Origin of the sequence: Aureimonas sp. AU40, assembly GCF_001463785.1 — a bacterium.
Lineage (GTDB): Bacteria > Pseudomonadota > Alphaproteobacteria > Rhizobiales > Rhizobiaceae > Aureimonas.
Genome location: NZ_BBWL01000045.1, coordinates 1 through 55,999 on the forward strand (window position 1 = coordinate 1; position 55,999 = coordinate 55,999).

At 66.9% G+C, this 55,999-nt stretch carries 52 protein-coding genes and 1 riboswitch (1 of these 53 cut by a window edge); of the genes, 19 read left to right on the forward strand and 33 right to left on the reverse strand.

The window, feature by feature from the left end:
* Positions 1-2,622 (forward strand): LuxR C-terminal-related transcriptional regulator (locus AUL32_RS17600; protein ID WP_062117790.1); only part of this gene is annotated, 2,622 nt, incomplete at its 5' end.
* Positions 2,623-2,642: 20 nt separating this feature from the next.
* Here AUL32_RS17600 and AUL32_RS17605 read toward each other — a convergent pair.
* Genes AUL32_RS17605 through AUL32_RS17615 form a run of 3 tightly spaced genes read right to left on the reverse strand, consistent with a single transcriptional unit; the run spans position 2,643 to position 6,168 of the window.
* On the reverse strand, positions 2,643-3,941 hold the full coding sequence (locus AUL32_RS17605) for an HlyD family secretion protein (protein ID WP_244497956.1): 1,299 nt from the start codon (positions 3,939-3,941) through the stop codon (positions 2,643-2,645).
* Between the two features lie 5 nt (positions 3,942-3,946).
* Positions 3,947-5,608, reverse strand: coding sequence for an MFS transporter (locus tag AUL32_RS17610; protein WP_062117793.1), 1,662 nt, complete (start codon positions 5,606-5,608; stop codon positions 3,947-3,949).
* Positions 5,605-6,168: a TetR/AcrR family transcriptional regulator gene (locus tag AUL32_RS17615; protein WP_062117796.1), complete on the reverse strand. Its 564-nt coding sequence runs from the start codon at positions 6,166-6,168 to the stop codon at positions 5,605-5,607. The genes AUL32_RS17610 and AUL32_RS17615 overlap by 4 nt, the downstream gene beginning before the upstream one ends.
* A 304-nt stretch (positions 6,169-6,472) precedes the next feature.
* On the opposite strand from AUL32_RS17615, the gene AUL32_RS17625 reads away from it, so the two are divergent.
* The gene (locus AUL32_RS17625) at positions 6,473-7,360 is read left to right on the forward strand and encodes an NAD-dependent epimerase/dehydratase family protein (protein WP_062117802.1); all 888 of its coding nucleotides are present in this window, start codon (positions 6,473-6,475) and stop codon (positions 7,358-7,360) included.
* A 43-nt stretch (positions 7,361-7,403) separates the two neighbouring features.
* On the opposite strand, the gene AUL32_RS17630 is transcribed toward AUL32_RS17625, so the two are convergent.
* Positions 7,404-7,769, reverse strand: a complete 366-nt coding sequence (locus tag AUL32_RS17630) for a winged helix-turn-helix transcriptional regulator (protein WP_062117950.1) — start codon at positions 7,767-7,769, stop codon at positions 7,404-7,406.
* A 56-nt stretch (positions 7,770-7,825) separates the two neighbouring features.
* Between AUL32_RS17630 and AUL32_RS17635 the strand changes: the two genes are divergently transcribed.
* A complete protein-coding gene (locus AUL32_RS17635; protein WP_062117804.1) occupies positions 7,826-8,149 on the forward strand; it encodes a hypothetical protein in 324 nt (107 codons plus the stop codon).
* On the forward strand, positions 8,149-8,934 hold the full coding sequence (locus AUL32_RS17640) for an SDR family oxidoreductase (RefSeq protein ID WP_062117807.1): 786 nt from the start codon (positions 8,149-8,151) through the stop codon (positions 8,932-8,934). Before AUL32_RS17635 ends, AUL32_RS17640 begins: the two co-directional genes overlap by 1 nt.
* Positions 8,935-9,000: 66 nt before the next feature.
* On the opposite strand, the gene AUL32_RS17645 is transcribed toward AUL32_RS17640, so the two are convergent.
* Positions 9,001-9,384, reverse strand: coding sequence for a winged helix-turn-helix transcriptional regulator (locus tag AUL32_RS17645; RefSeq protein ID WP_062117809.1), 384 nt, complete (start codon positions 9,382-9,384; stop codon positions 9,001-9,003).
* A gap of 71 nt (positions 9,385-9,455) precedes the next feature.
* On the opposite strand from AUL32_RS17645, the gene AUL32_RS17650 reads away from it, so the two are divergent.
* Positions 9,456-9,971 carry an NAD-dependent epimerase/dehydratase family protein gene (locus tag AUL32_RS17650; RefSeq protein ID WP_062117812.1) on the forward strand — a complete coding sequence of 172 codons (516 nt, stop codon included), beginning with the start codon at positions 9,456-9,458 and terminating at the stop codon, positions 9,969-9,971.
* A 154-nt stretch (positions 9,972-10,125) separates the two neighbouring features.
* Positions 10,126-11,577 (forward strand): sensor domain-containing diguanylate cyclase, encoded by a 1,452-nt coding sequence (locus AUL32_RS17655; RefSeq protein ID WP_062117815.1) that lies wholly within the window; start codon positions 10,126-10,128, stop codon positions 11,575-11,577.
* A gap of 99 nt (positions 11,578-11,676) precedes the next feature.
* Here AUL32_RS17655 and AUL32_RS17660 read toward each other — a convergent pair whose 3' ends face one another.
* The 5 genes from AUL32_RS17660 to AUL32_RS17680 form a co-directional block, all read right to left on the reverse strand.
* A complete protein-coding gene (locus AUL32_RS17660) occupies positions 11,677-12,501 on the reverse strand; it encodes a serine hydrolase (protein WP_062117818.1) in 825 nt (274 codons plus the stop codon).
* A 58-nt stretch (positions 12,502-12,559) separates the two neighbouring features.
* On the reverse strand, positions 12,560-13,687 hold the full coding sequence (locus AUL32_RS17665) for a sugar ABC transporter substrate-binding protein (RefSeq protein WP_062117821.1): 1,128 nt from the start codon (positions 13,685-13,687) through the stop codon (positions 12,560-12,562).
* A 66-nt stretch (positions 13,688-13,753) separates the two neighbouring features.
* Positions 13,754-14,761: an ABC transporter permease gene (locus AUL32_RS17670; RefSeq protein WP_062117823.1), complete on the reverse strand. Its 1,008-nt coding sequence runs from the start codon at positions 14,759-14,761 to the stop codon at positions 13,754-13,756.
* Complete coding sequence (locus AUL32_RS17675; protein WP_062117826.1) at positions 14,758-16,281, reverse strand: sugar ABC transporter ATP-binding protein; 1,524 nt, start codon at positions 16,279-16,281, stop codon at positions 14,758-14,760. Before AUL32_RS17675 ends, AUL32_RS17670 begins: the two co-directional genes overlap by 4 nt.
* Entirely contained in the window at positions 16,278-17,759 is a 1,482-nt protein-coding gene (locus AUL32_RS17680; RefSeq protein WP_062117829.1) for a M81 family metallopeptidase, read from the reverse strand. Before AUL32_RS17680 ends, AUL32_RS17675 begins: the two co-directional genes overlap by 4 nt.
* Before the next feature lie 130 nt (positions 17,760-17,889).
* On the opposite strand from AUL32_RS17680, the gene AUL32_RS17685 reads away from it, so the two are divergent.
* Entirely contained in the window at positions 17,890-18,816 is a 927-nt protein-coding gene (locus AUL32_RS17685) for a LysR family transcriptional regulator (protein ID WP_062117831.1), read from the forward strand.
* Positions 18,817-18,868: 52 nt separating this feature from the next.
* On the opposite strand, the gene AUL32_RS17690 is transcribed toward AUL32_RS17685, so the two are convergent.
* The 4 genes from AUL32_RS17690 to AUL32_RS17705 form a co-directional block, all read right to left on the reverse strand.
* Positions 18,869-19,300, reverse strand: a complete 432-nt coding sequence (locus AUL32_RS17690; protein ID WP_062117834.1) for a GNAT family acetyltransferase — start codon at positions 19,298-19,300, stop codon at positions 18,869-18,871.
* Positions 19,301-19,526: 226 nt separating this feature from the next.
* Positions 19,527-20,273, reverse strand: coding sequence for a BPL-N domain-containing protein (locus AUL32_RS17695; RefSeq protein WP_062117837.1), 747 nt, complete (start codon positions 20,271-20,273; stop codon positions 19,527-19,529).
* Positions 20,274-20,708: 435 nt separating this feature from the next.
* Complete coding sequence (locus AUL32_RS17700; protein ID WP_062117840.1) at positions 20,709-21,074, reverse strand: cupin domain-containing protein; 366 nt, start codon at positions 21,072-21,074, stop codon at positions 20,709-20,711.
* A gap of 14 nt (positions 21,075-21,088) precedes the next feature.
* The gene (locus AUL32_RS17705) at positions 21,089-21,676 is read right to left on the reverse strand and encodes a LysE family translocator (RefSeq protein WP_062117843.1); all 588 of its coding nucleotides are present in this window, start codon (positions 21,674-21,676) and stop codon (positions 21,089-21,091) included.
* A gap of 99 nt (positions 21,677-21,775) precedes the next feature.
* Here AUL32_RS17705 and AUL32_RS17710 point away from each other — a divergent pair, with 99 nt between their 5' ends.
* Positions 21,776-22,645, forward strand: coding sequence for a LysR family transcriptional regulator (locus AUL32_RS17710; RefSeq protein ID WP_062117846.1), 870 nt, complete (start codon positions 21,776-21,778; stop codon positions 22,643-22,645).
* A gap of 81 nt (positions 22,646-22,726) precedes the next feature.
* Here the strand turns inward: AUL32_RS17710 and AUL32_RS17715 are convergent, their stop codons facing one another.
* Complete coding sequence (locus AUL32_RS17715) at positions 22,727-23,563, reverse strand: EamA family transporter (RefSeq protein WP_062117849.1); 837 nt, start codon at positions 23,561-23,563, stop codon at positions 22,727-22,729.
* Complete coding sequence (locus AUL32_RS17720) at positions 23,560-24,129, reverse strand: TetR/AcrR family transcriptional regulator (RefSeq protein WP_062117852.1); 570 nt, start codon at positions 24,127-24,129, stop codon at positions 23,560-23,562. The genes AUL32_RS17715 and AUL32_RS17720 overlap by 4 nt, the downstream gene beginning before the upstream one ends.
* Positions 24,130-24,849: 720 nt before the next feature.
* Positions 24,850-25,072, forward strand: a riboswitch (cobalamin riboswitch).
* Between the two features lie 124 nt (positions 25,073-25,196).
* Between AUL32_RS17720 and AUL32_RS17725 the strand changes: the two genes are divergently transcribed.
* The 3 genes from AUL32_RS17725 to AUL32_RS17735 all read left to right on the forward strand — a co-directional run bounded on the left by AUL32_RS17725 (position 25,197) and on the right by AUL32_RS17735 (position 29,846).
* A complete protein-coding gene (locus AUL32_RS17725) occupies positions 25,197-28,088 on the forward strand; it encodes a ribonucleoside-diphosphate reductase subunit alpha (protein ID WP_062117855.1) in 2,892 nt (963 codons plus the stop codon).
* A 78-nt stretch (positions 28,089-28,166) separates the two neighbouring features.
* Positions 28,167-29,279 (forward strand): ribonucleotide-diphosphate reductase subunit beta, encoded by a 1,113-nt coding sequence (locus AUL32_RS17730; protein WP_082659794.1) that lies wholly within the window; start codon positions 28,167-28,169, stop codon positions 29,277-29,279.
* A 66-nt stretch (positions 29,280-29,345) separates the two neighbouring features.
* Positions 29,346-29,846, forward strand: coding sequence for a GNAT family N-acetyltransferase (locus tag AUL32_RS17735; protein WP_306302898.1), 501 nt, complete (start codon positions 29,346-29,348; stop codon positions 29,844-29,846).
* Positions 29,847-30,123: 277 nt separating this feature from the next.
* Here the strand turns inward: AUL32_RS17735 and AUL32_RS17740 are convergent, their stop codons facing one another.
* From AUL32_RS17740 to AUL32_RS17750, 3 genes are all read right to left on the reverse strand, one after another.
* On the reverse strand, positions 30,124-30,849 hold the full coding sequence (locus tag AUL32_RS17740; protein WP_062117953.1) for a dienelactone hydrolase family protein: 726 nt from the start codon (positions 30,847-30,849) through the stop codon (positions 30,124-30,126).
* Positions 30,850-32,344: 1,495 nt separating this feature from the next.
* Complete coding sequence (locus tag AUL32_RS17745) at positions 32,345-32,719, reverse strand: VOC family protein (RefSeq protein WP_062117861.1); 375 nt, start codon at positions 32,717-32,719, stop codon at positions 32,345-32,347.
* 201 nt (positions 32,720-32,920) lie between these two features.
* Positions 32,921-33,607, reverse strand: a complete 687-nt coding sequence (locus tag AUL32_RS17750; RefSeq protein WP_374700965.1) for a TetR/AcrR family transcriptional regulator — start codon at positions 33,605-33,607, stop codon at positions 32,921-32,923.
* 107 nt (positions 33,608-33,714) lie between these two features.
* Here AUL32_RS17750 and AUL32_RS17755 point away from each other — a divergent pair, with 107 nt between their 5' ends.
* Positions 33,715-35,088 carry a cytochrome P450 gene (locus tag AUL32_RS17755; protein WP_062117864.1) on the forward strand — a complete coding sequence of 458 codons (1,374 nt, stop codon included), beginning with the start codon at positions 33,715-33,717 and terminating at the stop codon, positions 35,086-35,088.
* Between the two features lie 20 nt (positions 35,089-35,108).
* On the opposite strand, the gene AUL32_RS17760 is transcribed toward AUL32_RS17755, so the two are convergent.
* Positions 35,109-36,236 carry an MFS transporter gene (locus AUL32_RS17760; RefSeq protein ID WP_062117867.1) on the reverse strand — a complete coding sequence of 376 codons (1,128 nt, stop codon included), beginning with the start codon at positions 36,234-36,236 and terminating at the stop codon, positions 35,109-35,111.
* Positions 36,233-36,757, reverse strand: a complete 525-nt coding sequence (locus AUL32_RS17765; protein WP_062117869.1) for a TetR/AcrR family transcriptional regulator — start codon at positions 36,755-36,757, stop codon at positions 36,233-36,235. Before AUL32_RS17765 ends, AUL32_RS17760 begins: the two co-directional genes overlap by 4 nt.
* Between AUL32_RS17765 and AUL32_RS17770 the strand changes: the two genes are divergently transcribed.
* Positions 36,735-37,991 carry an alpha/beta hydrolase gene (locus AUL32_RS17770; protein WP_244497960.1) on the forward strand — a complete coding sequence of 419 codons (1,257 nt, stop codon included), beginning with the start codon at positions 36,735-36,737 and terminating at the stop codon, positions 37,989-37,991. The two genes, AUL32_RS17765 and AUL32_RS17770, sit on opposite strands and share 23 nt — an antisense overlap.
* A gap of 85 nt (positions 37,992-38,076) precedes the next feature.
* On the opposite strand, the gene AUL32_RS17775 is transcribed toward AUL32_RS17770, so the two are convergent.
* From AUL32_RS17775 to AUL32_RS17825, 11 genes are all read right to left on the reverse strand, one after another.
* Positions 38,077-38,571 (reverse strand): DUF427 domain-containing protein, encoded by a 495-nt coding sequence (locus tag AUL32_RS17775; protein WP_061978438.1) that lies wholly within the window; start codon positions 38,569-38,571, stop codon positions 38,077-38,079.
* Positions 38,568-38,930, reverse strand: a complete 363-nt coding sequence (locus AUL32_RS17780; RefSeq protein WP_062117875.1) for a thiol-disulfide oxidoreductase DCC family protein — start codon at positions 38,928-38,930, stop codon at positions 38,568-38,570. The genes AUL32_RS17775 and AUL32_RS17780 overlap by 4 nt, the downstream gene beginning before the upstream one ends.
* 115 nt (positions 38,931-39,045) lie before the next feature.
* Complete coding sequence (locus AUL32_RS17785; RefSeq protein ID WP_062117878.1) at positions 39,046-39,735, reverse strand: RraA family protein; 690 nt, start codon at positions 39,733-39,735, stop codon at positions 39,046-39,048.
* 23 nt (positions 39,736-39,758) lie between these two features.
* Positions 39,759-40,769, reverse strand: coding sequence for a hydroxyacid dehydrogenase (locus AUL32_RS17790; protein ID WP_062117881.1), 1,011 nt, complete (start codon positions 40,767-40,769; stop codon positions 39,759-39,761).
* Positions 40,762-41,634, reverse strand: coding sequence for an HpcH/HpaI aldolase/citrate lyase family protein (locus tag AUL32_RS17795; RefSeq protein ID WP_062117884.1), 873 nt, complete (start codon positions 41,632-41,634; stop codon positions 40,762-40,764). Before AUL32_RS17795 ends, AUL32_RS17790 begins: the two co-directional genes overlap by 8 nt.
* The gene (locus AUL32_RS17800) at positions 41,631-42,848 is read right to left on the reverse strand and encodes a CaiB/BaiF CoA transferase family protein (RefSeq protein ID WP_062117889.1); all 1,218 of its coding nucleotides are present in this window, start codon (positions 42,846-42,848) and stop codon (positions 41,631-41,633) included. The genes AUL32_RS17795 and AUL32_RS17800 overlap by 4 nt, the downstream gene beginning before the upstream one ends.
* Before the next feature lie 11 nt (positions 42,849-42,859).
* Positions 42,860-43,936 (reverse strand): ABC transporter ATP-binding protein, encoded by a 1,077-nt coding sequence (locus AUL32_RS17805; protein ID WP_062117891.1) that lies wholly within the window; start codon positions 43,934-43,936, stop codon positions 42,860-42,862.
* On the reverse strand, positions 43,929-45,647 hold the full coding sequence (locus tag AUL32_RS17810) for an ABC transporter permease (protein WP_062117894.1): 1,719 nt from the start codon (positions 45,645-45,647) through the stop codon (positions 43,929-43,931). The genes AUL32_RS17805 and AUL32_RS17810 overlap by 8 nt, the downstream gene beginning before the upstream one ends.
* A 67-nt stretch (positions 45,648-45,714) precedes the next feature.
* The gene (locus tag AUL32_RS17815; protein ID WP_062117897.1) at positions 45,715-46,821 is read right to left on the reverse strand and encodes an ABC transporter substrate-binding protein; all 1,107 of its coding nucleotides are present in this window, start codon (positions 46,819-46,821) and stop codon (positions 45,715-45,717) included.
* The gene (locus tag AUL32_RS17820) at positions 46,818-47,585 is read right to left on the reverse strand and encodes an IclR family transcriptional regulator (protein ID WP_082659796.1); all 768 of its coding nucleotides are present in this window, start codon (positions 47,583-47,585) and stop codon (positions 46,818-46,820) included. Before AUL32_RS17820 ends, AUL32_RS17815 begins: the two co-directional genes overlap by 4 nt.
* 448 nt (positions 47,586-48,033) lie before the next feature.
* On the reverse strand, positions 48,034-48,822 hold the full coding sequence (locus AUL32_RS17825) for an IclR family transcriptional regulator (protein WP_192847484.1): 789 nt from the start codon (positions 48,820-48,822) through the stop codon (positions 48,034-48,036).
* 117 nt (positions 48,823-48,939) lie between these two features.
* Here AUL32_RS17825 and AUL32_RS17830 point away from each other — a divergent pair, with 117 nt between their 5' ends.
* Positions 48,940-50,439: an AMP-binding protein gene (locus AUL32_RS17830; protein WP_244497963.1), complete on the forward strand. Its 1,500-nt coding sequence runs from the start codon at positions 48,940-48,942 to the stop codon at positions 50,437-50,439.
* Positions 50,440-50,452: 13 nt separating this feature from the next.
* On the forward strand, positions 50,453-51,220 hold the full coding sequence (locus tag AUL32_RS17835) for an enoyl-CoA hydratase/isomerase family protein (RefSeq protein WP_062117910.1): 768 nt from the start codon (positions 50,453-50,455) through the stop codon (positions 51,218-51,220).
* A gap of 74 nt (positions 51,221-51,294) precedes the next feature.
* Here the strand turns inward: AUL32_RS17835 and AUL32_RS17840 are convergent, their stop codons facing one another.
* Positions 51,295-52,131, reverse strand: coding sequence for a transporter substrate-binding domain-containing protein (locus AUL32_RS17840; RefSeq protein WP_062117913.1), 837 nt, complete (start codon positions 52,129-52,131; stop codon positions 51,295-51,297).
* Positions 52,132-52,432: 301 nt separating this feature from the next.
* On the opposite strand from AUL32_RS17840, the gene AUL32_RS17845 reads away from it, so the two are divergent.
* The 4 genes from AUL32_RS17845 to AUL32_RS17860 all read left to right on the forward strand — a co-directional run.
* On the forward strand, positions 52,433-53,080 hold the full coding sequence (locus AUL32_RS17845) for an amino acid ABC transporter permease (protein ID WP_062117916.1): 648 nt from the start codon (positions 52,433-52,435) through the stop codon (positions 53,078-53,080).
* A 7-nt stretch (positions 53,081-53,087) separates the two neighbouring features.
* The gene (locus AUL32_RS17850) at positions 53,088-53,831 is read left to right on the forward strand and encodes an amino acid ABC transporter ATP-binding protein (RefSeq protein WP_061978452.1); all 744 of its coding nucleotides are present in this window, start codon (positions 53,088-53,090) and stop codon (positions 53,829-53,831) included.
* A 62-nt stretch (positions 53,832-53,893) separates the two neighbouring features.
* Positions 53,894-55,054 (forward strand): alpha-hydroxy acid oxidase, encoded by a 1,161-nt coding sequence (locus AUL32_RS17855; RefSeq protein WP_062117919.1) that lies wholly within the window; start codon positions 53,894-53,896, stop codon positions 55,052-55,054.
* Positions 55,055-55,141: 87 nt separating this feature from the next.
* Positions 55,142-55,999, forward strand: partial view of an FAD-binding oxidoreductase gene (locus tag AUL32_RS17860; RefSeq protein ID WP_062117922.1) — the 5' portion only. The gene runs 573 nt beyond the window's last position; 858 of the gene's 1,431 nt are visible here — the first part of the coding sequence; its start codon is at positions 55,142-55,144; its stop codon lies beyond the right edge, outside the window.

Sequence of the window (55,999 nt, forward strand, 5' to 3'; positions counted from 1 at the left end):
GCCCATGGGCGGTCCGACCGCTTCCGCCCGCCGCGCCGCGCGGCCGGCAGCCTGGAGCGTCGGCAACTCGTCGCCAGGGTCCTGGCCGGGTTGGACGGTCAGCTCGTTCTCGTCCAGGCGCCTGCCGGCTACGGCAAGACCGAGCTTCTTTCGTCCGGTTTCGAAAGCCTGCGCGCGGCCGGGGAGCAGGTCGTCTGGCTGACCGCCGACACGCGGAATGGCGCGGCCTTTGCCAACGAACTGGCCCAAGCGGCGGGATTCACCGATCTGGCGGCCGATCCCGGGCTGAGCCTCGATCGGATTCTCGACGCGCTTGTCGCCATCCCCGCGCCGCGCGTCACGATCTTTCTGGATGGCTTCGCTGGGGATTACGAGGGTATGGCCTCGCTTCTCGCCGCGCTTCCCGACAAGCTGCGGCTGGTGGTCTCGATGCGAACCACACCCAGCGCGCCCCTGTCTAGATTTCGCATGCGCGGTCTTCTGGCGGAGATCGGCGCTGACGATCTCGCCTTCGCCCGCAACGAGATGCGCCATCTCTGCGGCTCGCTCGCGCCCGGGGACCTCGAAACCCTTCAACTGGCGACGCGGGGCTGGCCCGCGCTGGTGAAGCTGATCGTCCCCCGGCTCGCCGGGGCCGTCGACCCGCACGAGCGATCCCGACTGCTTTCCGGGCTGCACTGCGACATCCGAACCTTTCTGCGCGAGGAGATCGTCTCTGGATGGACGGCGGACACCCGGGAGCTCCTTTTGGCCGCCGCGATCCTGGACGAGATCCATCCCGCCTTCGCCTGCCGGCTGGCCGGGCTGGACGAGACTCGGGCGGCGGAGCGCCTGGAGGCGCTGTACCCGATCGTCGCCCCTCTGGCGGAGCGACCTGGCTGGTTCCTCCTGCATCCGCTGGTGCGCGGCGTTCTGGCGCTCGATCTGCCCGCCGCCCTGGTGAAGACGCGCCATTCGCAGGCGGCGGCCCTGTTCGCCTCGGACGGGCAGATCGTCAAGGCGGTCCACCATGCGGGGAAGGCCGAGGATTTCGGCTTCGCCGCCGACACGATCCGGGCGGCGGGCGGCGTGGACCTCTTCCTGCGCGCCGGCTACACGGTGCTGCGCCGGCTCCTGGACGGGCTGCCGCCCTCCGTCGTCCACGCCTCGCCCGGCCTTCGCCTCTGCGCCGCGCTGGTGATGGCGAAGGAAGGCCAGATCCGCGCGGCCCGCGAAGCGCTGGACGAGCTGAAGGGCCTCACCGGCGAGGATGCCGAGGCCGAACTGCCCGAACAGGTCCTCGTCCATATCGACTGCCTCTTCGACGCCTACGAGGACCGCCATCTCGGCGACGAGCAGATCGACTGGCTGGAAGCGCGTCTGCGCTCCTACCGCCTCAAGGACACCTGGGAGCGCGGCTGGTTGCACAATCATCTCTGCATCGCCCATACGAGGCGCGGTGGCCTGCGGCAGGCGCGCATCCATGCGGTCAAGGCGCTCGACTGCTACCGGGAGGAGGGCGCCGCCTACGCGCAGACCTTCATGCTGATCCATCTGGCTCTTGTGAACCTTCTCGGCGGTCGCCTGGCGGCCGCCGCGACCTACGCCCGGCAGGCCGAGGACCTCGTTCAAAGAACGCAGTGGACGGACGAAAACCTTCTGGCGATCGCGCGCATTCCCATGGCCGAGATCCTCTACCGACAGGGGCATGTGCGCGCCGCCGATGCCATGCTGGCCGAGGCGCTGCCGATCGTCTCGCGCGGGGAAGGCTGGGTCGACGTCTATACACGAGGCTTCGTGACCTTCGCCCGCTGCCGCTATCGCTTGGGCGGGGTGGAAGCGGCGCTGCGCGTGGCGGATGACGCGCGCGATGTTGCGGAAGACCGGGGCCTGCCGCGCCTGCGCCTCGTCGCGGACATTCTCCGCGTCGAGACCCTGACCTCCGCCCTGATGCTTTCGCCGGCGCGCGAGGCCGCGGCAGCTCTGCCCGACCCGGAACGGGAAGATGGCTGGCCGGCGCGCCGCCAGCAGCGCGACGGGCAGGTGACGCTGGCAAGGCTGAGGCTCCGGGGCGGCGATGCGGCCGGGGCGCGGGACGACCTTCTCGCCTTCCTGGCTGGCGCGCGCGAGGAGGACGATGCGCTGAGCGGTCTGACCGCGCAGATCCTTCTGGCGGAGGCCGCGTTTTCCTGCGGCGACGCGGAGGTGGCGCGTCTCCATCTCGAGCGCGCGACCCAACTGGCCAAGCCGCAGGATCTCCTGGAGCCCTTCGTGTTCGAGGGCGAGCCGTTCCGCGAGACCGTGCGGGGCATGGTGCGGCGCTGGGGCCTCAGCGCCTTCGAGCAGGACAGCGCCGCCTTTCTGAACCGCATCCTCGCCACCGGCGAGGACGGCGCTCTTCGCCCGCGAGAGGGTCTGCTTTCAGTTCGAGAGGCGGATGTCCTGTCTCTTCTGGCGCAGGGGCTCAGCAACAAGGAGATCGCCCGCGAACTTGGCGTCACGGAGGCGACCGCGAAGTTCCACCTCAAGAACCTCTTCGCCAAGCTCGGAGCCAGTCGGCGCACGATGGCCGTTTCCCTCGCGCGGGCCATGGGGCTCCTCGGAGGCGCCCCGGAAACCCACATCGCCCATGCGGGAGATTGATCGCTTCGAAATGGTTCAGATCACCGCAGCAGAAAGTCCGGTAGCAGGCGACGGAGGGCGCCTTCTTCGGCCGGCGCGGCGCTTGCGGTGTCGACCTGCGTGACCACCGACATGCCGGGACGCAGCTGCTCGATATTGGGCTGATCCGGATCGGGCGCGATGCGCACGGGAAGGCGTTGCACCACCTTGGTGAAATTGCCGCTGGCGTTGTCGGGACGAAGCACGCTGAACTCCGAGCCCGTCGCGGGCGAGAGCTCGACCACCGTTCCCGTGAACCGCTGGCCGCCCAGGGCGTCGACCGTGAAGGAAGCGGGCTGACCGATCCGCACGTAATGGGTCTGCGTTTCCTTGTAGTTGGCCACGACCCACAGCGCCTCGGGCACCAGGAACATGAGCTGCGAGCCGGCGGAGACATATTGGCCCGGTCTGACGGAGGCTTCGCTGACCTGCCCGTCGCGCGGGGCGCGGATGACGGTGTTGGACAGGTTGATCCTGGCAAGGCCGATCCGGGCGTCGGCAACACGCACGCTGGCCTCCAGACTGCGCTTGTTGACCTGCGTGGAGCGCAGGGTCTGGCGGGCGATCTCGATGGCCGCCTTGGCGCGCAGGACGCCGGCCTCGGCCGAACGCAGATTGGCGACGACCTGGTCGGTCTCGGCCTGCGGCTTCAGTCCCTGATTGGTCAGGGTGTCGGCGCGCGCCGCATTGGCTTTCGCTCGGGCAAGCTCGGCTTCTGCCTGAAAGAGGTCGGCCTCGCGCGCCCCGATCTCGGCCTCGTTCTGCGCGACGGTCTGGTCGGCATTGGCGAGATTGGCCCGGGCCTGCTCGCGGGTGGCCTCGGCCTGTTCCAGTTCCTGGCGATAGATGCGCTCGTCGATCCGGATCAGCGCGTCGTCGGCCTTCACATGCTGGAAGTCGCGGACCATCACCTCCGCGACATAGCCATTCACCTGCGGCGCGAGGACGGTGATCTGCCCGCGCACATAGCTGTTTTCCGTGGTCACGATCGGGCTGGCGAAGGGGCCGAGACGCCAGGCGTAGAAGATCAGCCCGACGCCGACGATGGCGACCAGCGCCATGGCCAGCACCGTGGAAAGCCTCGGCTTTAGCTTCTTCGGCGGGCCGTCGTCGGCGGGCGCCTGCGTGGGCGGGGCGGGCGGGGCGGAAGCGGCAGGCTGCCCTGCGCCGTCGCCCTTGCCCTCGCTGGGGCTGGCGTCCGTCGCCAGGGTGGCGGGGCTCGCACCGGGCGCCTCGCGATCCTCCGGCGCGCGCTTGTGATCCGCGAGGCGCTGGTCGCTTCCATTCTGCATCGTATCCATGAAGGTCAGACCGCTCCCTTGGCGGTGGCAATCGCGCCCGTAGCGGGTTTGGCATTCCGGCTGAGGATCACCGTTCGAACGAGCGTCCAGGACAGAAAGGCGAGTGCGATAAGGGTGTTGAGCACCACGACGTCGTTGTAGGCGCGAACGTTGGCCTCGCGCGTCGCGCTTTGGGACAGGAGGGCCGTGCCCTGCGCGTTGCGGCGCACGGGGTCGGTGATCACCGGCGCATAGACCTGCGCCTGGAGGCGCAGGCGCTGGGCGACCACCGGATCGGTCGGATCGACATTGGCGGTCATCTGCGCGGAATATTCGTGCTGCCTGTACTGCTGGAACGTTCCGAAAATGGCGGGACCGAGCAGGCCGCCCAAACTCTGCGATACCGCGAACAGAACGACGAAGGTGACGATGTAGTCCGCCCCCTTGGCCAGCGCCGGCATGACGCCGAGGATCACCAGCGGGCCCATGAACATGCCGGCCGCGCAGGAGATCAGGAACTGGCTGAGGAACAGGTCGTGCGGCCGCGTCAGATTGGTCGCGTCCTGGTCCATCACGGAGCCCGCCAGGATCAGGATCATCGACAGGATGATGAGAGGCACGAGACGCTTGGGGCCGAACAACACCGCCGCCGCGACCGCGCCGATCGCGGTCCCGGCCATGATGACGGCATAAAGCGGGCGGAACTGGTCCGGCCCCATACCGAGGGTCCGCAGAAGCCCGGTCGCCGCATAGGTCTGTTCCGACAGGAGCAACCGGATTCCGAGCGCGCCGAGCGCGAAGCGAAGCGTCGCGGCGGCGCCCAGCCACCGCGTCTGGATCAGCGGGTTCTCCCGGTAATGCTCCATGAAGCCCGCGATGAGGATCAGGAGGAACGCCGCCGCCAACGCGAAGGCCATCCAGGGATGGTCCGGCCACCATTGGACGCGGCCTTGCGCCAGAACCGCGCCGATCAACGCCACGGCCGGGGTGAGAAGAAGGAACGTCAGGACGTCTAGCGGCTCGAAGACCTTGATGCGCAGCCCCGGCGGAAGCTTCAGGACCACCATCGCGGCCATGGAGCAGAGCGCCATGCCGAGTTCGAACACGTAGAGGCCGTGCCAGTCGCCGATGTCCAGAAGCGAGGGCGAGATCAGCCAGGCGAGCGGGACGGCGAGCTGCGAAAGCGCCAGGGCGATGCACAGGCCCGACCCCATCCGGGCCTTCGGAAAGGCCTGCAGGATGTAGTAGAGGCCCAGCGCGCTCATCGGGGCCGCGGCGAAGCCGCTGACGGCGCGCAGCAGGAGCGCGGTCGCGTAGTCGTCGGCGAAGAGATGGAGGAGGGTCAGGAGCACGTAGGCGAAGATGCCGAGCTCGGCAAAGGCCCGGATGCCGAACTGCTGCCGCGCCTTGAACAGGATCAGGTTCGACGTGACGTTGGTCATCACATAGGCCGCCGGCAACCAGGCGCCTTCCACCGGGGTGAGGCCGAGATGACCCTGGATCTGCGGCAGATTGGCCGAGATCAGCGCGTTGCCGAGGCCGCCGGTGATCCCCACCAGAACGCCGACCAGGGCATAGGCGAGGCGAACCGGCGGGCGGTGGTAGGGCGTCGCGGGCGAGCCGGGCATCATCGGCCGCTCGTCCGCCGTCCAATTCGGCGGGGTCTCCAGCAGGATGGGCTGTTTCATAACAGCTCGGGCCGTGCCCGCAGGCCGTCGATCAGGAAGGACAGGGCGCGGGCGGCCAGACGCGCGCGCTCCTCCGGCGTGCGGCCTCGAAGGGCGGCGCCCAGCATGCTGGTCTGCAGCGACACGTCCTCGATCGTCAGGTCGGAACGGCAGACGCCGGCCTTTATCGCCCGCTCCAGATGAGGGCGGACGAGATCGAACAACCATTCGCGCGCCCGCACCGTCTCGGGCATTTCGGGATAGGCGGCGCGCCAATAGTCCGAAAGCGCCGTGTTGGTGCAGAGCGTCTCGGCGATGAACCGGAGAATGCTGAACAGGGCGTTCGGGTCCTCGCCGAGGCCGCCGATATGCTCCGCTGTCCGTTCCACCGCACGATCCAAGAGCGCGACCAGCAGCGCATGGCGATCGGGAAAGTTTCGATAAAGCGTCGCGCGGCCGACATCGGCCTGCTGCCGCACGAGATCGAGAGGCGCGTTCACCCCATGCTCGGCGAACACGATCTCGGCGGCGGCGAGAATGTCCGCCCGGTTCTGGGCGGCGTCGATGCGAAGCTTGGACATAGCCAGGAAATCGGACGATTTTGTCCGTTTGTCAAGTGGACAAAACTGTCGACATGGGCGGCAATGCGTTCGAAGGATGTGGAGAGGGGCTCGACATCGACCACGCGAGGCCGGGGGGATGTCGGCGGCATGGCGCAGGAGCGGTACGGGAAGGCGAAGGACTTGGCGGGCGCGATGTTGGCCATTCTGGTTGGCGAGGACCGAAGTCTGGCGTCTTTCTCCGACGGCATCCGCACGCTTCGTTCGAGAACCTGATACATCGAGACGGCCCGTCGCCGTCCGCACCAATCAAAGGGACTTCATCATGAGCAAGCGAATCGTCTTCACCGGCGGATCCGGCAAGGCCGGCCGCCACGCGGTGCGATATCTCGTCGACCAGGGCCACGCCGTCCTCAATGTCGACCTCGCGCCGACCGATGTTCCCGGCGTAAACACGCTCTATGCCGACATCGCCGACAACGGGCAGATGTTCAACGCGCTCTCCACCCATTTCGGCTTCGACGGCTACGAGACCGGACGCCTGCCGGCCGCGCCCGACGCGGTGGTGCATTTCGCGGCCGTGCCGCGCGTGCTTCTCAAGCCCGACAACGAGACCTTCCGCATCAACACGATCGGCACCTATAACGTCATCGAGGCGGCGGTTAAGCTCGGCGTCAGGAAGATCATCATCGCCTCGTCGGAGACCACCTACGGCGTTTGCTTCGCGGAAGGCGACAAGGACTTCCATTCCTTCCCGCTGGAGGAGGATTACGACAGCGATCCGATGGACAGCTACGGCCTGTCGAAGCTTCTCAACGAGAAGACCGCGCGCGCCTTCGCCATGCGCTCGGGCGCCGATATCTACGCGTTGCGGATCGGCAACGTGATCGAGCCGCACGAATACGCGCAGTTTCCCGGCTTCGTCGCCGACCCGATGTCGCGCAAGCGAAACGCCTGGAGCTATATCGACGCGCGCGATCTCGGCCAGATCGTCCATCGCTGCATCGAGACGGACGGCCTCGGCTTCCAGGTCTTCAACGCGACCAACGACACGATTACCGCGGACATGCCGACGACGGAGTTTCTGGCCATGCACTGCCCCAATGTGCCCGTGACGCGCGAGATGGGCCCGAACGAGGCGCCGCTCTCCAACCGCAAGATCCGGGAGGTATTGGGCTTCCGGGAAGAGCACGACTGGCGCAAATACGTTTGAACCTTCCACCAGGCAGAGCGTGTCCGCTTTGCCTGGTGATGCTCTAGGGCTTGGCTTCGGCCCAGGTCAGAAGCGCGTCCAGGGCCGGGCAAAGCGATTGGCCCCATTCGGTCAGCCCGTACTCGACCTTGGGCGGCACCTGAGGATGCACGAGACGGGTGACGATGCCATCCGCCTCCATCTGCCGGAGCTGCTGGATCAGCATTTTCTGCGAGACGGCGGGGATCGCCCGTTCGAGATCCGAGAAGCGCAGAAGCCTGCCGCCGAAGAGGTGAAACAGGATCACCAGCTTCCAGCGCCCCTCCAGCATGCCGAACGCCGCCTCGATGCCGGAGGCCGCCGTCATCGCGGTATGTGCCATGGACTTACTTCCGGGTAAGTGCCCGACTTTTTCGTGCGTACTTGTCATATCTACGGGATAGGACGACTGCACGGGCATGACAACCAAGAAGCTTTGGTGACGACATGCCGCTTCTACCCGAACTCATTGCGCTCAACTTCTCGCTGCCGACGGACGCCACCGTCGCCGATCTCGCCCGCGTCTTCGCCGGGGATGCCAAAGTGCGGGACAAGACGAGAGCATACGGGGGCCTCGATGCGATCCGCGCGTGGCGCATCGACACGATGGCGCGCACCCCGTTTATCGCGCGCCCGCTCTCCGTCGAAACGCCGGACGGCATTGTTATCGTGCTGGCGGAGGTGACGGGCGCCTTTCCCGGCAGCCCCGTGGTTCTCGACCACCGCTTCACCCTGAACAACGACCGTATCGCCGCCTTGGAGATTGCGTGATGAGCGGGCCTTGGATCGATCTCACCGGCTTGCGCGCGGTGGTGACTGGCGGCACCAAAGGGGTCGGGGGCGCCGTGGTGACCGCGCTCGCCTCTGCGGGTGCCGCCGTCGCAACAGCGGCGCGCTCGGTGTCAAAAGGGCTGCCCGAGACGGTGCGCTTCAAGGCCGCCGATCTCACGTCGGCGGAGGGATGCGCCGAGTTCGCGCGCTTCGCTTTGTCCGAACTCGGCGGGGTAGACATTCTCGTCAACGTCCTGGGCGGGTCTAACGCGCCGGGCGGCGGCTATGCCGCGCTGGACGACGACATCTGGGCGAGCGAGATCAACCGCAATCTCATGACGGCGGTCCGGCTCGACCGAGCCTTTCTGCCGGGAATGACGCACCGCGGCTCGGGGGGTGTGATCCACGTGACCTCCATCCAGCGCGAGCTGCCGCTGCCGGAATCGACGATCGCCTATGCGGCGGCGAAAGGGGCGCTCGCCACCTACAGCAAGGCGCTGTCGAAGGAGGTTACGCCGAAGGGCGTTCGCGTCGTGCGCGTTTCGCCGGGCTGGGTCGAGACGGAGGCCGCCATGCGGCTGGCGGAGCGCCTCGCCGAACAGGCGGGCACGGACTACGAGGGTGGCAAGCGCATCATCATGGCGAGCCTCGGCGGCATTCCGCTCGGCCGCCCCGCCAAGCCGCAGGAGGTCGCCGACCTGATCGCCTTCCTCGTCTCGCCGAGGGCGGCGTCGATCACCGGCACGGAATATGTCATCGACGGCGGAACGGTGCCGACGGTCTAGGGTCTTGAGCGAACGGCACCCGCTCTTGCGGCATCCTCAGGATTGGTCCTTCGGGGTGGCGGCCCGCTACCGCGCCACAAGCTGGCCGTCGTATTTCAGCGACCATTGCCGCAACGCTTCGAAGGTCGGCATCAAGTCTATGCCGGCCTGCGACAGCTCGTATTCGACCCTCAAGGGGAGCTCGGCGAAGGCCGTGGGGATGACGATGCCATTGGCCGCGAGGTCTCGCAGCTGCTCCGTCAGCATGTGCTGGGTGATGCCCGGCAGAAGGCGCCGGAGCTCGCCGAAGCGTCTTGGACCGGTGACGAGGCTGCACACGATCTCGATCTTCCATTTGCCGGTGATCGCCCGGATCGCGCGCTGGAAGTGCATGACATCGATGGGCTCCGGGCCCGTACACTCGTCGCAGTCATCGCCATAGATGCGGGGCTCGATAGTCTGGTTGTTCATCCCAGGTCTTGAAATCCATCCTAGTTGAAGTCCTCGATCCTAGCGGATTAGTTCGGTGCGAAGGAGATCCCATGAGCACAGTTCTTGTCACCGGCGGCAGCGGCTTCCTGGGTGGCCAATGCATTCTTCAACTGCTTCGCGAGGGACATGACGTTCGCGCCACGCTCCGCGATCTCGACAGGCAAGCGTCGTTGAGAGCGGTTCTGGAGGCCAATGGCGCGGCTGCCGACGCGCCGCTGTCCTTTGCCGCGGCCGACCTCTTAAGCGACGCGGGGTGGGAAGCGGCCGTCGCGGGTTGCGACATGGTCCTGCACGTCGCCTCGCCCTTTCCGGTACGCCAGCCGGAGGACGAGAACGAGTTGATCGCGCCCGCGCGCGACGGCAGCCTGCGGGTGCTGCGGGCCGCCCGCGAGGCCGACGTCGCCGCATCTCTTCTCGAACCCAGCCAGCCCTCGAGCGACCCCGCAAAGCGCCGCGACGCCAGCGGCGCCAAGGCCCGGCGGGTTCTCGGCTGGTCGCCGCGCTCCGCGCGCGAGGCGATCGTGGCGAGCGCCGAAAGCCTTCTGCGCCTCGGTCTCGTCGTTTGAACCGTCCGCCTCGAATGATGCAGGGGGCGGCGAGCCGACGTTTTGCGCCGTTTATCGTGATGGCCGAAATCACCCGGCCTTAAAGATTCTAAGGTAGGCATCCGGCATGGGCAAGCCTACCGGTCCCATGGCCCCTGTCGGTTGAGGACAACGCATGCCCGACACCCAGCGCGAGGCTCTTCGCCAGAAGGCTCTGGCCGAGATCGCCTTGCTGGATACACCGCCCGAAGCGGAGTTCGATACGCTGGCCCAGCTCGCGCAGCAGGTGCTGGGGACGAGCATGTCGTCCGTCACGCTGATCGATCCCGAGCGCCAATGGTTCAAGGCGCGCTGCGGCCCGCTGGCGCCCTGGACCGAGCGGGGCCCGGCTCTGTGCACGGTGGTGTTCGAGACCGAGGCGCCCCTCATGGTTGCCGATGCGAGCCTCGATCCGCGCTTCGCCGCCAGCCCCTTCGTGGCGGGCGAGCCGCATATCCGCTTCTACGCCGGCGTGCCGGTGCGCGTTCGCCTCGTGAACGGCGACCGGGTGACGATCGGAACGCTCTGCGTTCTCGACGACAAGCCGCGCGAGCCGAAGGCCAGCGACCTCGACATCCTCAACAAGCTCGCTTGTCTGGCGGAAGCCCTCGTCGATGCGCGCGCCGTGGCCCTGCGGGCAGCCGAGGCGGCCGAACAGCGCCGTTTGGCGGTGGAGCGACTGGAGCGCGAGCGACGCCAGTTCAAGCAAGCCGAGCGTATGGCCGACATGGGGTCGTATCGCTACGACATCGCCCAGAACACGACGGTCTGGTCCGATGGCGTCTTCGCGATCCACGAGCTCCCCGTCAGCGGCGGCGTGCCGAACGGCGAGCTCCTGAACTTTTTCCCGGAGCCCGATCGCACACGCTTTCTCGATGCGGTGTTGCGCACTCTGGATACGGGCGAGCCCTTCGAGATGGACACGGACTATGTGACGGCCAAGGGCAACGCGCGCCGCGTGCGCGTTTCCTGCGAGATCGAGTTGTCGAAGGGCAGTCCCACCGCCCTTATCGGACTGGTCCAAGACATCACGGATCGGCACAGGCTGGAGGAGCGTCTTCGACACCAGGCGCGCACCGACGATCTGACACAGCTTCCCAACCGGGCGGAGTTCAACCGCGTGCTGGACAAGCGCCTTCACGACGCGCGCGCGCAGGGCCAGGAACTGGCGGTGCTCCTGATCGACCTCGACGGGTTCAAGGGCGTCAACGACGCGCTGGGCCACGCGGCGGGCGACGACGTGCTGCGCCGTGTGGCCGATCGGCTTCGCAAGCTTGGCCAGGACGGGTGCTTCCCGGCACGCCTGGGCGGCGACGAGTTCGCGGTCATCGTGCCGGTCGAGCTTGGCCGCTCCGGGCTGATGTCGATGGTCGAGGCGCTTCTGCGGGATTTGCGCTTCGACGGCGGCGAACCCGGACATACCGCGAAAGTTGCGGGAACGGTCGGGATCGCGTGGTCCGCGAGCGCTGACGGTGATCGCGAGATCCTGCTGCGCCAGGCCGACGCCGCGCTCTACGCGGCCAAGCGAAGCCGCAAGGGAACGTCGCAGACCTATGGAGACGATGGAGCCGGCCGCCACGCGGGGTAATCCCGTGCAAGGTCCGCTTGTCGGCAGGCGGTATTGGGGCTTGCACAGCCCCCAATGGATCGATGGCGGGTTGAAAAGTCGGCCCGCCCGGCTCGCTTCCTATCCGGCGAGTCGAGCGAGAAGCGCGGCGCCGACCTCGCCGAGCCGGCGGGCTCCTGGGTTTTCCGGCGCGAAGGAGAGGTCTTCGATGTCGTCCAGAAAGGCGGCGGCGACGATGCGGCGGTCCGGCAGGGTGAAGATCGCGACGTCGCCGCGAAAGCCGGGGAAGAAGCCCGTCTTGTTGGCGACCCAGAGATCCTGGCTGGCGCCGAGGTCTTTTGCGTAAGGGTTGAAGGAGAGGTAGCGCGGCAGAAGATCGACATGGAGCTGGCAGCTCAGAATGTCGAGCGCGGCGGCCGAGGCGGTCTCGTAGAACAGCGTTCCGCTGGCGATGCGTTCCAGCGCGAGGGCAAAGTCGCGCGTGGTGCCGACCGCGAGTTTGGTGATGTCGCCGCCGATCGCCTTGAAGTCGATCCGGTTGATCAGCCGCGTGTGCGCGCAGCCGAGCTCGGTGGCGGTCCGGTTGATCCGCTCCAGGCCGAGGAGGTCGATCAACATGTTGGTCGCGGTGTTGTCGCTGAGCGCCATCATCAGGACGGCGGCGTCGCGCAGCGTCATGTCGAGCCCGGCCGACAGGGCCTTCAGGATGCCGGAGCCGCCGACCTGCTGCCGCGCGTGCACCGCGATCCGGTCGCCCAGCGCGAGGTCTCCCGCGCTGACGCGGCGCAGAAGCTCGATCAGGATGAAGAGCTTGATGCAGCTCGCCGTGCCCATCACGCGGTCCGCATCGGCCTCGATCGTGCGCCCGGTCGACAGGTCCTTCGCGAACAGCGAAAGCCGCCCGCAGGTCTCGTCGCCCAGCCCGTTCGTCTCCAGCGGTTCCATCCCGTTCCCCTTCTGGTAGAAACGGCGCGGCGGCAAGCGCCGCGCCGTTTGAAGATTATCAGAGCCCTTCGACGTTCTTGAACTTCTGAAGAACGCCCGTGTCCTTCAGATAGGCGTTTTCCGGTACGAGCGGGGGCAGGAGGATGACCTTGCCGTTCGCGTCGTAATACTTGTCGACCGTCTGCTTCGAGAGCACGATCTGGGGCGACTTGGTGAGCGCCGGCGGGGTCACGCCCTGCGTGATCGCGACGCCCATCGCCATGATGTACTGGCCCCAGTCCGACATGAAGATCGAGCCTTCGCCGACCCAGTTCGCGTTGGTGCGAAGCTCCTTCAGAGCCGCGACCGATCCGCCGAGACCCGCGATCAACGCCTTGTCGGCGCGCCCGGATTCGGTGACGGCGCGCCACGCGCCGATGGCCGAGTCGTCGTTGACCGCGAAGAGGAGGATGTGCCGGTCCTGCGGCACCGTTTGCAGCACGTTCTTAACCGCCGCGTAGGTGTCTTCCAGCGTGCCCTCGCCGTCCACCTGGATGCCGGTCTTGCCCATGGTCGTGGTCTTGGCGGTGATCTCGGCGGGCTCGACCTTGTCGAGACCCATCATCTCGGCCGCGGTCGTGTAGAAATAGCGCACGCAGTCGTTCACCTCGACGCCCGCGAAGGCGGCCTGGGCGACGATGACGGTGGTGTCGGCGCCGGTCCAGCCCTTGGCCTTGGCGGCGTCCACGACGATCTTCGCCGCGTCCTGGCCGAGTTCCTTGTTGACGAGGTTGAACCAGTGGCCGCCCGGCACGGGAATGTTGACGGCGATGAAGGGAATGCCGGCCTGGTCGAAGGTGCGTTTGAGCGAGGCGCCGATGCCTTCGACGCCGGTATATTCGATGATGACGTTGGGCTTTTCCTGCACCATCAGCCGGGCGTTGTTGCTGGTGGTCGGGCCGTCGGCCTTGTTGTTGTAGCGCGACAGCTTGATGCCGGCGACATCGGCGGCCTTGGCGAGGCCGTCGCCCAGCTGCTTGAAGAGTTCGCCCTGCTCCTGGATGTTGGCGAAGGAGAAGTGGAGATCCTTCGGGGCGTCCTGAGCCGAGGCCGAGGAAAGCGGCAGCGCCGCGAGAAGGCCGGCGGCAGCCACGCCGCGCAGGAGCCGGCGGCGGTCGAGAGGGGCTTTGCGGAACCAGAAGGACATGCGGCTTCTCCAGTGGGTCGGGGTTGAGGACGAAGAGGGTCGGGGGGCGGTCGCCGCCCGTGACGGTCAGCCGGCGCGCTGCGACAGGCTCTCGCGCAGCCGCGCGAAGCCGACGCCCAGAAGCAGGATCGCGCCGGTCGCGATCTGCTGGTAGAAGGCCGGCACCTGCATCAGCACCATGCCGTTGGCGATCGTGCCGAGGATGAGGACGCCGATCAGCGTTCCGCCGATGCCGCCGATGCCGCCCGTCAGCGAGGCGCCGCCCAGAACCACGGCCGCGATGGAGGAAAGGGCGGCGTCCGAGCCGACCGTGGCCGAGCCCGCCAGAAGCTGGCTGGCGATGACGATGCCGGCGAAGGCCGAGAGCGCGGCGCAGATCATGTAGACCGCGACCGTCACCGCATCGACGCGGATGCCGGCGAGATGGCTGGCCTCGCGATTGCCGCCGACGGAATAGAGCATCCGCCCGAACAGCGTGAAGCGCAGAAGCACCGCCATGGCGCCGGCCAGAACCGCGAAGGCCAGGAGGTAATAGGAGACGCCGTTGAAGGCGAAGTCGGCGAGCCAGCCGTCGGCCGCGTCGGTGAGCGGAATGGTGACGCCGTCCGACACGGTGAAGGCGAGGCCCGACGTGATCGAAAGCGTTCCGAGCGTCGCGATCAGCGGGTTGATCTTCAGCTTGGTGATGACCAACCCGTTGAACAGGCCGACGCAGGCCCCGGCGGCCAGCACCAGGGCTGAGGACAAGGGAAAGCCGTAGCCCGCGTTGGAGAAGAGAGCGAAGAGAACCGCGCCGAGCGGCATGGTGCCGCCCACCGACAGGTCGAAGCCGCCCGAGATGATCGTCAGCGCCTGTCCCAGCGCCACGATGCCGATGACCGCGACATTGGTCAGGATGTTGAGGGCGTTGGAATAGGTGAAGAAATTGCCGCTGGCGATCGAGAAGAAAACGAGAACCAGGATGTAGAAGAAGCCGATGCCCAGCGTCTGCACGAGGCGGCGGACCGCTTTGGCGCGATTGGCCTCGAAGCCCGACGGCGGGGCGGTGGCGGACATGATCGGGGTGTCGTTCATGAGGGGTCGAGGTCCTGTCCTGCCGCGAGCGCCACGGCCGCGCCCTGCGTCTTGCCCGCGCCGGTCAGCGTGCCGACGATCCGCCCTTCGCGCATGACGAGCAGCCGGTCGCTGATCGCCACCGCTTCCTCCAGATCGGAGGTGACGAGGAGCGTCGCGCAGCCGCGCGAGGCGTTTTCCGAAAGAAAATGATGGATCTGGACGCGCGCGCCGACATCGACGCCGCGCGTCGGCTCGTGCAGCACAAGCACGTCGGGGTCGGCCGCCATGCGCGAGGCCAGAAGCACCTTCTGCTGGTTGCCGCCGCTGAGCTCGCCCACGGGCTGCTCGATACTGCGGCAGCGCACGTCGAAGCGCTTGGCGACGTCCCCCGCCGCCCGCCGCTCCGCCCCCTGCCGCAGGAAACCGAAGCGCGACAGGCGCTTCAGCACCATGGCCGAGAGATTGTTGCGGATGGCGTGGCCCAGCACGAGCCCGTTGCGCTTGCGCTCGGCGGGGAGATAGGCGACGCCGGCCCGCCTCGCTTCGAGGGGCGAGCGGAAGGGAGGCCGGGCGACGTTGTTCAAGACGAGTTCGCCCGACATCTCCGGTCGCAGGCCGCCGAGCCCTTCGGCCAGAAGATCGGTGCCCGAGCCGCGCAAGCCGTAGAGGCCGACGATTTCGTGGCGTCCGATCTCCAGCGAAACGCCGTGGAGCGCCACCGTGCCGCCATGGCGCCAGTCGGCAAGACGTAGAACCGGCTCGCCTCGCGGGGCCTCTGCCCCACCGCGATGAACGGCCTCGCCGGCGGCCTGCCCCAGCATGTCGGCGATGAGTTCGCCCGGCGTCGTCTCGGCCGGTCGGCGCACGGCCACCACCGAGCCGTTGCGCAGCACCGCGACGCGGTGGCTGAAGCCGAAGACCTCGTCCATCCGGTGCGAGATGTAGATGATGCCGACGCCTTCGGCGTTGAGCCGCCCGAGAATGGCGAAGAGCGCCCGGCTCTCGGCTTCGCTCAGCGCCGCCGTCGGCTCGTCCAGCACGATGAGCCGCGCGCGGCGCGTCAGCGCCTTGGCGATTTCGGCGATCTGACGGTCGGCGAGCTTGAGGTCGCCCATGCGGCGCGAGAGGTCGCCGAGGTCGATGCCGTAGCGCCGGCACTCGTCCTCTGCCCGCGCGATGCTGGCGGCGCGGCGCGTCATCCCGGCGCGGGCGGGCCATTGGTTGAGAAGGATGTTCTCCGCCACGCTCATGTCGGGCAGATAGGCCAGCTCCTGCGGAATGAAGGCGATGCCCTTGGCGAGCGCGGCGCGCGGCGCGGAAAAGCTGACGCGCTCTCCGTCCAGGAGGATCTCGCCCTCGTCCGGCTGCGCCACACCCGTCAGGATGCGCGAGAAGGTCGATTTTCCCGCCCCGTTCTCGCCGATCAGCGCGATGGACTCGCCCCGGTCGAGCTGGAGATCGACTCCCGACAGGACGCGGTGCGCGCCATAGCTCTTGGCGATGCCGCGCAGCTGCAGAAGCGGCGCGCCCTCGCTCATGCCGCCCCCTGCCGGATCGGGTCGATGGCGAACGGGTTGTCGACGATCGGCCAAAGCGGGCGCGCGGCGCTCGGCAGGTGGAGCGAGGCGAAGTCCGGCGATGCGCTGCCTTCGACGCCGACATAGACGACGCGATCGGCCTCCGGCGCGAAGCCGGCGTTGAAGTGCTGCGCGGACTTGACGAACACCGTGTCGTAGTCGCGCAGGGCCACGCCGAATTGCGTGTAGGCATCGGGATGGAAGGTCTGCGTGCGCAGCGCGTTGAGGACGAGATGCAGGCCGTCCGCCTCCAGAAGCACCGTGTCGCCCATGGCCTGCTTGCCATTGCCGAAGGTCTGGAAAGCGTCCCGCCGAAGCGCGAGAACGCGCACATGCAGATCCACGGGATCGCCCGACATCGGGCTGGTCTTGCCGCCAATGCGCAGCGACAAGCGCGCGCCTTCGCCCGCGTCCATGCAGATGCGCACGGCGACCGGGTCCCAGTAGCAGCCGGTGAGGCAGCGCCGCGCGCCCGCGTTCACCAAGGCGCGCAGAAGGAACGTGGAATCGCTCGCCGATCCCGCTCCTGCGTTGTCGGAGACATCGGCCAGCACCGTCAGCCCGTCGGGCGGCGAGAGGGCCATTTGCACGGCCTCGTCCAGGCCCAGCAGCCGCTCGGTGGTCCGATCGCGAAGGGTCCAGATTTCCTCGGCCAGATGGCTGGCGGTGCGCCGCGCCAGATGCGCGTCGCCATCCGTCACGGCGATGATCTTGGCGCCGACCTCGGGCACATCCGCCCAGGGAAAGCCATGCACGAAGGAGAGGGAGAGAACGCCGTCCTTTCCTTCCGCCGCGCTCATCCGATCCACGAAGCCGCGCACCGGCTCCTGCGGCGTGCGCCAGACGCCGAGCATCCGGCAGTCGGCCACCGCGACGACGGGCCGGGTCCGCCCCGCGCGCGCGTCGTGGCACAGCTGAAACAGGTCGCGGGCCCGGTCGTCTACGTCGATATGGGGATATTCCTTGTAGGCGAGCACGACGCTGGCGGCGCTCACCATACGGTCCGTCAGGTGGCAATGGAGGTCGAGCTCGACACCGACGATGGCCTCCGGCCCGAGGCGCGCCCGGATCGCGCGCAGCAGCTCTCCCTCGCAGTCGGGCTCCCCGTCAGCCACCATCGCCCCGTGCAGCTGAAGCAGCGCCATGTCGACCGGACCCGCCGCGTCGAGATCGGCGAGAATGCGGTCGCGCAGTTCTTCCCAGACGTCCTGGCGGGTCGGGCCGGCGGGCTGGGCGAAGGCCGACAGGCTCTCCACGACCTCGTAGCCCTCGGCCTCGCCGAGCCGTCGCCATTCGCGCATCGGGCCGGCGAACCAGTGCCGGGAGGTGCGGGACGCGTCTGACAGGAGGTAGAGATCGTCTTCGAAGGCGGACCGGCCCGTGGGAATGGGAGAGAATGTGTTCGTCTCGGTTCCGAGAGCGGCGATGAAGAGTTTCATCTGAGATCCATGCCGTTGAGCCATCCCAGTCGAATGCCTCTTCGATACGCATCTTTCTGGCTGCACTGCCATTGATCAATGACACCGATAGACCTTATCGTTGCACATGATGCAACGGAATGCGAACCCTTTGACCCTTCTGGACGAGCGTCGCCTACGCGTCGTCTACGAGGTCGTGGCCTGCGACGGCGTGCGCTCGGCGGCGGAGCGGCTGGAGATGGACGCCTCCGTGGTGAGCCGTCACATCGCCCAACTCGAGCGCCAGCTCGGTGTCTCCCTGTTCGACCGGGTGGGGCGGCAGATGCGCCCGACCGAGGCGGGGCGCATGCTCTTCAGCTTCGTGCGCGAGCGGCATATCCACAGCCACGACTTTCTGGCCAAGCTCGGCGACCTTCGGGACCTGCGCTCGGGCTCGGTCGCCATCGCGACGGGCGAGGGGTTTCTGGTCGATCTCCTGCGCCAGCCCGTCGCCGCCTTCCTGCGCCAGCACCCCGAGGTCGTGCTGCGCATCGAGGCCATGACCGTGGACGCCATGGTGCAGGGCGTTGCGAGCGACGAGTTCGAGATCGCCATCGCCCACAATTCGCAGCCCCATCCCGCGCTGCGCGCCGTTCACACGCGGCCGCTGCCCATCGAGCTGATCGTGCGGGCCGACCATCCCCTGGTGAGGGGCCGCACGTCGCTCTCGGTGCCCGACCTTCTGGAGTTTCCGCTGGCGCTCCTCAAAACCGGCTTCGGCCTGCAGAAGGCGGTGGAGGTCGTGGAGTTTATCGAGCGCGTTCGCTTCGCGCCGCAGGTCGTCACCAACTCGCTCGCCGGTCTTCGCGCTTTCGTGCTGGCGGGCCTCGGCGCCACCTTCATGCCGGCCCTGGTGATGCAGGATGAGATCCGCTCAGGCGAGGTTCTGGCCCTGCCGATCCAGAGCGAAATCATGAGCGGAGCCGAGATGCATCTCCTGGTCCGCAAAGGCCGCAAGCTCTCTCCCGCCGCCTCGCAGGCCCTGGTTCACCTCACGCGGTATCTTTCGCGTGTCCCGCCCCATGCCGCCGAGGCATGAGGTGGTGGGGCTTAAACCGATCGAGACGCGATGATCGCGTTTTACCCGACTGTCAGGGGGTCTCGATGAGCCATTTCGCCATCACGGTTCGCGGCGCGACCTCGAAGCCAAGGTGCTCGTAGAAGGAGACGACCTTCGTGTTTGTCTCCCGCACCAGAAGCTGCAATTTCACGACGCCGCGCTCGCGAAGCCACGCCTCGCCGGCCTCGACCATCCGACGACCGAAGCCCTGCCCTTGCGCCGCTGGATCGGCGGCGACGTAGTAGAGCCAGCCGCGATGGCCGTCATGACCGACCATGACGCTGGCGACGACATGTCCCGCTTCGTCCTGGCCCACCAGCACGTCCGATGCCTCGCCCGCCAAGGCGAAACGGAAGTCCGCGGCGGGATCGTTGTAGCTCGCAACCAGGCCGCACTCCCGCCAGAGTTCGGCGACGCGGGGTTCGTCATCGGTGCTGGCGTTGCGAATGATCAGTGGAAGCATGCTGTCTCAACCGGAATGAACGGGATGGGAAGCGTCAAAGGCGCCTCTGGCATATATAAGCCACTTCGACAGAAGTCGCACGAGCGCCCGCGAAGGCCGCAGCGGGCGCGCATAAGCGCCGCCGCTCGATGTCGATCATCGTGAGGATGAGACAGCGTTGGCTTTGACCCCATCGCCTCGCGCCCGGATCGGCGCGGGGGCCGACTGGGGAAGCCTGTTCCGTCGCTTATCCGCCGAGCTGCATGAAGAGTGAGCGCAGAAGATCGTCGCCCGGCATCTTGGCGAGGGGAATGCCGTTCTCCTCGAACCAGCTCTCGTCCGCTTCGGGATGGGGGCCGCTGAGCACCACGACGCCACGGCGGAACGTGTAGCGCGCCGCCGCGATGTCGCCGTTCTCGTAGGTCGCGATCGTTCGGAAGCCCGGATCGTTGCGGGCCTTCGGTAGATAGGCCCCGTCCTGAAAGAAGACGGTCTGCGTTTGTCCGTTCCAGCGCGTCGAGACCGCCGTGCTTTCGATCGTCTCCACGGGGAAGCCGGGGCGTCCGACCTCGGAATCGAGGTCCTGCTCGATGAGGCCGAGCCCGTAGCCGCTGGCGAGATAGGCGCCCATGCAAAGGCCGAGATAGCGCCCGCCGCCGGCGACATAGGTCTGGATCGCCTCGACGCGCGCATCGCCGAAGCTCGCGAACGCTGCCGGAATGTCCTGTCCGCCGCCCGGCTGGACATAGACATCGTAGCGTCGCAGCGTCTCCGGCGTGATGTCGATCGCCTCCGCAGGGCCGACGAAGTCGACGCGATATCGGGAGCCGAGGCTCTGGATCGCTTCCCCGACCGTTTCGGAGCAGCCCTCGCAGCCCGCCGGGCCGCGATAGACCGCCACCCGCACCACGCCCGCCTTCGCCTCGGTCGCGAAGGGCGCAAGCGTGCCGGCAAGAAGCAGAGCGAAGGCGATGGAAAGGGGAAAGCCGCGCATGGACTGAACCTTCTTGCGGTCGGGCGTGGTTTCGCGTCCTGATCGTCGGCGGAGGTTGCCCAATGGACTCCTCGTGACCGATCACCGGCCCGTGTGGCAGAGGCATGCGAGCGACGAGCACTCGCAGCGCGGCCGCAATGGGCGATCACGACCCTTGTCGATCAGGATGGACACGCCAAGGCCCATCATGGCGACGAGTATGCATGTGATGGTGAAGTGTCTTGCGAGCATCGCCGCCCCCGTTCAAAGGGCAATCTCGCTCCTTTTTGTCCAGAACCGGTGTGGGTTCGGTGAAGGTTTCGTGGAGGCGCGCCCGCACCGCCGCATCCATGGCGGCAGGATCAGGATGGTTGGCCTGCCCCGTCGTTCGCCAGCGGGCTCGGCAGGCCGGCGAACCGTGACGCCGCCTCCGCGAAGCTCTTCCGTCGGGCCACCTCACGCCAATTGCTGTTCGATCGTCTTCGTCAGCGGCGTGTCGACATCGCCGGTGTGCTTCGTCGTGACGGTCTCGATCAGCACGATCCAGCATTCCTCGTCGGCGACGGGGTTGTGCAGGACGCCCTTGGGTACGACGCAGAACTCGCCGGCCTCGAGCACGCGCTCCGCGCCGCCCTCGAACTCAATCCGCAGGCGGCCGCGCACCACGAGGAAGAGTTCGTCCTCCTCGTCGTGCCTGTGCCAAGCCAGCTCGCCCAGCACCTTGGCGAGTTTGACATACTGGTCGTTGACCCGGCCGACCACTTTGGGCGACCAGTGCTGCGTGACGGCGTCGAAGGCGGCGATCAGGTTGATCGGGTCCATCCGTAATCCCTTTCTTAAAGCCAGACGGGCACCATGGAGAGGGCCAAGAGCAGGCCGAGCAGCCTGTTGAGCCTTCGCCAGTGCCGATCGCCACGCATGGCCCGCGCCAAAACCAGGCCCGCCGCGCACCACAGCGCGAGCGAGGCGAGGGCGAGAAGGCCGAAGACGGCGGCCAGAAGTGCGCCGAGTTGCACCGGGCCGGAGGCGACAGCCACGAAGGAGGCCGCCGCTCCCGTCGTCATCGCCCAGCCCTTCGGATTGTGCCAGAGCATCCAGACGCCTGCGAGAAAGCCGCTCGGCCGCGCATTGCCGTCCAGGCGCGGGGCGCCCCGTCGCGCAGTCTGCCACGCCAGCCAGAGCAGATAGGCCGAACCGGAAGCCTTCATGGCGAGGGTGAGCGAGGGCAGCGCGAGAAGGAGCCCGGCCAGACCGAACCCGGCCAGCGCCGCCATCGAAGCGAGGCCCGCCGCGATGCCGGCGATGAGGGGAAGGGAGGGACGGAAGCCGAAATTGGCGCCGGAGATGGTTGCAAGGGTCGTCGCTCCACCCGGACTGATGGTCGAGACGAGGGCGAAGAGGACGAGGGGCGCCATTGTATCCATTGAGACCGCTCCAGCAGAACCTGCCGCCCCACTATCGGCTGGTGGTCATGCAGCAAAGCTAATCTTGCTAAAGACCGGCATTAGCATCATTAATGACGCATGACCCGAAACCTCGACATCGCTCTTCTCAGAACCTTCGCGACCGTGGCGGACCAGCGCAGCATGACGCGCGCGAGCGAGCGCCTGCATCTCACGCAAGGGGCGATCAGCCAGCAGATCGCGCGGCTCGAAGGGATGGTGGGCGACGCCCTGTTGCTGCGCGATCCGCGCGGACTGCGCCTGACGCCCGCCGGCGAGCGCCTCCTGCGGCGCGTGCGTCCGCTGATCGCCGCCAACGACGAGATCTGGTCGGAGATCGAAGGTGGCGTCGCCTCCGGCCCGGTGCGGCTCGGCCTGCCCTTCGATCTCATCGGCCCCTGCTTCGCCAGTGCCCTGAAGGAATACTGTGAGGCTTTCCCACGCATCGACCTTTCGCTCACCTGCGCATCCTCGCCCGACCTTCTCGACCTGATCGGGGAGGGACGCATCGACATCGCGGTGGTCGAAGAAGAGACCGGGTCGGCCAGCGGCGAGACGCTGGCGATCGACCGCCTCGTCTGGGTCTCGGCACGGGCGGGCCAGGCGCCGCTTCGCAGCCCGTTGCCGATCTCGCTGGTGGCCGAGACCTGCGTGTTCAGGCCCGCCGTCCTGGCCGCGCTGGCGCAGGCGGAACGCGCCAGCCGGATGGTGTTCGAGAACGGCGGGCTCGACGCGACGCGAACGATGGTCCGCATGGACATGGCCGTGTCGGCCTGGCTCGCCACCACCGTTCCCGCCGATCTCGACATCGTCGCGCCGGATGCCGGCCTGCCGCCGCTGCCGAGCTACGCCATCACCTTGCATCGGGCCGATGGCGCACGCGGCGCGGCGTTCGATGAACTCGTGCGCACCCTTCGCGAGGCCATGGCGCGGCCCAGACTGGCGGCGTGACGAATGCTGGGGAGTAAGATTTCGGAGGTGGGAAGGGTGCAAACGGGACGATCCGCTGCGGGACCGGAGTGGACCACCTCGTTACCCCCGAAGGCCGATGAAGACGGCGCCAAGGGCGACGGCGAGGCAGGAGGCAAGCCGACGCATCGTCAGTCTCTCGCCCAGGAAGGCTGCGCCGATCAGGGCCGCGAACACGACGCTCGTCTCGCGAAGGGCCGTGACCGGCCCTGTGGGCCCCAGCGAAAAAGCCGTCACCACCAGGACATAGGCGACCAGCGAAACCACGCCGCCGCCGGCGGCCCTCCAGGTTTCCACTGAGCGAGGGTCGATCCGAAGCGCCCCGCGCGTGAGCCGGAAGGCGAGGGGCAGAAAGGCGCCGTAGAAAAGGCAGATCCAGGCGGTGTAGCCGATCGGGTCGCCGGCATGGCGCACGCCCAGCGCATCGACGGTCGCGTAAGCGGCAACGAGTGCGCCAGTCGCCAGCGCCCAGAGGAGCGGTCTCCCGGCGACCTGCCCGCGTCCCACGACCAGACCCAGGATGCCACAGACGATCAAGGCGATCCCCAAAACGCTGGTCGGCGACAAGACCTCGTCCGCGAGAACGAAGCCGCCGATCGTCGCCAGAACGGGCACCGTGCCGCGCACGATCGGGTAGACCTGCCCGAGATCGCCGTGGCGATAGGCGGCCACGAGGAACAGGCTGTAGCCGGTCTGCAGGAGCGAGGAGAGCAGGAGAAACGGCCAGGCGCCGGCGGGCGGCAGGGGCAGGAGCAAGGCGAAGGGCAGCGCCACGGGAACCATCGTCAGGCTCATCACGGTGACGACCCAGAAGCGGTCGGCGCCCGAGCGCAGGAAAGCGTTCCACGAGGCATGGGCGAACGCGGCCGAGAGAGCGAGGCCGATGACGAGCGGACTCACGAGCGAATGCCCGCCCGGGCGAGAAGCGCCTGCGTGCCATCCCGCAGCCCGCGGATCGCCTCCTCGGCCCGGCCCATCTGCGCCTTGAGGGTGGCGCCCTCGAAGAGCATGGCGAGCACCGCTGCGGTTCGCGTCGCCTGCGCCTTGTCGGTTTCCGCCAGCAGAAGCGCGCGCAGCCGCGCCTCGAACGCCTCCTTCTGGGCGGAGGCCGCCTGAAAGACGGGATGGCGGGGATCGCCGTACTCAGCCAGCGCATGGGCGAAGGCGCAGCCATGGAAGTCGGGCCGGGCGAACCATCGCTCGTACCAGCCGACGATCGTTTCGATCCGAGCGGCGGCGTTCGGCGCAACGTCGGCCAGACGGTCGAGCTGCCTTTCGAAGCGCTCGGCGCGAAAGCGCAGGACAGCGCAGATCAACTCGTCCTTGGCTCGGAAGTGGCGGTACATCGTCATCTTCGCCACGCCCGCTTCCGCGATGATCCGGTCGATGCCGACCGCATGGTAGCCGTCCGCGCGGAACAGGCGATAGGCGGTTTCCACGATCTGCTGCCGCTTGTCGGACATCATCGGCTCGCTTGTCCCTGTAGGTGAGACAGGTCTGTATCACTTGCGGGCTACATCGGCAATCCGAACGATCGTGCATCCGCTTTCGGGAAGGCTCTGCCAACCTCTTCGAGGTCGGAGGCATCATGGCCTGCAAAGCAGTTGGGGACGGTCTTCGCCAGCCCACCAGCGTCATCAACTGGCTCGGGATGCACCAACAGGCCGGACGGAGGACTGCACCCGACCAACTTCGCAAAGCATCGGACTGCCGCTCGTAACAGAGGAGACCTCCACGGAGGACACCGCGTCTGTGATAGGATGGCGCGTTGTTCAGACTTGGAAGGAGCTGAGATCGGCGAACCTCCTCCCCATCGGTCGGATTGCCTACGCGAACGAAGACGGGTTTCTCTTACGGATCGGCTGCCCGGACGCCATCACGCCTTGGGTTGAACCGCTGCGAGCCGTTTGCGAGGCCGTTCGCGACGGTCTTTCGGAGAAGAATGCCCTGCCCGTGCCGACGCGGTATGGGGTGCCTGTGGATTAACCGTTTTCCCTTTGTTCGAACTCGTCTGGTTCGTCGCGCCGCCAAGGCAATGCACTCCTTCTCGACGGCAGCGCCATCCCGAGACGTCAGCGTCACCCTGGGTTTCCCTGTCCGTCATGATCTCGACGGGGCGGGACTCACCGCAAGCCGGATTTGGGGATAAGGGCCGAGAGCGCGTTGACTCACCGGGTGGTTGCCGCACCATATGCGGCAGTCACGGTCCGCCGCGTCGCAAGATGTGGTGGCTAAGAGGGAACCCGGTGAGCTGATCCAGAGATGGAACGGCGAGGCCGGGGCTGCCCCCGCAACTGTAAGCGGCGAGCCCTTCGTCCAATCCGCGCCACTGGAGCGAAGCTCCGGGAAGGCCGGACGGAAGGCGTTTGACCCGCGAGCCAGGAGACCTGCCGCGACTTGCTTGAACCTTCCCTGGGCGGGGTGTCCCGGTGGATCGTGTGCCTGTCGCGGCTTGGGTCCCTCGGTCCAGGGTCTCCTGCGCCGTTTTGCATGCGTCCGCTCGGCCTTTGCCTCCACTCGCTGGAGCAGCCGAATGTCTCTTCTTCCGTCTTCCGCAGCCTTGCCGTCGCCGTTTCCGGCCCTGTCCGTCGATGCCGATGCAGCCGATCTCGCATCTTCGCTGGCAGCGCGCGTCCTGCGCCGCAATGGCGCCGTCTCAGGGTTCGACGCTTCGAAGATCGCAGTCGCGATGACCAAGGCGTTCCTTGCCGTCGAGGGGCGGCAGGCCGCCGCCTCCACCCGCGTCCACGACACGGTGCGGCGCCTGACCGACGAGGTCGTCGCCGCGCTCGCTCGTCGCTCGGGCGGCGACCGCCTCCTGCACATCGAGGACATCCAGGACCAGGTCGAACTCGCGCTGATGCGCTCGGAGCATCCGAAGGTCGCCCGCGCCTATGTCCTCTACCGCGAGGAGCACGCCCGCGCCCGCGCGGCGCAGGCCACCGCGTCGCAAACACAAGCCGCGCCCGCGTTGTCCGTGCGGCAGGCGGACGGCTCCCTCGCGCCTCTCGACGAGGCCCGGCTGGCCCGCGTCGTGACGGAAGCATCCGACGGCCTCGACGGCGTGTCGCCGGATGCGATCCTCGTTGAGACGCGGCGCAATCTCTACGACGGGCTGAGGCTCAGCGAACTCGCCGAGGCGCCTGTCATGGCGGCGCGGACCCTGATCGAGACCGAGCCGAACTATGCCTTCGCCTCGGCCCGGCTTCTTCTCGACAAGCTGCGCGGCGAGGCCCTGTCGTTCCTCGCCGGCTCGCCCAGGACGGCGACGCAGGCCGACATGGCGGCGCTCTACGCCGAGACCTTCCCGGCCTATCTCGACCGGGGCATCGCGGCCGGGCTGATCGATCCCGAGCTTGCCCGCTTCGACGTGGCGCGATGTGCTGCGGCGCTGACATCGGAGCGCGACAATCTCTTCCAGTTCCTCGGCCTGCAGACGCTCACCGACCGCTACTTCCTCCAGACGGAAGGGGTCCGCTTCGAGCTGCCACAATGGTTCTTCATGCGCGTCGCCATGGGATTGGCGTTGCGCGAGGTCGATCGCGAAGCCCGCGCCATCGAGTTCTACGAGCTTCTGTCGAGCTTCCGCTTCATGGCCTCGACCCCGACGCTGTTCAACGCCGGGACCCCGCGCCCGCAGCTTTCCTCCTGCTTCCTCACCACCGTCGCCGACGATCTCGGGGGCATCTTCAAGGCGGTGAAGGACAACGCGCTGCTTGCTAAATATTCCGGGGGCTTAGGCAACGACTGGACGCCGGTGCGCGGCCTTGGCGCCCACATCAAGGGCACCAACGGCCAGAGCCAGGGCATCGTGCCCTTCCTGAAGGTCGCCAACGACACGGCCATCGCCGTCAACCAGGGCGGCAAGCGCAAGGGCGCGGTCTGCGCCTTTCTCGAGACCTGGCATATCGACGTCGAGGAGTTCCTCGACCTGCGCAAGAACACGGGCGACGACCGCCGGCGCACGCACGACATGAACACGGCGCATTGGGTGCCGGATCTTTTCATGCAGCGCGTGGCGGAGAACGGCGACTGGACCCTGTTCTCGCCCGACGAGGTGCCGGGCCTGCATGACCTTTACGGGCGGGCCTTCACTGAGGCCTACGAAGGGCATGAGATCAGGGCCGCGCGCGGAGAAATCCGCGTCCACCGCCGCGTGAAGGCGGTCGATCTCTGGCGGCGCATGCTGACCATGCTGTTCGAGACCGGCCATCCCTGGATCACGTTTAAGGACCCCTGCAACATCCGCTCGCCGCAGGGCCATGTCGGTGTCGTGCACTCGTCCAACCTGTGCACCGAGATCACCCTCAACACCTCCGCCTCCGAGGTCGCGGTCTGCAATCTCGGCTCGGTGAACCTCGCGAGCCACGTCAACTCCGAAGGGCTTGACCGCTCGCTCCTCGCGCAAACGGTGAAGACCGCGATGCGCATGCTCGACAATGTCGTGGACATCAACTTCTACACGATCCCCGAGGCGCGGGCGTCGAACCTCAGGCACCGTCCGGTCGGCCTCGGCCTCATGGGCTTTCAGGACGCGCTCCAGGCGCTGCGGCTCGCCTATGCCAGCGAGGCGGCGGTGGCCTTCGCCGACACGAGCATGGAGGCGCTGAGCTATGAGGCGATCTCCGCCTCGGTGGACCTCGCCGCCGAGCGTGGCCGCTACCCCTCCTTCGACGGCTCGCTCTGGTCGCGCAGCATCCTGCCGATCGACTCGCTCGAACTCCTGGCCGAGGCGCGCGGCGGCACGCTCGATCTCGACCGCTCGGCGACGCTGGACTGGGCGGCCTTGAGGGAGCGTGTCCGAACCATCGGCATGCGCAACTCCAACACGATGGCGATCGCGCCGACGGCGACGATTTCCAACATCTGTGGTGTGTCGCAGTCGATCGAACCCGCCTACCAGAACCTCTTCGTCAAGGCGAACATGTCGGGCGATTTCACGGTGGTGAACGCCGCGCTGGTCCGCGACCTGAAGGCGAGGGGGCTCTGGGACGAGGTCATGGTGTCGGACCTCAAATATTACGACGGCTCGCTTGGGCCCATCGACCGCGTGCCGGAGGACCTGAAGCGCCTCTATGCCACGGCCTTCGAGATCGACTCGGCCTGGCTGATCGAGGCCGCCGCCCGGCGCCAGAAATGGATCGACCAGGCGCAGTCCCTGAACCTCTACCTTGCCGCCCCGTCCGGCAAGGCGCTCGACGCGCTTTACCGGCTCGCATGGGAGCGGGGCCTGAAGACGACCTACTATCTGCGCACGCGCTCGGCGACGCATGTCGAGAAGTCCACCCTGAAGGGAACGGACGGCAAGCTCAACGCCGTCTCGGCCGCGCCGCTGGCGGGGGCGTCTGCGGAGATCCGCGTGCCGGACGAGGCCTGGGGCAAGGCCTGCCGGATCGACGATCCCGAGTGCGAGGCCTGCCAGTAGGCCCGTGCGCTTCCCCTTCTCTTCCCCGGTCCCGCCGAATGGCGGCGGGCCGTCCCCCCGCTTTCGAAAGACGACCCGATGCTCGACTGGAACGACACCGCCACCGACGCCACGCCCATCCCCGATCTCGGGCCACCCACGGCGACTGGCACCGAGGCCGTCGATCGCAACGGCGGCCGCGTCTCGGTCTCCGAGAAGCGGATGATCAACGCGCGCGCCGACGTGAACCAGCTTCTGCCCATGCGCTACGGCTGGGCCTGGGAGAAGTATCTTTCGGCCTGCAACAACCACTGGATGCCGACCGAGGTCTCCATGCAGGCCGACATCGCGCTGTGGAAGTCGGCGAACGGCCTGACGGAGGACGAGCGGCGCATGGTGAAGCGCAATCTCGGCTTCTTCGCCGCCTCGGAGAGCCTCGTCGCGAACAACATCGTGCTCGCGATCTACCGCCACCTCACCAATCCCGAGTGCCGGCAGTACCTGCTGCGCCAAGCCTTCGAGGAGGCCGTCCACACGCACACGTTCCAGTACATTGTGGAATCGCTCGGGCTCGACGAGGGCGAGCTTTTCAACATGTATCGCGAGGTGCCGTCGATCACGGACAAGGCGTCCTGGGCGCTCCAGCACACCCAGGGCATCGAGGACCCGCATTTCCGGACCGGCACGCCGGAGACCGACCGCGCCTTCCTGAAGGACCTCGTCGCCTTCTACGTCGTGTTCGAGGGCATGTGGTTCTACACCGGCTTCGCGCAGATCCTGTCGCTCGGGCGACGGGGCAAGATGCAGGGCATTGCCGAGCAGTATCAATATATCCTGCGCGACGAGTCGATCCACCTGAACTTCGGCATCGACGTGATCAACCAGATCAAGGCGGAAAACCCGCATCTCTGGACGGCCGCCTTTCAGGACGAGTTGCGCGCCATGCTGCGCGAGGGCGCCGAGCTGGAGGCCGCCTATGGCCGCGACACAATGCCCGTCGGCTTCCTCGGGCTGAACGCGAGCGCCTGCGAGGCCTATATGCGCTTCATCGCCAACCGCCGCTGCGCCCAGCTCGGCCTCGCCCCCGTGTTTCCGGACACGGAAAACCCGTTCCCCTGGATGTCGGAGGTCATGGATCTCAAGAAGGAGAAGAACTTCTTCGAGACCCGTGTCATCGAGTATCAGAACGGCGGCGCACTCGCCTGGGATTGATGGGCGGCGGGCGACGGCAGGCGAAGGGGCGAACGGATGGACGGGATCGAGACGGAACGGCTGCGCTTGCGGAAATTTTGCGCGGGCGACGCGGAAGGGCTTCTCGCCTACCTGCATGAGCCGCAGGCGCGGTGCTTCCTGTCGTTGCGGCTGGGGGACCTTGCGGCCGCCGAGGCGGAGGCGATCCGCCGCGGCTCGTCCGACGAGCACGTCGCGATCGCCCTTCGCGGGTCCGACCGCCTGATCGGCGACCTCTTCGCCACGCACGAGGAGCCCGACACCTACGCCGTCGGCTGGAATCTCGACGCCGCGCACGCAGGCGCTGGGTTCGCGCATGAGGCGGCACGGGCGCTTTTCTCGCACCTGTTCGAAGAGAAGGGCGCGCGGCGCCTCTACGCCTATGTCGAGGTCGACAACGCCCCCTCCCGCCGCCTGTGCGAAAAGCTCGGGATGCGCGTTGAGGGCATGTTCATCGAGTTCGTCACCTTCACCGGCGCCCCGGACGGCACGCCGCGCTACGAGGACACGATGCAGTATGCCATCCTGCGGAGGGAATGGGCGAGCTGACGCCGCCGCCAAGCGGCGGTCGCTGCGATCGGCAGGTTCGCGGCAGCGCGCCCGAAGTCGGCCGGGCGACGGTGGCCGGGAGATCGGCCTCGCCTTCGGGGTTGATCCGGCGCTCGGAGCGATGGTCCCGATGTCCGGGGATTTCGCCATTGGCGAATCCTTGTGCCTCATTGCGGCTCGCCGCCGGGTATGGCGACCCGAACAGTCCGCCCACGCCGCCTCGATTTCGACGGGTCCCGATCGTTACGGACCGACCCCCAAGCCCTTTGCGATCCTTTTACGGCGTCGGCTTGCTTGCCAGCCGCTGCTTCTGCAGCCAATCCCACAAACCGGTCTCGTTTAGCGCTGCCGCCTCGACCGCTTGATGGCTGGTGTTCTCGAAAACGGTCAGCCGTGCGTCGCGCTTGAGGGTCTTGAGCCGCTCGTAGAGCACCACCGAGTCCGACAGCGGAATGACCTCGTCGTCCGTGCCGTGGAAGACCCAGAAGGCCGCCTTCTCGTTCGTCCGGTTAAGATAGTGCCGGTTGCCGCCACCGGCGATCGGCACGACGGCGGCGAAGGTCTCCGGGTATTGCTCGGCCATGGCCCAGGCCCCGAACGCACCCCGGCTGTAGCCGACCACCGAGACGCGGCTGGGATCGACCCGGTAGCGGTCCATGACCTCGTCCAGCGCGGCCTTCACCTTCTCGATGGGGTAGAGCAGTTCCTCGCTCGGGTTCTGCGGCGAGAAGACGATAAAAGGAATGTCGCGGCCGCCTTCAATCAGGGCCGGCAGTCCGCTCGAGCGCACCTTCTCGATCTCGCTCCCGCCCTGATCGCCGCCATGCAGCCAGACGATGAGCGGATAGGTTTCGCCCGACATCTCGTAGCCGCGAGGCGTGGACAGGAGATAATGGAGATCGGCTGGAATCCGCGCCTCCGCCGTCATGGCCTTCTGTTCGGCCATGACCGGTGCGGGGCCGAGCGCGAGACAGGCGCCGATGGCAACTGAGATACGGGTCATGCGCATGAAGAATCCTCTCAAAGCGGAAGGATAGGGCTCGAACGGGAGAAGGCCCGCCGCGCGGTTGGTCGGCAATGGAAATGCCGATCGAATTTGGAGATTGTCCCCAAGTTGGTGCAGCGTAGCCGAAGGACTGCGTTGGGCGAAACGCCGCCCGGCAGCTCTCGATCGCTACCTTCCAGCAACAGACACACGGATGGGATCCATGTTTCGTCCAAAATCAAAGAAAACTATGGTTGGACGGGCCGATAGCCTTCGCCATCATTCCTATAATGGACAGATCCGTCCTCGTTCAAGATATCGAGCCATTGATCCATCCCACGATAGACTTCATGCACTATCCCTTCAGGAATGCGGACCAAACTTCGCTCGTTTCCTGAAGTCAAAGGAAGTGTGATGAAGGTCACCGCATCACCATCGGGTATGGATCTGCCTCCGTTACGATCCCGAATCTTGGCCATCGTCGCTCCGCCGTAACCGACACGCAAGTGCCGAATGCCAGACCATGTGACGTAAGAGCGTCTCTTCCCGGCTTGGGCCAAACACTGATATTCCGGTGTTTTGGACAATTGGTGGAGGACATCGTTCCTTTTGAACGAGCAAGAGGTTATTATCCAAGCCATAGCACCAAACCAGAAGACGACGAATAAAGGGCCGAAAATGTCCGACTGAATTCGTCTTTCCATCTGTTGGGCTTCCATGACGAAGGCGCGAACTGAAGGCGGGCCCATATGGAAGCCCACAGTCATGATGACCGGTTTGAAGCAATGGAAAAAGTGCTGTCAACGACCTGAGGGGTCGATAGTTGGAAGGCCGCTTCCAATCCTGCCCCGCGCAGCCGTGCTGCGGCGCTGCAGCTCTCAATAGTATCCGTTAACGGGCCTGTAAGATTCGGATGGTCTTCGGCGTGGCCTGACCCGTGCGAACCTGTTCCATGTCACGGTAGGTCAGTCGCCCGGAAGCGATGGCATCCGTCACGCGCCGGCATGCTAGAGGAAGCGGATCACGCCCCGGCGCCAGGTTCATCAGCTTTCGGAGTGTTTCACGTTTCTGAGGATTGACGCGAAGATTGGACGCACACTTTTGGATTTCATCCTGCCGAAGCGCCGGACTTCCTTTCAACCCCTCCGCATAGGCAGCGTAATTGGTTGGGGAGATTGGTCTGGTGGAGGTGCAGCCACCAACCAGAAGCAGACCGAAAGCCATCGAGGCCAAGATTGCGGTATGACGTTCGGGCATTCGCACACTTGCCTCTAGGATACACGTCGGATGAACTTGGTTGCGCAACGCTTGCGGTCAATAGGTCTTGCCGTCGACCAAGGCCAATCGGACAAAAACTTCCAAACTTGCGGCACTGCCATCTGAGCCGACGTCATGCCTCCGTGAAGGCCTCAATGCCCGCAGACACGCAGAGGTATCGAGCGAGGACTGAAAGTCCGCTGTCTGGAATGGTCGATCGGCCGGAGGCAGGAGACGGAAGTCGTCTGCGTTGCCATTACTTCGTCGCTTGAGTTCGCGCCGTCAGCTTGTTGCCATCCGGATCGCGAAGATAGGCGACGAAGGCGCCGTTCGGGCGCTCGGCGGGCGGGCTTTCGATCGCGGTGCCACCATTCGCCGTGCCGGCTTCGTGCCATGCCAGGACATGGTCCCGGCTCGCCGCCACGATGCCGATCGTTCCGCCATTGGCCGCGGTCGCCGGGTTGCCGTCGATCGGTTTGGTGATCATCAGGCGACCGTTCTCGTGGAGATAGATCAGCCGGCCCCTGGCATCCATCTCGCCGGGCTTGCCTCCGAGGGCTGCGAACGTAGCGTCGTAGAAGGCCCTCGCCCGCTCCAGGTCGTTGCTGCCGATCATGACGTGAGTGAACATGGGTCCTCCCTGGAAAAGCTAAGGGCAATCATCGATGCGAGACGAACGCCGAGCCAATTTTCGGCAAACCGCCTCGAGCCGTCTTGGAACGGCGCCCGACATACGACCGCATTTGCGACGGCTGGGCAACCGTGCGATCGCGGGACGCGGTTCGCTTGCGGAGTGACGGCTTAAAGGCTCTAACCCAATCGTCCGATTGCCTCACACCGCTGGCGGGTCCCCAGGCTCGGACGCCGAAAACAACGCGTCCCTGGCAGACGGTGTGAGATAGGGCCTGAACAGGCTCGACACCTGGTTTAGGCCCCAGCCCAGATGCGTGTCGTCGAGGCGATCGACGCCTTCCTGCAGGCTGAGATAGACCGCCCAGTAGGTCGAGACGATCCAGACATTCGCGAGGATCGCCGGGAGGTCTTCCTCCGGAATGACGACGAGGCCATCGGCCATCATCCGCCGCACCAGCGCTTCGACGGCTACGCGCATCCGCCCGCTCAACGCCCGGATCGGCTCCACCAGGGACGGGCTCTCCGCCGCCAGCGCCAGGAGATCGCGGAACAGGAAGCGGTAGCGCCAGACGATCGCGAACCACGAGGCCAGGAACTCGCCATAGGTTCGCGCCTCGCCGGGCGAGGGCGGGGCGCCCCGGTCCGCGAGCGCGCCGGCCTCGTCCTCGAACCGCGCGAACAGCGCCAGCACCAGGCTCTCCTTGGTGCGGAAGTGGTAATAGAGATTGCCCTCGTTGATCCCCGCCGTGCGGGCGATCTCCGCCGTGGTGACGCGTTCGGGGCTGCGGTCGTTGAAGAGCGCGAGCGTGAGGTCGAGGATGCGCTCGCGTGTTCGGCCGCGCTTCGGCCCGCCCATCGCTCCACCCATCGCGCTCTCGATCATCATCGTTATCCGCCGCCCTCTGTAAGGTGATCACCTTATTTCTGCCGGATTAAGGCGTCTACCTTATACCATCAACTGGCCGCTTCCGACTCGCATTCAAGGGCATTTCCATGACCCACGCAGCCGAACTTCCATCTTCTTCCACCACGCCCGGCTTCCTGCGGGAGGCGGGTTCGACGGCTCGCGCCCTGGTCGCCATCGTTCGCGATCCGCTGAAGGCGCTGCCGCCGGAGGTCTACAGCGAACCCGTCGTCGTCTCGCGCCTCGCCGGGCGGGACCGTGTCTATCTCTCCGATCCCGTTCTCATTCACGAAGCCCTGGTGAAGAACGCCGACGCGCTTGGAAAGGGCGAGGATGTGCGCCGCGCGCTTGGGCCGGCGCTCGGGCAGGGCCTGTTGACGGCCGACGGCGCCCATTGGAAATGGCAGCGCCAGTCCGTCGCCGGCGCCTTTCGCCACGACAAGCTGCTGGCCCTTCAGCCCGCGATGATCGCGGCGGCCCGGCGGACGAGCGAGCGCTGGCGCGCGGAGCGGGCCGAAAGCGTCGATATCTCCCACGAGATGATGCGCACGACCTTCGACATCATCGTGGAGACCATGATGTCGGGCGGCGCCGGCATCGACGTGGCGCGGGTGGAGCGCGGCATCACCGACTATCTCGCCCCGAGCGGCTGGGTGTTCGCCTTCGGCATCCTCGGCGCGCCCGACTGGATGCCCTATCCCGGCCGGGGAAAGGCGCAGGCCGCCGTCGCCTTTCTGCGCTCCAGCCTGGCTTCGGTCATAACTGCGCGACGCGCGAGCGGCGAGACTCGGCAGGATCTCGTAGGCATGCTCCTCTCCGCCGCCGATCCCGAAACGGGACGCACCATGAGCGATGAGGAGATGGTCGACAATCTCATGACCTTCATCACGGCGGGCCACGAGACCACGGCGCTGGGCCTAGCATGGACCTTCCACCTCCTGGCGAAACACCCCGCCATCGAGGCAAAGGTGCTGGCGGAGATCGCAGCGGTTACCGGGGGCGCACCGGTGGAGGCGGAGCATATCGCTGAGCTCGCCTATACCAGGCAGGTCTTCTCCGAAGCCATGCGCCTTTATCCCCCCGCCCCCATCATCACGCGCACGGCGCTTCGGGACATCGTTCTGGGCGGCCGCCAGATCGCGGAGGGAACGGTGCTCTACGTGCCGATCCACGCGGTTCACCATCACGGCGCCCTTTGGGACGATCCCGAAACCTTCGATCCCGACCGCTTCGCGCCGGACGCGGCCAAGGCCCGGCATCGCTACGCCTATATGCCCTTCGGCGCGGGCCCTCGCGTCTGCATCGGCAATCTCTTCGCGCTGATGGAAGCGGTCGCCATCCTGGCGGTTCTCCTGCCGGCCCACCGGCTCGCGCGTCGCGGCGCGTCCGATCCCGAAGCGATCATGAAGGTCACGCTCCGGCCTAAGCGAAGCCTCGTCATGGATCTCGAAGCGCGCGCCTGAGAAGCGCGCATCTTCAAGGGTTATTCTCGGCACAATTTCCCCGCGCGGATGATCCCAGCCGAGACAGCAAGAGCGGCGAAACACAAGACAGCCGGCCCCGCGCCAGGACCTGCCATCAAAAGCCCGAAGATCGGCGCGCCGGCGGTTTGGCCCACGGCGAACGTCAGGAAGCCGATCATCAGTCCGACCGCAGGGCGGTCCGATACGGCGCGCACGCTCCAGAGAAGGTAGACCCCGGTCAGCATCACGTAGGCCGCTCCGAACAAAACGCCGCAGATCAAAGCGAGCGCGGGTGTCACCCAGCTTGAGCCGATCAAAAGGATGCTCGCCGCCATCAGCGCCAGGAACGTGCGATGGACAGGGTCGAGCCCGAAGCGGGAGACAAGACTACCGGACCATGCGCCCAGAACACCGCCGACGCCGATGCAGCTCCATAGGATTCCGGTTTCGCTCGGCCCCCAGCCGAGGCGCTGCGAGACAAGCTGGCCGCCGAAGGACCACAGGGCGGTGCTCGCCATACCCGCCAGGAACGTGGCTCCCATCAGGCGCCGCAGCGAACCCGTGATCGCGGGAAAGCCGCCAGCGGCCTTGCGGCCCGCCGCGGACGGAAGCGACGTCGCGGCCGCGATCGCAAGGAGAACCGCCGCGAACGCGAAGAGGCCGAAGGCCAACCGCCATTGCCCACTCATGGCCAAAGCGACCAGACCGGACAGAGCCACGCCCGCGCTCGTCCCGGCATTGATCGTGGTGTTGGTGATGTCCTGCCGATCGTTGCGAACGGCGATCGCCACCGCCGCCGCCATGGGTGGGGAAGCCAGACCCGTGCTCAAACCGGCCACGATGACGGCCATGGCCAGGATCGTCGGCGACGGGGCGAGGGCGATCCCCACCATGCCCAGCGCCGCGACGATGGCCGCAGCGGTCGCGACCATTCGCGGCCCCGCCCGTTCGGTCAGCGCAGCCGAGGCGGCGATGGCGATGCAATATCCCGCGAAAGCCCCGCCGGAGATCACGCCGCTCAAGGAGGGCCCGAGACCGAGATCCCTGTCGATCTCAGGCAGAAACAGACCGAAGGCGAAACGGGCGAAGCCGTAGCAGAGCGCGATCAGGCCGAAACCCATCGCGCCGATGCGAAGAGCCGGGCTCATGCCCGCGCCCTGTCAGTCAGGATGCGCGCTGCCGACCGCGCGGCGCGCACGGCCTCTGGCCCGAGATAGACGGCGGCATGGGTGGCGCCCTCCATGAGAACCAGGACCTGCTCGCTCAACGCCGGGTCGTCATGTCCGAGGTCGGCGGCGACGATCTCGCCGATACGCTTGCGAAAGGCGCGCTTGTGCGCGGCGACGGCCTCGGCGATCTCCGGTGTGGTTCCGCCCGTCTCCGCGTTGACCCGCAGGAACAGACAGCCGCGAAAGCCCTCGGCCTGGCCCCAGTCTTCGAGCGCGGCAAACAGCGCGTCGACGCTCTTCACTTCGATCCCGGCCATGAAGCGCCGGTCACGCTCGGCGAGCACGCGAGCCATGAGCTGCGCCTTGTTGCCCACGTGCTTGTAAAGTGTCCGACTTGACAGGCCGGCGGCCTCGGTCAGTCGATCGATGCCGGTTGCCGTGTAGCCATGGCGGTCGAAAAGGGATTCCGCGACAGCCGTGAGTTTGGTGTTCGTGTCCATGGCCGTTCCCTTGGTTTCCAAGGACGGGCATGTAAAGCGATCGTTTTACATTGCAAGCCGGCGAGCACGGATGCTGCGTTGCTCGCGCGGACCCGAGCGGCGATCCCACGAAATCCAGCGCATCGCCCGCAAAACCGGAGGCGAACGATCGATCGACAAAGCTTTTGCCATCGCTGCCTCCCTTCCGGTCGGCCGATGGAAGCATAGATCAGAAGGACATCCGACCCGGCCGGACAGCGCTCGCAGGGTGCGATCCCGACAGGCACGGCTCAGCTTGAAGGACACCCAAGGCATGGCTCATGAACTGACCCACGTGTCGTTCCGCAACGGCGCGATCGAGCTGGCCGGCGATCTCAGGATACCGCACGGGGACGATGGCCAGCCGCCCTTCCCGGCGGTGATCATCGCGACGCCGGGAAGCAGCGTGAAGGAGCAGATCGGCGCGAACTATGCCGAGCGACTGACGGCGCGAGGGTTCGTCACGCTGGCCTTCGACCCGTCCTACCAAGGGCAGAGCGGGGGAGAACCGCGCGACCTCGAAGACCCGGCGGCGCGTATCGAGGACATACGCTGCGCGGTCGATTACCTGATGACGGTGCCGGCTGTCGACGAAGAGCGCGTCGGGCTTCTCGGCATCTGCGCGGGCGGCGGCTATGCGGTCAGCGCGGCGCTGACGGAATACCGGGTCAAGGCGCTGGGAACCGTGGTGCCCGTCAATATCGGACGGGCGCGCCGCCAGGGCGGTCGCACGCCGGATGCCATCCGCGATATGCTGGAAGCCGTGGGCCGACAGCGCACGATCGAGGCTCGCGGCGGCGCGCCGAAGCGGGAAGCCTGGATACCGGACACGCTCGACGAGGCGCACGCGGCGGGGATCACCGACCCCGATCTCCTCGATGCCGTCGACTTCTACCGAACGCCGCGCGGCTACAGCGAACATTCGACCAACCGTCGCATCTTCACCAGTCTCGGACCGATGATGGGTTTCGATGCGTTTCATCTGGTCGGCGAGCTTCTGATCCAGCCCTTGCAGGTGATTGTCGCGGGCAGGCTCGGCGCCACCTTCTCCTATGCCGACGGCCAAACCTTGTTCGAGCGTGCTCGGAATCGACGCGGTTTCCATGTCGTCCAGGGCGCGGGGCATTACGACATGTACGACAAGCGCCCCTTCATCGACGAAGCCGCCGAGGTCTTGGCGGCGTTCTTCGACAAGACGCTTCGGGATGCTGGCTAGCATCCGCTCCATTTGTCCGAGCCGGGACAGCATACCTTGCGGCCCAGAACGCCGCTTCGGCCCGTCGCCTTTGGCGCCTACGCGCCTACCATCCCGCGCTGCCCGGTCCGCCCTTGAACGGGCCTGCGAAACCATCGGTGATCCACCCGCCGTAGAACGCGCCGGCCTGCGGCGTCACCCTTTGTCCGTCGACGGAGCAGAGATCGAACGGACGCGCATAGAAGGCGACGTGGTCCTTCAAGACGGCGAAGGTGGGCGAGGGCGAGGGATAGCTCCATCCGACCCGATCGAGCACGAGACCGTCGATCACGACGTTCCAGTAGACCGCCGCGCCTTTCCATTCGCAGAACGAGCTGCCCTCGGTCCGTGCGAGGACGCCGGGTTCGATATCCTCGCGCGGGATGTAGTAGCTCGGCGGATGGCTGGTCTCGAGCGTGCGGACCGTGCGGCGGCTGTCGACGATCCGGCGACCACGATGCTCGATGACGACATGGGCTTCGGTCGGCTGGGCGATGGCGGGGCGAGGAAACGACCAGACGCTCTCCTGGCCGGGGGCGGCGGGCTCGGGCTTCGGTCTCATGGGCGCTCCAGCCGACGGGCCAATCTCTGCAACGCCGGCCGCGCCCGCAGGAACCGGCGGTAGAGCCCCTCCAGCAGCGCCAGGGCGAAGGGGCGCTGGAACGCCCATCCGAGAGGGCGAAGAAGCGGAATGGCGCGCCACATGGCGGCGAACGCTTCGGCACCGCTGAACAGGCGACCATTCTGCGATGCGTGGAAGCGGGCGAGGAGGTCGCCCCGGTCGAGAGGGCAGCTGGCCGGTCCGGCCTCCACCGCATCGATGAAGCGGATCGCGCCCCGGCGATCGAGCCGACGCATCAGCGCGATCTCCTGTCGACATAAGGGGCACGACCCGTCGTACCAGACCGTCAGTTCCGTCATGTCAGCAAGATGGCGCTCCTGCCTCCCGAAGTCTCGCCCTGCCGCATGTGGCAGATCGCATCATGGTCTCCGCTTCGCCTCGAATGAGCACCGAAAGCCGACGCGGCCGTCGAACTCAGGCGAACCGACAGTCTTCGTAGGTGCAGCCGGCTTCGCTCAGCGCCTTGTCGACCCAGGATCGGTCGACGGTGCGCGCTTCGGTTTCGGCCATCTGACGTGTCTCGGCGGCGTGCTTGCGATGGGCCGCCGCGATGACGGTTTCCGCGTCCGCCCGTGGAACGGTGACCACGCCGTCGAAATCGCCGAGCACGAGATCGCCCGACATCGCGGTCATGCCCTCGAAGGAGATGGGATAGCCGATCTCGCCCGGCCCTGTCCGATAGGGACCCCGGTGCGTGACGCCGAGCGCGAAGACCGGCAGGTTGCGTGCGCGGAAGGCTTCGGCGTCGCGGATCGCGCCGTAGAGCACGAAGCCGGCGACGCCGCGTCCGATCGCGTGGGCCAGCATCAGCTCGCCCATCAGCGAGTTGGTGCAGTCGCCCCCCGCGTCCACGACGATCACGTCACCGGCCTCGGCCATGTCGATCGCCTTGTGCAGCATGAGATTGTCGCCGGGGCGGGTGCGCACCGTGAGGGCCGGCCCGGCCAGCACGCCGGTCCGATGCATCGGGCGAAGCTGCGGCCCGCCGGCCGCGATGCGCGACATGCAATCGCTGACATTGGCGACGGGGAGGGTTCGAGCGTCCTCGACGATCGCGGCGGCGATGCGGGTCCAGGTCCGGTTGATGCGGAAGCCGACGGGCATGGGTTGCGTCCTCAAAAAGGGTTTCAGGCGGCGAAGGCGTCGGGCGAGGACAGGCTCGCCGCATCGGGGGCCTTTCCGTCGAGAACGTCGATGATGTGGCGAGCGGCGATCTCAGCCATGGCCCGCGCGGACCCGTTCGTGACGCCGCCGATATGGGGGGTCGCGAGGAGGTTCGGCACTTGCCAGAGTTGGCTGTCGGCCGCCGGCGGCTCGCTCGCGAAACTGTCGAGCGCCGCGCCGGCGATGCGGCGCTCCGTCAGGGCAGAGGCCAGTGCCGCCTCGTCGACGATGCCGCCGCGCGCCGTGTTCACCAAGAGCGCCGTCGGCTTCATCAGCGACAGGCTTCGCGCGTCGATGAGATGGCGCGTGCCCTGCGTCAGCGGGCAGTGGAGGCTGACGATGTCGGCGGCGCGCAGGAGATCGTCCAGCCGCTCGGCGCTGGTGTAGCCGGCGGCCTCGATCGCGCCGGGGCTGGCCATCGGGTCGTGCACCGTGACCTCCATGCCAAGCGCATCGGCAAGGCGCGCCGTTTCGCGACCGATGGCGCCGAAGCCGACGAGGCCGATCACCGAACCGGCGATATCGCGCCCGATGAAGCTGGGCTTAGGCCACTCGCCGCCCTTCACCGCCGCGTCGAGCCGATGGACTTCCTTGAGGAGAGTCAGCGCCAGCGCGATCGTGTGCTCGGCGACGGCCAGCGAATTGCTGCCCAGCGAGCGCAGCACCGGAATGCCGCGACGGGCGGCGGCCACGACATCGATGTTGTCGATGCCCACGCCGTGCTTGACGATGACCTTGAGCTTGGGCGAGGCGCCGATGACGAGATCGTTGACCTTGCCCTGGCGCACCATGATGGCGTCGACCGCCAGCCGGCGCGCGCGCTCGGCCACGAGCTCCGGCGCGTCGTAGGGCGGCGAGAAGAAGACATCGACGTCGTGACGGTTCAAAAGCTCGATCGCGGACGGCGCGATGGAATTGTGGGTCACGAGAATGCGGCGCGTGCGCGTGCCTTCCTCGGGGGATGCGTCAGGCATCACGACCTCCTGTCTTTGATGAAACCGTCGCGCCGAGGGCCAGCAGCCGTTTGGCGCGGGCGAGAATGGGGGCGTCGACGAACCGCCCGTCGACCAGAAAGGCGCCGCGCCCGTCGCGCCGCGCGTCGCCTTGGGCATCCACCACGCGCCGGGCGAAGGCGAGTTCGGCCTCGCCCGGGGCGAAGGCCTCGTTCAGCACGGGCACGACGCTGGGGTGAATGCAGCTCGCCCCGTCGAAACCGAACTGGCGGGCCTCACGGGCGGCCGCCGCCAGCGCGGCACGGTCGCCATAGTCCGCGACCGTGCGAAGAAGCCCGAAGGACAGGACGCCCACCGCCTTGGCCGCCATGTGGATGAGCAGCTTGGGAAGGCGCAGGACGTCGGGCGTCGGCTCCGCGCCCATGGCGGTGGCGATGTCCTCGGCGCCCGCGCTGAGGGCAAGGACGCGAGGTCCCCGGCCGATGGCGCGCGCGTCGAAGATGGCGCCTGGGTCCTCGATCAGCGGAACGAAGTCGAGGGGGCGGCGGCCGAGGGCGGCTTCGATCGGCGCAAGGTCGGCGGCGAGATGCGCCAGGAGCGCGGCGTCCCCGACCTTGGGCACGTAGAGCCCGTCCGCCCCCGCCCGGCAGGCGCTTTGCGCATCGGGCAGGAGAAGCTCGGGGTCGTTGTTGATGCGCACGAAGACGAGCGCGCCGCCCCGGCGCACGGCGGCGACGGTTTCGGCGAGCTTGTCGCGCGCCTCGACCTTGCGCTCCGGCGTGACGGCGTCTTCGAGGTCCACGACGATCGCGTCCGCGCCGCGCTCGTGCGCCTTGGCGATGAAGCGCTCGCTCGTGCCGGGAACATAGAGGAGGGAGCGGATCACGACGCGCGCTTCCCGGGTTCGGGGCTGATGGCGCGCGCGATGCCGGCCTCGCGCAGGATCTCGTCCGTGTGCTCGCCGAGGCGGGGCGCCGGGCGCCGCCAGCCGCCGGGCGTCTCCGACAGGCGCGGCAGGACGTTGTGCATGGGCAGCGTGCCGTTGTCGGCGTCCTCGACCTCCACAATCACGCCGCGCTCGCGAAAATGCGGATCGGCGGCGATATCGGCGATGTCGTAGACGGGACCGACCGTCGCGCCCGCCTCGCGCATGATGCGCAGCGCCTCGTCGCGCGTGTGCCGCGTGAACCAGGCGCCCACCGCCTCGTCCACCGCCGCGCGGTTGCGAACGCGCTCGACATTGGTGGAAAAGCGCGGGTCGCTCTTCATCTCGGGATGGCCGATAATGTCGAAGATGCGCATGGCGACCACCTGCATGGAGCCCGACAGCGCGACGTATTTTCCGTCCGAGCAGAGGTAGACGTTGCGCGGCGAGACGGTGTTGGAGGCCGAGCCCGTGCGCTGCTTCACCTTGCCGGTGACGCGGTGGATCGCGGCCTCCGGCCCGAGCACGGCATACATCGGTTCCAGAAGCGACAGGTCGATCACCTGCCCGCGCGCCTGCCCCTTTTCGCGCGCCAGAAGCGCCATGGTGACCGCCTGCGCGCCGTAGATGCCGGAGATCATGTCGGCCAGCGCCAGCGGCGGCAGAACGGGCTCGCGATCGGGGAAGCCGGTGCGCGTGGCAAAGCCGCTCATCGCCTCGACCAGAGTTCCGAAGCCGGGATATTGCGCGTAGGGGCCGGTCTGGCCGAAGCCAGAAATGCGCACCACGATCAGGTCGGGGTTGAGTTCCAGAAGCCGCTCCGGGGCGAGGCCCATCGTCTCCAGCGTGCCCGGCCGGAAGTTCTCGATGAAGACGTCGGCCGTGCGGACGAGGGTGACGAGCGCGTCCATGTCGTGGCTCTGCCGCAGGTCCAGAAGCACGGACCGCTTGTTGCGGCCGTAGGTCTTCCAGTGAAGCGACTGTCCGTCGTCGGTCCAGTCGCGCAGCGGGTCGCCCGCCGAGGACTCGATCTTCACGACATCGGCGCCGAAGTCGCCGAGCTGGACCGATAGCATGTTGCCGGCCACGAGGCGGGACAGGTCGAGGACGCGGACGCCCGACAGGGGGCCGGTCGCGGCCGCGTCGAAGCGGACGACGTTGGGGCTGTTCGTCATGACATGGCTCCTCACTTCGCGTCCGGACCGGCCGCGAAGATCGACGCGGCTTCGGGCGGAATGCGCACGAAGGCGGTCTTCGTCTCGACGGGGCGCGTGGTCTGGATGCGAAAGCGCGAGCCGCCGCCGGCTACCTCGTACTGGTAGACCGAGCCGAGATAGGTGCCTTGCGCGATCTCGACGGGAATGGCGTTCTCGCCCGGCCCTTCCACGAGTTCGATCCGCTCGGGCCGCACGGCGACCACAAGCCCACCGTCCGGCGAGGCGCGGCCCGCGGGGACGGAAAGCTCGGTCCCGTCGCCCAGCCGAACCCGCGCCCGGCCGCCCGCCTCGCCGATCATGTTGCCGGTGAGGAAGTTGGACGAGCCGATGAAGTCGGCGACGAAGGCGTCGGCGGGGTTTTCGTAGATTTCCTTGGGCGTGCCGAGCTGGCGCAGGTGCCCCATGCTCATCACCGCGATCCGGTCGGACACGGCCAGCGCCTCGGCTTGGTCGTGCGTGACGTAGATCGTCGTCACGTTCAGCCGCTCCTGAAGCTCGCGCAGCCACACGCGGGCCCGCTCGCGCAGCTTGGCGTCGAGGTTGGACAGGGGCTCGTCGAGCAAGAGGAGGCGCGGCCGGTAGACCAGCGCGCGGGCCAGCGCCACGCGTTGCTGCTGGCCGCCCGACAGCTCGAACGGATAGCGCTCGGCATAGGGCATCATCTCGACCAGCGAGAGCGCCTCGCGGATCCGCTCGTCGCGCTCGGCGCGGCCGAGTTTGCGAAGCTTCAGCGGAAAGGCGAGGTTCTCGGCCACCGTCTTGTGCGGCCAGAGGGCGTAGGACTGGAACACGAGCCCGATGTCGCGGCGCTCGGGCGCGATCGAGATGCCGCGCGCGCCGTCGAACAGAACCGTGTCGCCGATCCGGATCGTGCCGGATGTCGCGTGGTTCAGCCCGGCGATCGAGAACAGCGTCGTGGACTTGCCGCAGCCCGACGGGCCGAGGAAGGTCAGGAACTCGCCCTTGCCCACGGTCAGCGAGATGTCGTTGACGGCCGTGACGCCGCCGTAGCGGATGGTGAGGTGATCGAGGACGAGGTCAGCCATAGATCTTTGCTCCGAAGACGCGGCGCGCGAGGATGACGAAGAGAGCCGTGATGACGACCTGGATCGTGGCCAGCGCCGCGACCGGTCCGTTGTCGCCTTGCGCGCTCAGCTGCAGCATGGTGGAGCCGATGATCTCGGACCCCGGCTGGTACAGGAACACGGCGGTCACGTATTCCTTGAAGAAGTGGATGAAGAGGAGGGCGAAGCAGGAGAAGAGCGCCGGCTTCAGGATCGGCAGGATGATCCGCGTCACCGTGGTCCACCAGTCCGCGCCCGAGATGCGGGCGCCCCGGTCGAGCTCGTCGCCGATCTGCGAAAGGGCGGGCGCGATGGCGCCGAAGCCGACCGGGATGTAGCGCAGGATGAAGGCGATGATCAGAATGAAGATCGTGCCGCGGATCACGTCGAGACCCGGAATCCAGACCACGGCATAGAAGAAGCCGAGGCCCGCGATGATGCCCGGCAGCGAGCGCGGGAAGAGCGCGACATACTCCAAGGGGCGCGCGAAGCGGAACTCCGAGCGCCGGGCGACGAGCGCGATCACGGCGATGAAGAACGTGCCGACGACGCCCCCGATCAGCGCGATCAGGACCGAGTTGACGATCGAGCGGACATAGGTGTCCGAGGCGAAGACGGTCTCGTAGTTCGCGGTGGTCAGGAGCTTCCAGAACGGAATGAGCGGCGTCAGGAAGGACACGCCCGAGCGCATCACGAGCCCCGCGAAGACGGCGACGATCGTGAAGAGCACATAGGCCGCGACCAGCGCGAAGGCGATCCAGCGCCAGGGGCCGAGGTCGAGCGTCGAGGCCCGGCTCGCCTTGCCGCGCACGGTGACGAAACGTCCCGACCCCTTCATCAGGAAGCCCTGCAGCCAGACGAGGCCGGCGACGACGAGAAGCAGGATCAGCGCGGCCGCGCCGACGATGCCGTAGTCCGGCCGCACCGCGGCGTTGATGCCGACATTGTAGAGGAAGGTGGTGACCGTGTTGATGCCGCTCGGCGCGCCGAACAGGAGCGGGATCGCCAGCATCTCGACGCCGATCACGAAGTTGAGGACCGCCGAATAGATCATCGCGGGCCGCATCATCGGCACGGTGACGGAGAACAGGGCGCGGAACGGCCCGGCGCCCGCCGAGCGGGCGGCGTCCTCCAGCTGCGCGTCGGCCTTGGTCACGGCGCCCAGGCACATGAGATAGGCGAGCGGGGCCTGGCTGAGCCCGGCGACGATGCCCATGCCCGTCAGCGAGTAGAGGTTCCACGGGATGAAGCCGAACCACGAGCGCACGGCGAGCGAGATGTAGCCCGAGGGTCCGTACATCGACAGCCAGCCGAAGGCGATCACGAGGTTGGAGACGAAGAGCGGCCAGATCAGGATCTCGCCGATCCACTTGCGCGCCGGCAGGTTGGTGCGCCCGATCACCACGGCCATCACCGAGCCGAAGACCTGCGCCACCACCATGGTCAGCACCGCGAAGTAGAGCGTGTTGCCGAAGATGGTCAGGATCGCGGGATCGCCGAACAGGCGTGCGAAGTTCGTCAGCGTCCACTCGGTATCGGGTGCATAAAGCGGCTTGTCGAGAAAGGCCTGGGCGATGATGGGCGCGATCGGCCCGATCACCAGAAGGGTCGTCACGACGGCAACGCCCCAGAAGATCAGGCGCGAGCGGTCGATACCGGGCGTCTCGGCCCGGTCCAGCGCGGTCGTTGTCATGGCTTGGATCCGCTGATCGAGGATGTGGGGCGCGGCGTCTAGCCGCCGCGCCCGGCGGGTCGGACGGTCAGCGCCCGGCGAGCGCGGCGTTCCACTTCTCGACGAAGGCCGGCGCCTCGTCGATCAGCCCCTTGTCGAAACCGGCGACGATGAGATTGTCCTGACCGACTTGGGCCGCGATGCCTTGGAACGTGTAGCGGACCTGCTTCTCGTCCACGTCGTCGCGGTAGGGCGTGAGGCCGCCCTTGCCGATCAGCGTCTGGCCGTCGTGGCTCAGCGCATAGTCGACGAAGAGCTTGGCCGAGTTCGGATTGGCGGCGCCCTTGGGAATGCCCATGCCGCGCAGCATCATGATCGTGCCATCGTCGGGGAAGGCAAAGCCGAGCAATTCGCCGCCCGGCTGCTCCAGACGCGGGAAGATGGTGATGCCCGAGACCGCGATGCCGGTGACGTATTCGCCGGTGGCGATCTTCTCGTTCATCGGGCCGCCCGACACCTCGCCCCGGATCATCGGTCCGATGGAGGCGAGTTGCTTCCAGCCGTCGTCGCCCTTGACCTTCATGTAGTTCCACCACGCCGCCAGGCCGAACGAGTTGCGCGCCGCGTCATAGGTGGTGATCTTGCCGTCGAAGGTGCCCTTGTCGGCCAGCGCGTCCTCGACCAGCGAGGCGAAGCCGGTCGGGCGCTGCTCCTCGGTGAGGAGCGCGGCGTTGTAGGTGATGACCAGCGGATCCGCCGACAGGACCGTGACGCCGGGATAGGGCTTGGCGAAGTCCGGCAGCTTGGCGAGTTCGGGGCTCTCGTAGGGCATCATCTTGCCGTCGATGCCGTAGGAGGCCCAACGGTCGTTGGCGCCGGAGACGAGGACGTCGGCGGTGCGCGACCCCGATCCCGCCTCGGCTTCCCAGCGCGAATGCACGGTGCCGGAGCCGAGATCCAGCGTCTCGACCTTGATCCAGGGATAGGCGGCGCGGAAGCCTTCGAGCACCGGCCCCCAATTGTTGTCCGCCATGTTGGAATAGATCACGAGGCCCTTCTCGCCGCGCGAGCCTTCGATGACGGTCTGGTAGTCGGCGGGGTAGCCTTCGGGCACCTTGGCGTCCTGCGCGCCCGCTGTTCCCGCCGAGACGATGGCGGCACCGAGCGCCCATAGGGCCATCCTGATCTTGGTCATGCGTCGTTTCCTCCCTTGGATGCTGGTTTGATCCGGCTTCGCCGCGCGAGTTCCTCCGAGACTCTTTGCGCGGTGCGGATGGTGATGTCGGTCAGTTCGGAGACGTGAGCGACGATGCGCTCGCGTGGTCCCGATATGTTGATGGCGGCGACGATGCGTCCGTCCGCGTCCCGGATCGGCGCGGCGATCCCCGCCGCTCCCTCGACCACGCCCTTGAGGTTGACGGCGCACCCGCTCTCCCGCGCCCTAGCGACGGCGGCGAGAACGTCGGAGCGCGCTTCGGGCGTCGGCAGCGCGAATTCCAGATGGGCGTGGAGCGCCGCCTCGTCGAAGCCGGACAGGATCGCCAGGCCGCTCGCCACCAGATGCGCCTGTCGCAGATGCGTGATGTCGCGGTCGTAGCGGATCTCGCGGCTCGGCAGGCACTTGGTGAGATAGCGGATCTGCGCGCCTTCCAGCACCGCCACGAAGCCCGTTTCGTTCGAGGCCTCCACCGCATCGCGCAACGGGACGTTCGAGACGCGCAGCAAGGTGCCCCATGCGTCGCTGCCTCGGCGAACTTCGCCGGGAAGCCGCACGAGGGTGTACGTGCCGCCTTTCGAACGCTCGACATATCCCCGCTCCGTCAGGAGACGAAGAAGAAGAAGGCCGCTGCTTTTCGGCACGTCCAGCGCCAGCACGGTCTCGGTCAGCGACACCCCTTCCGAGCGCGCGGACAGCCATTCCAGCAAATCGAGAATCCGCTCTGCACCACGCCCGCTCAATTCGCCCTCCCAGGCTTGTTCAAAATGTTGAACTCGTTTATTATGCTGAATAATGGGATTGATCAGTCAGCCTGTCAAGCTGCGCGCAGCGGATGGGTGCGTGCGATTGTCTGATTGCCTCTCGGAGTGTCCGTACGAGGCTTCATGAATGAGGCGGCGTGGATGAGGGGTTTTCGATCCGCACGCGCGGGGTCGAAGCGCCGACGGTCGTCGTCGCGGTATCGAATCGAGCGCGACGCAGCGCAGAAGGCCGGCGGGGTCTGACCGACGGACTTTGTGTCGGGTCGGCTGTTCGGCGACCCGTCGTTACGCGGGCGTGAAACCGTAATGACCCCGGAAAGATCGAAAGCTCTCGTCGGCCTAGACGAGAGCTCTATTCGGAATCGTTCAACTTCGATCCGGATTTAGATCAGCTGGGCCATCAATAGAAAAACCAGAGAGATACTCGCTAACCGGGAAGAACCTGAGAAATCGAGCGCCCCGCCGCGATCAGGGTTGGGATGAAACGATGGATGATCGTTTCCTCGTCATATCGAAACTTGGACGCTCCGAGGCTGACGGCTGCGATCGTCTGTCGATCGCTTGAGACGATGGGGCAGGCGATCGAGATGTCGCCGGAGTAAATCTGCTCCTGCACCAGCGAAAATCCGCGTTCGCGCACCAGCCGGATTTGCCGCCAGATGCCCTCGACGTCGTAGATCGTCTTCGACGTAAAGGCGCGCAGCTGCGAGCGGGCCAGAAGGTCGTTCACCTCCTCGTCCTTCAGAACGGACAGCAAAGCCAGCCCTCCCGCCGTGCAATAGGCCGGAAGGCGACTGCCGACATTGACGTCGGTGTCCAGGACGTTGGGAGAGAGGTAGCGCGAGAGATAGATGATGTCGCCCTCGTCCAGAACGGTGAGCGAGATCGTCTCCTCCGTGGTCCGGTTCAGATGCGACAGGTAGGGATGGGTTCGCAGCACGAGGGGGCTCGAGCGCGAATATTGGTAGGCGAGGCTCAGCGCCTTCGGCGTCAGCTCGTAGGCTTTCGTGCGCTCGTCTTTTCTCAAATAGCCAAGCTGGCTCAGCGTGTGAATGAAGCGCTGGGCGGCCGACCGGTCGAGCCCCGTTCGCCCGGCGATCTGGGTCAGGGTCTGGCGCGGGTGAGCGGCGTCGAATGTTCCGAGGACCCGGAACGCCTTTTCCACCGCGCGCACCATCAGCGGATCGCCGCGCTCTTCGGATATCGACTCTTTCATTGCGATCATCCCTATGGCTTATCGCTTATGGATAGCATAAAAATGGGCTTCAAGAAATAACAATTATTGCAATACGATAAAACAGGTGGTCGGATGGATTGGCAAGGGCAAGGCTTTTTGCATCAACTCGCCGAGCTGGCGCGGCGGGAGCCCGACCGAATCTACGCAACCGAGTTTCGCTCCGGCGAACTCGTTGCGCACGGGATGGCCGAGATCGCCGAGCGTTCGGCCGTCTTCGCCCGAGGTCTGGCGGAGCGGGGTGTCGGGCAGGGCGATCGCGTCGCCTGCCTGCTCGACACGCATAGCGACCACCTTTGTCTGATCCTGGCCATCGCCCGGCTGGGCGCCATCTGGGTGCCTGTCGGAACCCGCCTCCTACCGGCGCAGCTCGACTATATGTTCAGCGAGAGCGACGTCGGCCTCGTCGTGGCGGAGGCGAGGCTCACTGATAAGGTTCGCGCGGCCCGTCCCGACATGCCGCTCGTTCTGCGCGAGGATGAAAGGGGCCTCGCCGCCGTGCTCGCCTCGACGGCGGACCTGCCCCAGCCCGACGTGCAGCCTTCCGACATCCTGATGATCAGCTTCACGTCGGGAACGACGGGGCGGCCCAAGTCCGTGCCGGTCACCCACGCCATGATGCGCTTTGCCGCCGAGGCCGCCGCGCGCGCGGCCAGGGCGGACCCTGGCGAGGTGCTCTATGTCTGGGAGCCGTTCCACCATATCGGCGGCGCGCAGCTCATCATCCTGCCGCTGATCCGCGACGTGACGCTGGCGCTGACCTCGCGGTTTTCCGCGTCCCGCTTCTGGGACGAGGTTCGTGCTTGCGGCGCCACGCGCATCCATCATCTCGGCGGCATTCTCCAGATGCTTCTCAAGCAGCCGCCCAGCCCGCGCGATCGCGACCACCGGGTGGCCGTCGCCTGGGGCGGGGGATGCACGCCGCATGTCTGGGAAGCGTTCTCGGACCGCTTCGGCACGAGCATGGTGGAGTGCTACGGCATGACCGAAGCGTCCAGCCTGACGACGATCAACGACGAGAACCGCCCCGGCTTTGTCGGCCGGGCTCTGCCCTGGTTCGACGTCGCCATTCTCGCGCCCGACGGGACGCCCTGCGCGCCGGGCGTGCGGGGGGAAATCGTGGTGACGCCGGTGGGCAACGGCGCGGCCGCGCTGTTTACGGGCTATCTCAACTCGGAGGAGGCGACGCGCGAAGCGCTGCGCGGCGGCCGTCTCCATACCGGCGACCTCGGCGAGATGGACGAGGCGGGGTGGCTGAAATTCCACGGTCGCCTGAAGGAGACGATCCGCGTGCGGGGCGAGAACGTGTCGGCCTGGGAGGTCGAGCATGTCGTCGCCCAACACGAGGCGGTCGCGGCCTGCGCGGTCATCCCGGTCGAGGCCGAGATCGGGGAAGCGGACATCAAGCTCTTCGTCGAGCTCGCGCCCGGTCTGCCGCTCACGCCGCCCGAACTCTTCGAGTGGGTTCGCGGCCGCTTGGCGCCCCACCAGCTTCCCCGGCACATCGCCTTCGTCTCCGCCTTCGAGCGCACGCCCAGCCAGCGGATCATGAAGCATCGGCTCGATGCGACCCCTGCGGGTGACTGGACCCGCTCCTAACAAGGATAATCCCATGAGCGAACAGACCAATGCGATCCTGGAGCGGATGGACGAAACCGTCCGCGTGATCACCCTCAACAAGCCGTCGCGGCTGAACGCCTGGGACAAGCCGATGCGCGACGATCTCGTGTCGGCGATCCTCAAGGCGTCCAAGGCGCCGGACGTCGAAGCCATCGTGCTGACGGGCGCCGGAGACAGAGCCTTTTGTGCGGGCCAGGACCTCAACGAGGGCAAGAGCTTCGACGCCGACCGCGCCGAACTCTGGATCGAGGAGTGGAGAACGCTCTACAATTCGATCCGCCGCTGCGAGAAGCCGTTCGTGGTCGCGTTGAACGGGATCGCGGCGGGCTCGGCCTTCCAGGTCGCGCTTCTCGCCGACTTTCGTATCGGGCACGCGCGCTCGCGCATGGGCCAGCCCGAGATCAACAGCGGGATCGCCAGCGCCACCGGTTTCTGGATTCTGCGCGAGATGCTGGGTTTGGCTCGGGCGATCGATCTCGTGCAGACCGGGCGCATCCTCGAAGCGGAGGAGTGCCATCGTCTGGGCCTGATCAACGAGATCGTGGAGCCCGACGCGGTGATGGAGCGCGCCCTCGAACTGGCGCGGTTCCTGGCGGCCAAGCCCAAGCGCGCCTACGCCTTCAACAAGCAGCGCATCGCGGCGGCGACGCAGGAGAGCTTCGACGAGACCTTCGAGCTCGCCCGGCAGATCCATCGCCGCGCCTTCGAGGCGGGCGAGACGCAGGCCGAAATGGCGAAGTTCTTCGATCGCAAGAACTGAGCGCCCGCAAGAACCGAGGGCTCAACAGCAGAAAGGCGCCGGGTCTCCCCGGCGCCTTCCGATCGGGCTCTGGATCAGAACTCGATACCCTTCGGAATCGAATCCGTGTCCATTCCGGCGGCCTTGAAACCGTCGATCAGGAGCGGGGCGATGGACTGGTCGGCGCGCTTGCGCTCTCCCCAGGCCTGAAGGAAATCGCGCAGCCGCCCGTCGCCGTCCTTGCGAAGACCGGCAGCGGCGGGGATGCCGCGCTCGGGCGTCGGCACCGTGTAGCCGGAAAACACCTGCGGCGTGGTCGAGAAGGTCTGGAGGCAGATCGGGAGTTCCTGCACGACATAGTCCGCCCGGCCGGACTGGATCGCCATGATCGCCTCGTTCATCTCCTTGAGCGTCTTGACCTTGGCGTTCGGCATCTCGTCCTTGATGAACTGGGTCTGCGCGGTGCCGGTGACCATGGCGAAGGTGGCGTCCGGCTTGTTGTAATCCTGCCAGGTCGCGCGCGTTTCGGCCTTCTTGCCGGCGATCACGCAGTCGGTCATGCGGTAGAGCGGCCCGGCCATGTCGAGCGCCTTCTTGCGCTCTTCCGTCGCCGTCATGCCGGGAAAGATGTCGATGCGCCCTGCCTGAAGGTCGAGGACCACGGTCTGCCAGGTCGTCTCGTGCCATTTGACCGTCAGAGGCTTGCCCATTTTTTCCGACAGATCCTTGACCATCTGGCGGCAGACATTGGGTCCGTAACCCTCATAGACCAGATCGCTGCCGGTGTAGAAGGAGGTGGGCTTGTAGGCGTGGACCCCGCCGCAGACGACCTCGCCGGTGCGCTCGATCTTGTCCCAGAGCGCTTCGGCCGACGCGGGCGTGGCCGCGAGGATGCCGAGGGCGGCGAGCCCGATTCCCCAGTGAATGGTCATGCTCATTCTCCCGTATCTGATGTGCGATTGTGCAGGTGCGAAGGGCGCTGCAATCGCAGGCATGGTCTCACACCCCACATCGAGCAACAATTGAAAATCGCAAAGACGGGTACGAGATTCGACGCTCCAAGATGAAAAGTTATCGTATAGAAATAAGATCGACGGTTTAGATCGGTTTTTTGCATATTCGTGATCGAACGGGTAGATTTCCCGCAACGTCTACGCCTAAGCTTGGCTTATCAAAACTCTCTCGCCAGCGGGTCGGATCGACGAAAGCCGGCTGTTGCGCAACGGAGGCTCCATGTACGAGTTCGACTGGTCGGTGGTCTTAGACCCGCAGCTCTGGCTGCAAGCCATGTTCGTCACGACGGCCTATGCCGTAGTGACGACGCTGGTGGGGCTCGCGCTGGGCGTCGTGCTGGGTCTTGTCCTGGTGTCCAGGATACCCGTCCTGGGCCTGATCGTGCGGCTCTATATCCACGTCTTCCGCTGCACGCCGCTCCTCGTGCAGATCGTGTGGTTCTTCTACGCGCTCCCGATGATGACCGGCTTCACCATGCCGGACTGGTTCGCCGCCGGGCTCGGCCTCACGCTCTACATGGCCGCCTTCGCGGCGGAGATCTTCCGGGGCGGCGTGATCTCCATCGAGAAGGGCCAATGGGAAGCCTCCACCGTTCTGGGCTTCTCCTACGCCACGAAGATGCGGCACATCATCCTGCCGCAGGCGACGCGCCGGATGATCCCGCCGATCGTGAATCAGGCGATCCTGCAGCTCAAGAACACCTCGCTGCTTTCGGTCGTGGCCATGCCCGACATCATGTACGCGGCGGGTGCGCTGACGATGTCGACGTTCCGACCGCTGGAGGTCTACACGTTCGCCGCGCTTCTCTACCTCGTAATTCTGACGCCGGTGACGCTCCTGGCGAACCGTTTCGAACTCAAGCACTGAGGCGAGCGTGATCTCCACCCATCAGCTTCGAAAGTCCTTTGGCGAGCGCGAGGTTCTCAAGGGCATCGACATCGACGTGCAGCAGGGGCAGGTCGCCGTTCTGATCGGCCCTTCGGGTTGCGGAAAGTCGACCCTCCTGCGCTGCCTGAACCTTCTGGAACGGCCGACGGCGGGCGAGATCGAGGTGGCGGGCAACCGCCTGTCCTTCACGCCCGCGACACGCATTCCCGAGCGCCGCCAAGCCGAGTTTCGCGCCAAGACCGGCATGGTCTTCCAGAGCTTCAACCTCTTCCCGCACATGACCGTGCTGCAGAACGTCGCCTCCGGCCCCTATCTCAACGGGCTGAAGTCGAAAGCCGAGGCGCATGAGCTCGCGACCCGGCTTCTCGTCCGCGTCGGGCTTGCCGACAAGGCGGATCTCTATCCCGCCCAGATCTCCGGCGGTCAGGCGCAGCGGGTGGCGATCGCTCGCGCGCTTGCGCTCGATCCCCAGGTGATGCTGTTCGACGAGCCGACCTCGGCGCTCGACCCCGAACTCGTCGGCGAAGTTCTGGAGGTGATGCAGGGTCTCGCCCAGGACGGCACCACCATGATCGTGGTGACACACGAGATGGGCTTTGCCCGCAACGTCGCCTCGAAGGTGATCTTCATGGAGGCGGGCATCGTTGTCGAAACGGGCGCGCCGAACGAGGTCCTGCGCGAGCCGCGAACCGAGCGGCTTCGCAGCTTCCTGTCGCGGGTCGAGCACTGATGCGGCGTTCCGTCGGCGGCTTCCAAGACGGGCTCTCTCCTTCGGGGGCCGGGGTCTGACCCATGCCGTCCCCTCCGACGTTCCGCGATTTCGACGAGGCGCGCAGGGCGGCACGCGCCTTTCTGCCGCGCGCGCTCTTCGATTACATCGACCGGGGCACCGAGGGCGAACGGGCGTTGGCCGCCCTGCGCGAGGGGTTCGACGCAAGGCGCGTCGTGCCGCGAATTCTGCGCCCGGTGTCCGCGCCCGACCTTTCCGCCCGCTCCTTTGAGGCCGCAAGACCATCGCCCTTCGTGATCGCGCCGACGGCTCTGGCGGGGCTGGTCCGGTTCGACGGGGAGGTGCTGACGGCGCGCGCCGCCTGCGCTGCGGGCGTGCCCATCACCATCTCGACCCAGTCCTCCATAGCGATCGAAGCCATCGCTGACGGCGCGCCGGGGGCCGAGCTCTGGTTCCAGCTCTATGTCTGGCGGGATCGAGGGGAGACCTGGAGCCTGTTGGAGCGGGTCGCGCGCTGCGGCGTGGAAACGCTGCTTCTGACGGTGGACACCCCGGCCTCACCGAAGAAGGTCCACAACCTGCGCAACGGGTTCGGCATTCCGCTGAAACCCTCCCTTCGGCTGGGCGCCGACCTTGCCCGCCACCCCCGCTGGACGGCGGGTGTGATGGGCCGCTATCTCTTACGTCGCGGCGGGCTGCCCACCTACGCGCATTACCCGCCTGGGGCCGCGCGGTCCGTCGCGTCGGCGATCGGCGACGGGCGCTTCGCCCTGGACATGGTGCTCGACGAACCCTTCGTGCGCGAGCTGCGGCGGCGCTGGAAGGGGCGTCTCATCCTGAAGGGCGTTCTCGCCCCCTCGGACGCGGCGCAGGCCTTCGCGCTCGGTTGCGACGGCGTGGTGGTCTCGTCTCATGGGGGGCGCAACCATGACAGTGCCGTGCGTCCGCTGGAGATGTTGCCCCGCATCCGCGAAGCCGTCGGGCCGTCCGTGACCCTGCTTGCCGACAGCGGCGTGCGGCGCGGGTCCGACGCGGCCAAGCTCTTGGCGGCGGGGGCCGATCTCGTCCTGCTCGGCCGGGCGCCGCTCTATGGGCTGGCAGCGGGTGGGCAGGCGGGCGTCGCCGCGATGCTGAACCAGTTGACCGAGGAGCTGCGCGGTTTCCTGGCGTTCAGCGGCGCGCCGAACCTTTCAGAACTTCGATCCTCTGAATGGATCGGCTGAGGCAGCCTTTGCAGCCGCACCGGACCGCCGCGCGCCGGCGAGCCCCCGATGGCAAGTCCGATAGATCGAGAAGAACAGGATGGTCGCATGACAACTCCCATCGCAGCCGAGGATGTCCTGGCGGGGCTTCGCCGGATTGTCGGAGCCCGCAATGTGTTGACGGACCCGTCCGACATGGCGCCCCATCTCGAGGACTGGCGCGGCTACAGCAAGGGCACCGCGCTTGCCGTGGTGCTTCCCGGCAGCACGGGGGAGGTGGCTTCCCTGGCGCGGCTCGCGGCCGAACACGGCCGGTCCCTGGTTCCGCAGGGCGGCAACACCAGCCTTTGCCAGGGTTCGGTGCCGCCGGAGGGCGGAAACGGCATCGTCGTCGCGCTGCGGCGCATGGCCTCCATCCGCGAGATCGACAAGCCGTCCGGCGTCATGGTGGTGGATGCGGGCGCGACCTTGTCGAGCGTTCATGCGGCGGCGGCGGATGTCGAGCGACGGGTGCCCATCAATCTGGGAAGCGAGGGCACTGCGCAGATCGGCGGTCTCCTCTCCACCAATGCAGGCGGGACGAGCGCGCTTCGCTTCGGCCCGATGCGCGAGCTCGTCTGCGGCATCGAGGTCGTGCTGCCGGACGGCCGGGTGTTCAGCGATCTGCGCGCTCTGCGCAAGGACAACACCGGCTACGACCTGCGCAATCTCTTCGTCGGAGCCGAAGGCACGCTCGGCATCGTCACCGCCGCCGCGCTGCGCATGCATCCCATGCTGCGCGCGTCCGGCCATGCCTGGATCGGCCTGGCTGATTTGGAGGCCGCCGTCACGGTTCTGACCGGGCTGCAGGACCGGTTCGATACCGCCGTCCAGGCCGCCGAACTTCTGTCCGCCAGCCAGGTCGACCTCGTTCTCAAGCACATTCCCCGCACCCGGCACCCGCTGGAAACGCGTCCCGAATGGTCG

Excerpts from the sequence above, each read along its gene's own strand:
- AUL32_RS17775 (WP_061978438.1), bottom strand. The coding sequence starts at position 38,571 with ATGAGACCGAAGCCCGAGCCCGCCGCCCCCGGCCAGGAGAGCGTCTGG.
- AUL32_RS17750 (WP_374700965.1), bottom strand. The coding sequence starts at position 33,607 with ATGATGATCGAGAGCGCGATGGGTGGAGCGATGGGCGGGCCGAAGCGC.
- AUL32_RS17630 (WP_062117950.1), bottom strand. The coding sequence starts at position 7,769 with ATGACAAGTACGCACGAAAAAGTCGGGCACTTACCCGGAAGTAAGTCC.
- AUL32_RS17745 (WP_062117861.1), bottom strand. The coding sequence starts at position 32,719 with ATGTTCACTCACGTCATGATCGGCAGCAACGACCTGGAGCGGGCGAGG.
- AUL32_RS17640 (WP_062117807.1), top strand. The coding sequence starts at position 8,149 with ATGAGCGGGCCTTGGATCGATCTCACCGGCTTGCGCGCGGTGGTGACT.
- AUL32_RS17660 (WP_062117818.1), bottom strand. The coding sequence starts at position 12,501 with ATGGAACCGCTGGAGACGAACGGGCTGGGCGACGAGACCTGCGGGCGG.
- AUL32_RS17610 (WP_062117793.1), bottom strand. The coding sequence starts at position 5,608 with ATGAAACAGCCCATCCTGCTGGAGACCCCGCCGAATTGGACGGCGGAC.
- AUL32_RS17650 (WP_062117812.1), top strand. The coding sequence starts at position 9,456 with ATGAGCACAGTTCTTGTCACCGGCGGCAGCGGCTTCCTGGGTGGCCAA.
- AUL32_RS17705 (WP_062117843.1), bottom strand. The coding sequence starts at position 21,676 with ATGGATACAATGGCGCCCCTCGTCCTCTTCGCCCTCGTCTCGACCATC.
- AUL32_RS17700 (WP_062117840.1), bottom strand. The coding sequence starts at position 21,074 with ATGGACCCGATCAACCTGATCGCCGCCTTCGACGCCGTCACGCAGCAC.
- AUL32_RS17740 (WP_062117953.1), bottom strand. The coding sequence starts at position 30,849 with ATGACCCGTATCTCAGTTGCCATCGGCGCCTGTCTCGCGCTCGGCCCC.
- AUL32_RS17635 (WP_062117804.1), top strand. The coding sequence starts at position 7,826 with ATGCCGCTTCTACCCGAACTCATTGCGCTCAACTTCTCGCTGCCGACG.
- AUL32_RS17810 (WP_062117894.1), bottom strand. The coding sequence starts at position 45,647 with ATGACAACGACCGCGCTGGACCGGGCCGAGACGCCCGGTATCGACCGC.
- AUL32_RS17855 (WP_062117919.1), top strand. The coding sequence starts at position 53,894 with ATGCCGTCCCCTCCGACGTTCCGCGATTTCGACGAGGCGCGCAGGGCG.
- AUL32_RS17840 (WP_062117913.1), bottom strand. The coding sequence starts at position 52,131 with ATGACCATTCACTGGGGAATCGGGCTCGCCGCCCTCGGCATCCTCGCG.
- AUL32_RS17605 (WP_244497956.1), bottom strand. The coding sequence starts at position 3,941 with ATGGATACGATGCAGAATGGAAGCGACCAGCGCCTCGCGGATCACAAG.
- AUL32_RS17695 (WP_062117837.1), bottom strand. The coding sequence starts at position 20,273 with ATGCGCGGCTTTCCCCTTTCCATCGCCTTCGCTCTGCTTCTTGCCGGC.
- AUL32_RS17670 (WP_062117823.1), bottom strand. The coding sequence starts at position 14,761 with ATGAACGACACCCCGATCATGTCCGCCACCGCCCCGCCGTCGGGCTTC.
- AUL32_RS17755 (WP_062117864.1), top strand. The coding sequence starts at position 33,715 with ATGACCCACGCAGCCGAACTTCCATCTTCTTCCACCACGCCCGGCTTC.
- AUL32_RS17655 (WP_062117815.1), top strand. The coding sequence starts at position 10,126 with ATGCCCGACACCCAGCGCGAGGCTCTTCGCCAGAAGGCTCTGGCCGAG.
- AUL32_RS17790 (WP_062117881.1), bottom strand. The coding sequence starts at position 40,769 with ATGCCTGACGCATCCCCCGAGGAAGGCACGCGCACGCGCCGCATTCTC.
- AUL32_RS17730 (WP_082659794.1), top strand. The coding sequence starts at position 28,167 with ATGCTCGACTGGAACGACACCGCCACCGACGCCACGCCCATCCCCGAT.
- AUL32_RS17675 (WP_062117826.1), bottom strand. The coding sequence starts at position 16,281 with ATGAGCGAGGGCGCGCCGCTTCTGCAGCTGCGCGGCATCGCCAAGAGC.
- AUL32_RS17760 (WP_062117867.1), bottom strand. The coding sequence starts at position 36,236 with ATGAGCCCGGCTCTTCGCATCGGCGCGATGGGTTTCGGCCTGATCGCG.
- AUL32_RS17765 (WP_062117869.1), bottom strand. The coding sequence starts at position 36,757 with ATGGACACGAACACCAAACTCACGGCTGTCGCGGAATCCCTTTTCGAC.
- AUL32_RS17725 (WP_062117855.1), top strand. The coding sequence starts at position 25,197 with ATGTCTCTTCTTCCGTCTTCCGCAGCCTTGCCGTCGCCGTTTCCGGCC.
- AUL32_RS17710 (WP_062117846.1), top strand. The coding sequence starts at position 21,776 with ATGACCCGAAACCTCGACATCGCTCTTCTCAGAACCTTCGCGACCGTG.
- AUL32_RS17625 (WP_062117802.1), top strand. The coding sequence starts at position 6,473 with ATGAGCAAGCGAATCGTCTTCACCGGCGGATCCGGCAAGGCCGGCCGC.
- AUL32_RS17825 (WP_192847484.1), bottom strand. The coding sequence starts at position 48,822 with ATGAAAGAGTCGATATCCGAAGAGCGCGGCGATCCGCTGATGGTGCGC.
- AUL32_RS17615 (WP_062117796.1), bottom strand. The coding sequence starts at position 6,168 with ATGTCCAAGCTTCGCATCGACGCCGCCCAGAACCGGGCGGACATTCTC.
- AUL32_RS17780 (WP_062117875.1), bottom strand. The coding sequence starts at position 38,930 with ATGACGGAACTGACGGTCTGGTACGACGGGTCGTGCCCCTTATGTCGA.
- AUL32_RS17800 (WP_062117889.1), bottom strand. The coding sequence starts at position 42,848 with ATGACGAACAGCCCCAACGTCGTCCGCTTCGACGCGGCCGCGACCGGC.
- AUL32_RS17665 (WP_062117821.1), bottom strand. The coding sequence starts at position 13,687 with ATGTCCTTCTGGTTCCGCAAAGCCCCTCTCGACCGCCGCCGGCTCCTG.
- AUL32_RS17680 (WP_062117829.1), bottom strand. The coding sequence starts at position 17,759 with ATGAAACTCTTCATCGCCGCTCTCGGAACCGAGACGAACACATTCTCT.
- AUL32_RS17845 (WP_062117916.1), top strand. The coding sequence starts at position 52,433 with ATGTACGAGTTCGACTGGTCGGTGGTCTTAGACCCGCAGCTCTGGCTG.
- AUL32_RS17720 (WP_062117852.1), bottom strand. The coding sequence starts at position 24,129 with ATGATGTCCGACAAGCGGCAGCAGATCGTGGAAACCGCCTATCGCCTG.
- AUL32_RS17835 (WP_062117910.1), top strand. The coding sequence starts at position 50,453 with ATGAGCGAACAGACCAATGCGATCCTGGAGCGGATGGACGAAACCGTC.
- AUL32_RS17645 (WP_062117809.1), bottom strand. The coding sequence starts at position 9,384 with ATGAACAACCAGACTATCGAGCCCCGCATCTATGGCGATGACTGCGAC.
- AUL32_RS17805 (WP_062117891.1), bottom strand. The coding sequence starts at position 43,936 with ATGGCTGACCTCGTCCTCGATCACCTCACCATCCGCTACGGCGGCGTC.
- AUL32_RS17815 (WP_062117897.1), bottom strand. The coding sequence starts at position 46,821 with ATGACCAAGATCAGGATGGCCCTATGGGCGCTCGGTGCCGCCATCGTC.
- AUL32_RS17785 (WP_062117878.1), bottom strand. The coding sequence starts at position 39,735 with ATGCCCGTCGGCTTCCGCATCAACCGGACCTGGACCCGCATCGCCGCC.
- AUL32_RS17690 (WP_062117834.1), bottom strand. The coding sequence starts at position 19,300 with ATGCTTCCACTGATCATTCGCAACGCCAGCACCGATGACGAACCCCGC.